Below are 56,641 nucleotides of genomic sequence, written 5' to 3' on the forward strand. Positions count from 1 at the left end.
AGCTGGAGGAGGTGCACCTCGCACCCTTCCGGCGGGCGGTCGAACTCGGGACCGGCTCGGTGATGCCCTCGTTCTCCTCCCTGGAGATCGCCGGCGAGTCCGGCGGGCCGGTGAAGATGCACGCCCACCAGAAGATGATCAGCGGTGTGCTGAAGGGCGAGCTCGGCTTCCGGGGCATCGTCGTCAGCGACTGGGAGGCCGTCGACCAGATGCCGGGTGAGGCGGCGGACGACGTACGCGACGCCGTGAACGCCGGCATCGACATGACGATGGCCCCGCTCACCTACAAGGACTTCGTCCGCATCGTCACGGACCAGGTCGCCGCGGGGCGGATCCCGCTCTCCCGGATCGACGACGCGGTCGGCCGCGTGCTGGAGAAGAAGTTCCTCCTCGGGCTCTTCGAGAAGCCGTACGCCGACACCGCCCACCTGGCCGGCGTCGGCTCGGCCGCGCACCGGGCGGCGGCCCGGGAGGCCGTGGCGAGGTCCCAGGTGCTCCTGAAGAACGCCGCCCAGGTGCTGCCGCTGCGGAAGGGGAGCTCGGTGTACGTCGCCGGCTCGAACGCCGACGACATCGCCGCCCAGGCGGGCGGCTGGACCATCGGCTGGCAGGGCACCGCGGGCCGGGCGATCCCCGGCACCACCGTCCTGGGCGCGCTGCGCAGGGCCGACCCGGAGGCCCGCATCACCTACTCGGAGGACGCCTCCGCCCCCACGGCCGGGCACGACGTCGGCGTGGTCGTCGTGGGGGAGGACCCGTACGCGGAAGGGGTCGGCGACGTCGGCGCCAACGGCCACGACCTGGAGCTCTCGGACGCCGACAAGCAGGCCGTCGACCGGGTCTGCACCCGGATGCGGTGCGTGGTCCTGATCGTCTCCGGGCGCCCGCAGCTCATCGGCGACCGGCTGGGCGAGATCGACGCGCTCGTGGCCTCCTGGCTGCCCGGCAGCGAGGGCGACGGGATCGCCGACGTGCTATACGGGCGGCGGGGCTTCACCGGCCGGCTGCCGGTGACCTGGCCGCGGTCGGCCGAGCAGCTGCCGCTGAGGGCGGGCGGCACCGGTGGCTCCCCCCAGTTCGCCTACGGATGGGGTCTGACCACCCAGGCCGTCGCGCACTGATCGCACGACCGTGCGGCAGCAGGTCTGAATGTCCCTCTTTGGGGGTACTCACGGTGGTATGAGGACGAGGATCCCGGTGCTGTCGGCCCTCGGCGGCCTGCTCCTGATGCTGCTCCTGGTCCTGGCCCCGATCGCGGGGGCCAGGGCCACGGGCGTGTCCGACGCCGCCGCCGCCCTGAAGAAGGGCCCGGTCTACGTCGACCCCGGCGCGGCGGCCCAGCTCCCGAAGGCCGACGCGGACGCCCTCGCGCAGAAGATCAAGAAGGCCGACAAGCCGCTCTTCGTCGCCGTCCTGCCCGCGAACGCGCAGTTCCCGCCCCAGAACCTGCTGCGCAACCTGCGCACCCAGACCGGCATCACCGGGCTCTACGCCGTCCGGCTCGGCAACGGCTTCGACGCGGGGGCCGACCGGTCGGTCCTGTCCCGCGCCGCCGTGGACAACCTCGTCACCTCCGTACGGCAGCCCGGTGTCGACGCCAGGACCGAGCTGAACAACTTCGTCGACCAGGCGCTGCCCACGATGCGCGGTTCCGCCCCGGCCTCCTGGGGCTCGGTCGGCACCGACTCCGGTGTCCCGGTCGGTGGGCTGATCACCCTCGGCGCGTTCGTCGTGGCCGGCGGAGCCGGCGCCTACGCGGTCGTCCGGCAGAGGAAGCGCCGCCGGGAGGCAGAGGAGCGCGAGGCGCTCGACCGGCTGCGGGTCGTCGTCGACGAGGACATCACCGCCTTCGGCGAGGAGCTGGAGCGGCTGGACTTCCACCCGGCCGAGGCCGGCGCCGACGACGCCATGCGCGGCGACTACGAACGCGCCCTCGACGCGTACGACCAGGCCAAGTCCCTGATGGGCTCGGCCACCCGCCCCCACGACGTGCGCCCGGTCACCCAGGCCCTGGAGGACGGGCGCTTCTCGCTCGCCGCCCTGGCCGCCCGCCGCGAGGGCCGGCCGCTGCCCGAGCGGCGCCCGCCCTGCTTCTTCGACCCGCGCCACGGCCCCGCGGCGGAGGACCGCACCTGGTCCCCGGCCGGCGGCCCGGCCCGCCAGATCCCGGTCTGCGCCGCCGACGCCGCCCGCCTGGACGACGGGCTCGCCCCCCTGGCCCGCACGGTCGAGACCGACACCGGCCGCCGCCCCTACTGGGAGGCCGGCCCGGCGTACGGCCCGTGGGCCGGCGGCTACTTCGGCGGCGGGATGCTCCCCGGCCTGCTCGTGGGCACCCTGCTCGGCTCGGCGCTCTCCACCCCGGCCTACGCCGCCGAATACGGCGGCGGGGACTTCCAGGGCGGCGACTTCTCCGGGGCCGACTTCAGCTCCGGCGACTTCGGGTCGGGCGACTTCGGCGGCTTCGACGGGGGCGGCGGCTTCGACGGCGGTGGAGGCTTCGACGGCGGCGGCGGCTTCTGAGCCCGGTCCGGCTCAGACCAGCGGCTTCACCGACATCAGCAGATGACGGTGGGTCGCCGGTCCGCGGTCGCCGGCGTCCGTGATCAGCGCCCGCTGGCCGGGCCCCAGCAGCCGCAGGCCGATCTCGGGCGCCTCGAACGAGCCGAGCGCGTCCAGGAGGTAGCCCGGTTGGAAGGCCACCGTCATCGACTCGGCTCCGCTGAGCGTGGCGGGCAGCCGCTGCGAGGCCACGTCGTCCTCGTACCCGGCCTGCAGATGCACACCGCCCCCGTCGAAGGTGAGCTGGACGGGGCTGTCGCCCTCGGCGACCACCGCGACCCGCTTCACGGCCTCCAGGAGCGGGGCCCGCCCGGTGACGGCCACCGCGTGCTCCCCGAGCGCGAAGAGCTTGTCGTGCCGGGGCAGCCGCCCGTCGATGAGCCGGGTGGTGGTGCGGCAGGACGGGCTCTCGAAGCCGAGGGAGCCGGCGTCCAGGGCCAGGCCGACCGTCCCCGCGGCCGCGTGCGAGCGGGCGATCTCGACGAGCCGGCGGGCCGGCACCACCACGTCGACCGGGTCCGCGGCCTCGCCCGTGACCTGCGGCTTCCACTCCAGCGTGCGGACCGCGTACCGGTAACGGTCGGTCGCGGCCAGCGTCATCGTCGCGCCGTCCAGACCGAGCCTTATCCCCGTGAGCACCGGCAGCGAGTCGTCCCGGCCGGCCGCCACGGCCACGTGTCCGACGGCCGCAGCGAAGGCGGCCGCGTCCACCTCTCCGCGCCGCGCGGGCAGCGCGGGCTGCGCGGGGTAGTCGTCGAGGGGGAGCAGGGAGAGCCCGAAGCGGGCCCCGCCGCCGGTCACCGAGAGCCGGGCCCCGTCGACGGTGCAGTCCACGGGGCCGTCCGGCAGCACCTTGCAGATGTCGAGGAGCCGCCGCCCGAGCACCAGGGCCCTGCCGTCCCGCAGGACGTCGGCATCCACCTCGATCCGGGCCGAGGCCTCGTAGTCGAGACCGGAGACGCGCAGCCGGCCGCCCTCCGCCTCCAGGAGCAGCCCGCCGAGCACGGGGACGGGGGAGCGGGCGGGCAGCACGCGGGCGGCCCAGGCGACGGCTTCGGTCAACCCACCGGTGTCGATACGGAATTCCATGCGGCCGACGCTAGCGACCGCCACTGACAATCGCTCCGGCCGGCGGCTTCGCGGCCGGAGGCCGGGACGGCGGCCCTTCGCGGGCGGCCCGGGCGCGGCCGAGAACGAACGCCTCATCGGTGCGGTCACGCCTACGGCGGACCGGCAGGGGAGGCAGGGCCGCCGTAGGCGTGACCGTTCCCGGGGCCGTACGCGCTCCCGTACCCGTTCCCGTACTCCTGCCCGTACCCGCTCCCGTACCCCTGGTCGTTCCCGTATCCCTGGTCGTTCCCGTATCCCTGGCCGCTCCCGTACCCGTGTCCGTCGGCGTACGCGTGTCCGGCCGGCGGTGCGGGGACGGGTTCCGGCGGGTAGGGCTCCCGGGCGGGGTACGCCGTCTCCGGTACCGGCCGGGGCGTCCCGGCCGGGGCCGCCGGCACCTGGAGGCTTCCGTAGCGTTCCATCCGCTGCCAGCGCAGCCGGGAACCGGCGATCGCGGTGAAGACGGACTGGATCACGACCAGGTACATCAGCTGCCGGTAGACGAACTGCTGCAGAGGCAGGCTCCACAGCGGGCCGGGCCGCTCGCCGTCCAGACGGAAGGCGTACAGGCCCATCAGCACCTGGAGCAGCAGGAAGCCCGCCCACAGGCCGAGGATGCGCACCGGGTCGAGGAAGACCAGGCCGTAGACGGCGAACACGTCGACGACGGGGGCGAGCAGGGGCAGCAGTACCTGGAACATCAGGAGGTAGCCCAGGCCGCGCCGGCCGAGTTTGCCGGCCTGGCCGCGCTGGACGAGCGCTCCGCGGTGCTTCCACATGGCCTGGAGGGTGCCGTAGCACCAGCGGTAGCGCTGTCTCCACAGCGCGCCCAGGGAGGCGGGCGCCTCCGTCCAGGCCTTGGCCCGCTCCTCGTAGACGACCCGCCAGCCGTCCCGGCACAGGGCCATCGTGAGGTCGGTGTCCTCGGCGAGGGTGATGTCGCTGACGCCGCCGACCCGGAGCAGCGCCTCGCGCCGGAACGCGCCCACGGCGCCGGGCACGGTGGGCATGCACTCGGCGAGGTCGAACAGCCGGCGGTCGAGGTTGAAGCCCACCACGTACTCGATGTGCTGCCAGCGCCCCAGCAGGCCGCCCCGGTTGACCACCTTGGCGTTGCCCGAGACGGCGCCCACGTGCCGGTCCGCGAACGGCTGGACGATCATGCGCACGGCGTCCGGCTCGAAGACGGTGTCCCCGTCCACCATGACGAGCAGGTCGCAGGAGGCCGCGGCGATCCCGGTGTTGAGAGCGGCCGGCTTGCCCGCGTTCCGCTGCCGGAGGACCCGGACGCCGGGCAGCCGCAGCGCCTCGACGAGGTCGGCGGTGCCGTCCGTGGACCCGTCGTCGACGACGATCACCTCGACGGGGTGGTCGGAGGCCAGCAGGGAGCGGACCGCCGCCTCGATGCCGGCGCTCTCGTTGTACGCGGGGACGATCACGCTCACCGGTTCGGTGACCGGCTGCCCCCACGACCGGCGGCGCTTGCGGACGTGCCGCCGGGCGGCGACGAGGACGGCGACCGCGCGCAGCACGCTGATCGCGCCCGCCGCGTACAGCAGCCAGGAGAGCACGTTCACCACCCAGCCGCTCGTGCGGATCGCGGCGATCAGGGCGGAGCCCTGCCACTCGTTCGCCGTGGTCGCGGGCCGCTCCGCCGAAGGGAGGGCCACCGCCTCGCCGACGGTGGTGAAGCGACGGCCGTCCGCCTTCAGCCGGGGCAGCAGTCGTTCGAGCGCGGCGACGGTCTGGGACCGGTCCCCGCCGGCGTCGTGCAGCAGCACGATCTGACCTGCCGTGCCGCGGGGGGTGGCGTCCGCGACGATCCGGTCCACGCCGGGACGGCGCCAGTCCCCGCTGTCCCGGGTCGTCAGGACGGTCAGGTATCCCTCCTGTCCGGCCTGGACGACGGCGGCCCAGTCGGCGTCGGAGAGCGCACGGCTCGTGGAGGAGTACGGAGGCCGCAGCAGCGGTGTGGTGACTCCGGTGGCACCGGCCACGACGAGTTGGGTCTGGCGCAGTTCCAGCGAGCGCCGCCAGGGCGAGGCGGAGCCGAGGTCGGTGTGGGTGAAGCTGTGCAGGCCGATCTGGTGTCCCTCCGCCACGATCCGGCGGGCCAGGCCGGGGTTCTCCGCGACCCGGGTGCCGACGGTGAAGAAGGTGGCGTGCACCCCGTACCGGCGCAGCACGTCGAGGATCTTCGGGGTCCAGGTCGGGTCCGGGCCGTCGTCGAAGGTCAGGGAGACCGTGCGGTCCTGCGGCCGGGTGGTCCGGCCGGACGCCCCTTCGATCACCGGGCCGCCGGAGCCGATCGAGGCGGGCACGGACGCGGCCGTCCGGTGTTCCCGGGGTGCCGCGTCCGGGGTGCGGTCGAACAGGTGCTGGGTGTAGCCCTGGACGAGCAGTGCCGCCGAGAGGGTGAGCACGAGGGTGGTCAGCAGCAGCCAGTGCGTGCGGACGGGGACGGTGCGGACCGAGCTGTGCCGGCCGCGGGCCCTGCGGCCCGGATTCTTGGACACGGAGCGGGATTCCTGCCTGGTGCGGTGGGGCGCGGCGGTGCGGGGATGCGCGGCGGCGCGGGGATGCGCGGCGGTCCGGGGAGGGAGTGTGCCGCAGGCGGGGCGCCGGGGGCGGGGTGACCGGCGGTGCCCGCGGGCGGAGCCGGCCGTCCGGCGGGCCGGCCGTGACGCGTCCTCGGATCAGGCGGTGCCCGGGGCCGGACGCCGCGAACCCGGCACGATCCGAGGGGACACGAGGGGCTACGGGTGGGCGGTGGGCTTGCCGCCGCCCTGGCCGGGCGGTGCGGTGGGCCTGCCCGACCGCACGCCCTGCGGGGTCGGGCGGGTCGTCGGGCCGGCCGTCGGCCCGGTGCTCCCGGCGGGTGCGGGCCGTGTGGTGCGGGCCGGGCCGGCGGACGGGTCGGTGGCGCCGGACGCCGGCCCGGCCGCGATCCGGGTGGCGGTGGGCGTGGCGTCCGGCCGGCTGCTCGGGTCCGCGTCGCTGGGCCGGGACGGGGCGGCGGCATCGGTGGGCGCCGGGCCCGGCGCCGGGGTCCGAGGGGCGGGCGCGGAGGGCAGGAACGGCGCCTGGACCGTGGGACCGCCCAGCAGGGCGCTGACGAGCAGGGCGACGTAAGCGATCGCGGGCACCACGAGGAGCCGGCCCCAGCGGCGCACCCGACGCTGCCTGTGCCCGGAGCTGTCCACGAAGACGGGACTGGGCTCGGGGGGCATCACCGAGGGCGCGTGTCGTGCCGCGCCGCCGGCAGCGCCGGGGAGACGAAGCTCCATGGTGTCGTCGGGTGTGGTGCCGGGACGCTGGTGCATGCGGTGGCGGCCTCTGGGGATGGGGTGCGGAGTGTTCTCATGCCCTTCAGCGTCGGCGATCTCCTTCCCGTCACTGCCGCCCCCGGGAAACGCCGAGCGCCCGCCTTCCGCGGATGCGGAGAGGCGGGCGCGCTCGTGGCGGCCGGTCAGGGCCGGACGTCGGTCCTGTCGGTCGGAGACCGGAGGGCTCAGGCGGCGTTCTTGATCGCGGAGATGTCGAAGTTCAGCTTGACCTTGTCGCTGACCATGACGCCACCGGTCTCCAGGGCGGCGTTCCAGGTGAGGCCCCACTCGGAGCGCAGGATCTCGGCGGCGCCCTCGAAGCCGACCCGCTCGTTGCCGTAGACGTCGGTGGCCGTGCCGTTGAACTCCAGGTCGATGGAGAGCGGCTTGGTGACGTCCTTGATGGTCAGGTCGCCCTTGATCCGGTACTTGTCGCCGCCCAGCTGCTCGGCCTCCGTCGAGCGGAAGCTCATCGTCGGGAACTGCTCGGCGTCGAAGAAGTCGCCGCTGCGCAGGTGGCCGTCACGGTCGGCGATGCCGGTGTCGATGGAGGCGATCTTGACGTCGATGGCCGCGGAGGAGGCGGCCGGGTTCGAGCCGTCCAGCGTCAGGGTGCCCTCGTGCTCGGCGAAGGAGCCGCGGACGTTGGTGACCATGGCGTGGCGGACGGTGAAGCCGATGCTGCTGTGGGCGGGGTCGATCGTGTAGTCGCCGGTCAGGGCGGCCAGGGCCGGGTCGACCGGGAGGGTGGCGACGGCGACGGCGGACTCGTTGTTCTTGCGGCTGAAGAGACCCATGACTGCTCCTTGGGGACGTGGTGCGCGGCGGGGGATTCCGCGCTTTGTTGAACCTTCAACGAGAACGACGATAGACCTATTCCGTTCAAGTTTCAACATCTCTGCCGCGTCGCGTCGGGGCGTTCACCCGCGCGGCACCAGTTGTCCCGCTTCGCCCTCTGGCGGACGCGCGTAGACATGCGTCACCATCTCGGCGAGCACCACCTGCACAACCGTCCCCATCCGTACGCACGGTCACCAGCAGGAGGCACTGTGAAACTCCGCTCCGTCCTCACCGCCCTCGCCCTGGTCCTCGGCGCCCTCTTCGCCCCCGGCTTCGGCGTCCTGTCCGCCGCCGGGGAGGCCCAGGCCGCCACGAAGATCAGCCACGCCACCGCGACCTCGATGTTCCGCCAGGTCGGGATCACGTGGTCCTCGTCGGGCAACTGTTCCGACCGCTACAACTCCACCTGCACGTCCTTCGAGCAGCTCAACCTCGCCACCGCCCAGGGCGCGCAGACCCTCAAGGGGGCCAGCGGCTGCGCCCTCAACATCACCGGCGGCACCGAGACCGGGCACGCGAGCGGCACCTACTCGCACTGGAACGGCTACAAGCTCGACTTCGCCAAGGCCACCTGCGTCACCAACTACGTGAAGAACACGTTCACTTACATCGGCCTGCGCGGAGACGGCGCCCCGCAGTGGAAGTCCGCCTCCGGCAACGTCTACGCCGACGAGGGCAACCACTGGGACGTGACCTACTACAACTGCGGCGGCTGCTGAGCCCCGCCGGCGGCCGACGTCCCCCTCCGCGGCCCAAGCGGACCCCCGGAGGGGGTGTCGGACCGGAGGGCCCCCGGGCGCGCGATCGCCTCGACGGCGATCCGCGACCGGGGGCCGGCCGGTGCGCATGCCGCACCCGAACGCGCGCCTCCACTGCGGCGGCGGGCGGCGCGGGAGGACGGCGGCCGGCGGTGGCAGAACGGTGGGCGGCCCGGGCGGCCCCGGGACGGCGGCGGCAGGCCGACCACGGTCGGCGGCAGGGCGGACCGGGCGCCGGACGCGCGACCGGGTGAAGCGGGCAAGCGCTTTCGCCGTACGCCGTCGTGCTCATTGATTGCGTCGGAGAGCCGGTGCTACACCGGGCGCCAACCGGTCTACACCTCTTCCCCCGGGAGGCCTTCCGTGCCCGTCCCCCTCGCCGGCGGCTGGTCCCGCCGCACCTTCCTCGCCGCCGGCTCCGCCGCCGCGGCCGCCCTCGCACTCGCGCCCCGGGCGCGCGCCGCCGAGGACGAGTTCGAGACCCTGCGGCGACGCTGGGCCGACCTCCAGCTCGGCTCCGGCTACGACGCCGGGGCCGAGCCCTACGCCTCCCGGCTCGCCGAGACCGGCACCCTCGCCCGTACCTTCCGGAGCACCATGGCTCCCACCGCCACGTCCCTCTGGCCCGGCTACGCCTTCGACCCGCCGGCCGGCATCACCCAGAGCTACGGCCGGCTGTGGACCATGACCCAGGCCTACCTCCAGGACGGCACCGGCAGCACCGGCGACCCCGGCCTCCTCGCCGACGTCCTGCGCGGCCTCGACCACCTCTCCGAGCGGATCTACCGCACCGGCACCGTCCGTTACGGCAACTGGTGGGAGTGGCAGATCGGCTCCCCGCGGCTCCTCATGGACATCGTGGCCGCCCTCCACCCGCTCCTCGGCGCCGACCGGATCGCCGCGGCCTGCGCCGCCGTCGACCACTTCGTCCCCGACAGCGCGCTCGGCGCCTACACCGGCACCTCCACGGGCGCCAACCGCGTCGACCTGTGCCGCTCGGTCGCCGTACGCGGCGTGGTCGGCGCGGACCCCGCCAAGATCGCCCTGGCCCGTGACGCCCTCTCGCCCGTCTTCCCGTACGTCACCAAGGGCGACGGCCTCTACGCCGACGGCTCCTTCGTGCAGCACACCTGGGTCGCCTACTCCGGCACCTACGGACAGGTCATGCTCGACGGCCTCGGCCGGCTCTTCACGCTGCTCGCCGGCTCTTCCTGGGAGGTCACCGACCCGGCCCGGCAGATCGTCCTCGACAGCGTCGAACACGCCTACGCGCCCCTCATCTACGACGGCCTGATGATGGACAGCGTCAACGGACGTGCCATCAGCCGCGGTTACCTGGCGAGCGACGAGCGCCGGATCATGCGCTCCGACCACTTCCACGGACAGGGCGTCATCGCCGCCATGGCCCTCCTCGCCGGCGGCGCGAGCCCCGCCGAGCGCGAGCGCTGGCACGCCCGGGTGAAGGGCTGGATCGAGCGCGACACCGTCGCCCCGATCCTGACCGCCCGCCAGTTCGGCGTCGCCGACCTCGCCCGGCTGCACGCCGTAGCCGCCTCGCCCGTGGCCGCGGCCCCCGAGCCCACCGGGCACCGGCTCTTCGCCTCCATGGACCGGGCCGTGCACCGCCGCCCCGGCTGGGCCGCCAACCTCTCCATGGCCTCCGAGCGCATCTCCCACTACGAGTGCGGCAACGGCGAGAACCCCCGGGGCTGGCACACCGGCGCCGGAATGCTCTCGTGGTGGTCCCGGGGCCAGGGCGGGCAGTACACCGACTGGTTCTGGCCCACCGTCGACCCCTACCGGCTGCCCGGCACCACCGTCTCCACCCGGCGCCTCGCGGACCGGGCCGGCGGCGAGTGGGGCGCTCCCCGGCCGGCCGTGCAGTGGGTCGGCGGCGCCACCGACGGGGAGTTCGCCGCGGTCGGCCAGCACCTCAAGGGCCCCGGCTCCACCCTGGAGGCCCGCAAGTCCTGGTTCTGCGCCGCCGACACCGTGATCTGCCTGGGCGCCGGCATCACCGCCACCGACGGGGTGCCGGTCGAGACGGTCGTCGACAACCGCTGCCTCGGCGAGAACGGCACCGCGGCGTTCACCACGGGGCGCGGCTGGGCCCACCTGGCCGGCCACGGCGGCTGGGTCTTCCCGGCCGGCACGGCGAACCTGCGCACCCTGCGCGAGGACCGCACCGGAGCCTGGAGCGACATCAACACCACGAGCTCCACCGAACGCCGCACCCGTCGCTACCAGACCCTCTGGTTCGACCACGGCACCGACCCGGTGGGCGCCTCGTACGCCTACCTCCTGATGCCGGGCGCCGCGCCGCGCACGCTCGCCGCCCGCGCCGACGACCCCGGCTGGCTGCGGATCCTCGCCAACGGCGCCGACCGGCAGGCCGTGGAGGTCGCGTCCCTCGGCCTGACCGCCGCCAACTTCTGGCGGGCCGGTACGGTGGACCGCCTCACCGTCACCGCGCCCGCGAGCGTCCTGCTGCGGCGGACCGGGAACACGGTCACGCTGCGGACGAGCGAGCCGCCGCGCACCGGCCGGCCCTACGAGCTGGCATGGGACCGCCCGGTGAAGGCGGTGCGCACCCGGGACGCCTCGGTGGAGGTGCTGGCCGCGGGGACCGGCGGCCTGCGGCTGCGGATCACCCCGGGTACCGCGTGCGCCACCCACCGTTGTGATGTGCTTGTGTAGAAACCCTACAATCACCTGGGGTGTCTGGCTGTTGACTCGGCCTGGTGGGGTGATGCTTCTGTCAAGCCCCACCAGGATTCGACACGCGAGACTGTACGGAGTCGACGGCGGGGTTTTCGGGGCTGAGTTCGTAGGGTCGGTACATGACCGTTGTGGACCAGATCCCGAGCGAGCCCGCTGACGCCCGCGGCCGTGTGGCCGAGCTGCACGAGCTGCGCGAGCAGGCTCGGCGTGGCCCGAGTGACCGAGCGACCGAGGCCCAGCACGCCAAGGGCAAGCTGACCGCTCGCGAGCGCATCGAGCTGCTGCTCGACGCTGGTTCCTTCCAGGAGGTCGAGCAGCTGCGCCGGCACCGCGCCAGCGGCTTCGGCCTGGAGGCCAGGAAGCCCTACACCGACGGTGTCATCACCGGCTGGGGCACCGTCGAGGGCCGTACGGTCTTCGTCTACGCGCACGACTTCCGGATCTTCGGCGGCGCGCTGGGCGAGGCCCACGCCACCAAGATCCACAAGATCATGGACATGGCCATCGCGGCCGGTGCCCCGCTGGTCTCCCTGAACGACGGCGCCGGCGCCCGCATCCAGGAGGGCGTCTCCGCCCTCGCCGGCTACGGCGGCATCTTCCAGCGCAACACCAGGGCGTCCGGCGTCATCCCGCAGATCAGCGTGATGCTCGGCCCGTGCGCCGGCGGCGCGGCCTACAGCCCGGCCCTCACCGACTTCGTCTTCATGGTCCGCGAGACCTCGCAGATGTTCATCACCGGCCCGGACGTCGTCAAGGCGGTCACCGGCGAGGAGATCACCCAGAACGGCCTCGGCGGCGCCGACGTGCACGCCGAGACCTCCGGCGTCGCGCACTTCGCGTACGACGACGAGGAGACCTGCATCGCCGAGGTGCGCTACCTCCTGTCGATGCTCCCGCAGAACAACCGCGAGAACCCGCCGACCACCCCCTCCGAGGACCCGGCCGACCGCCGCTCGGACGTGCTGCTCGACCTCGTGCCCGCCGACGGCAACCGCCCGTACGACATGCACAAGGTCATCGAGGAGCTCGTCGACGAGGGCGACTACCTGGAGATCCACGAGCGCTGGGCCCGCAACATCATCTGCGCCCTGGCCCGTCTGGACGGTCAGGTCGTGGGCATCGTGGCCAACCAGCCGCAGACCCTCGCCGGTGTCCTGGACATCGAGGCGTCCGAGAAGGCCGCCCGCTTCGTGCAGATGTGCGACGCCTTCAACATCCCGATCATCACCCTTCTGGACGTACCCGGCTTCCTCCCTGGTGTAGACCAGGAGCACGGTGGAATCATCCGGCACGGCGCGAAGCTGCTGTACGCCTACTGCAACGCGACCGTCCCCCGGATCTCGCTGATCCTGCGCAAGGCGTACGGCGGCGCGTACATCGTCATGGACTCCCAGTCCATCGGTGCCGACCTGACGTACGCCTGGCCCACCAACGAAATCGCGGTGATGGGTGCCGAGGGCGCTGCCAACGTCATCTTCCGCAAGCAGATCGCGGAGGCCGAGGACCCCGAGGCCATGCGCGCGCGCATGGTCAAGGAGTACAAGGCCGAGCTCATGCACCCGTACTACGCCGCGGAGCGCGGCCTGGTCGACGACGTCATCGACCCGGCCGAGACCCGCGAGGTGCTGATCAGGTCCCTCGCGATGCTCCGCACCAAGCACGCCGACCTGCCGTCCCGCAAGCACGGCAACCCGCCTCAGTAAGAGGAGCCCACCGAAGTGACCACGCCTGCCACAGCCAGCCTTCTCCGCGTCGAGAAGGGCCACGCCGACCCCGAGGAGCTCGCCGCCATCACCGCGGTCCTCCTCGCCCGCGCCGCCGCACAGCCGGCCGAGCCCACCCGCCACGGCCGCTCCACGGCCGGCTGGCGCCGCCTGGAGCGCGAGAACGGCTTCCGCGCCCCGCACAGCTGGCGCTGACCGAGGCACCTCCCGCAGGGCCCCCGCCTCCCGCAAGGGAGACCGGGGGCCCTGCGGCGTCCCGGGACCGTGAGCCGTCCCGGTGCGGAGGACCGACCCGCCGACACCCGAGCGGGACGGCCCGCCAGCGCCGCCCGGACGGAGCCCGCGCAGGACCGGAACGCCGTACCCGCGGCGCCGTCCCCGCCGCGGTGGCACGAGAAGGCCCCGCACACCGGACCGGTGTGCGGGGCCTTCCGCGGACGTCGTACCGTCGGGACTACCGCAGGCGGGCCATGAGGGCGTGCTCGACGAGGGTGATGAGCGCGCTCTTGGCGTCCGCGCGGTGACGGGCGTCGGTCGTGATGATCGGGGTGTCCGGACCGATCTGGAGGGCCTCGCGGACCTCCTCCGGTGCGTACGGCTGGTGGCCGTCGAAGCCGTTCAGGGCGATGACGAAGGGGAGGCCCGAGTTCTCGAAGTAGTCGACGGCCGGGAAGCAGTCGGCGAGACGCCGGGTGTCGACCAGCACCACGGCGCCGATGGCACCGCGGACGAGGTCGTCCCACATGAACCAGAAGCGGTCCTGACCGGGCGTACCGAAGAGGTACAGGATCAGGTCCTGGTCCAGGGTGATGCGGCCGAAGTCCATGGCGACAGTCGTCGTCGTCTTGTCGCCCGTGTGGGTGAGGTCGTCGATGCCCGCGGAGGCGGACGTCATCACGGCCTCGGTCCGCAGCGGATTGATCTCGGAGACGGCGCCGACGAATGTGGTCTTGCCCACGCCGAAACCACCCGCCACCACGATCTTCGCGCTGGTGGTTGAACGGGCCGCGCCGCCGCTAGAGCTTGCGAAGTCCACTGAGCACCCTTTCGAGCAGTGTCACGTCTGGCTGACCGCCGGCGGCCTCGTCGCCGCCGGGCTGGTGAATGGCGACGAGTCCGGCCTCGGCCAGGTCGGCGACGAGAATCCGGGCAACGCCGAGGGGGATGGAGAGAAGGGCCGAGATCTCCGCGACCGACTTGATCTCGAAGCAGAGCCGGCAGATCCGCTGGTGCTCGGGCAACTGCCCCTGCAGCCGGGCCGGATCGGCCGTCGTGCTGACCAGCGCCTCGATGGCGAGCTGGTAACGCGGCCGGGTCCGGCCGCCGGTCATGGCGTAGGGACGGACGAGCGGGTTGTTGCCGCCCGCGCCCCCCGCGCCGCCGCTGCCGCCCCGCCGGCCCGTGGGCGCGCTCGGCGGACCGGCAGGCATGGACTGCTGCTGCTGGTAGGGCTGCGAAGCACCCTGTCTGCTCGGTGCGGAGGGAAAGTTGAAGCGGTTCTGCGCGGTGTCGCCCAGCGAACCCTGATGCGCGTCAAAACCGTTGTAGGGGCTTCCGCCCGGGGGTGTGCCCACGTCTCCTCCTCCGACTGCCTCGCGGCCCCATGTCCCTTGGAACCGCGCCACCGCACCCTACGGTGCGGTGGCGAGAAACGCACTGTCTGTCTGTTAGTTGAGAAGACTTCCCTGAAGTTCCGCCCGCAGGTCGGGAGTCAGGACGCTTCCCGCTCGGTCGACGAGCAGTGCCATCTCGTAGCCCACGAGACCGATGTCGGACTCGGGGTGGGAGAGCACGGCCAGCGAGGAGCCGTCCGAGATCGACATGATGAAGAGGAAGCCGCGCTCCATCTCCACGACGGTCTGGTTGACCGCGCCGCCCTCGAAGATCCGGGACGCCCCCGCGGTGAGCGAGGTCAGTCCGGACGCCACCGCCGCCAGCTGGTCGGCGCGGTCGCGGGGGAATCCCTCGGACATCGCCAGCAGGAGGCCGTCGGCGGAGACCACCACCGTGTGGGACACCCCGGGGGTGTTGTCCACGAAGTTGGTGATCAACCAGTTCAGATTCTGCGCCGCCTGGCTCATCGCGCTCACACTAACGCTCCTGGTGGTAGGTGTTGCCCGGGCCGAGGCCCGATCCGTTCGTGTCCGTTCCCGCGCTGCGTCCCTGCTGGATGCCGCGGCGCAGGTTGCTCAACCTGCCCCGGACGTCCTCGGGTGCGCGGGAGACCTGGGGGCCGCCCTGCGGGGTCTGCTCTGCCGCTCCCTCGACCAGGTTGGCCTTGGGAACCCGTCGCGGAAGGCCGGAGGGGGTGACCCCGCCCGCCTTCGGGTCGCGGAGCTTCTCGGCCCGGGACCAGCGCTCGTCGTTGGCGGAGCGCCATTCACCGGTGCCGTCGGCTCCTTCGACGCCCGAGCCCACGGGCTGGGCCGGCGGTGCGGGCTGCTGCGCCGCCTGCGGGGTCTGCGGCGCCTGGGGGGCGACGCTGCCGCGGCGCGGCAGACCGGCGTCGGTCAGCGCGTGGCCGGCGTCCGGGGTGGGACTCGGCGTGGCACCCGGACGGTCGAAGCCTACGCGCTCGCGGTCCTGTTCGGGAGCGACCGCGGCGGATTCCGATTCCGTTCCGAACTGCTGCTCGTAGCCGCCGCCGTAGGAAGGCTGCTGCTGCCAGTCACCCTGGTGGGGCTGGGTTTCGTAGCCGTTCTCGTACCCCGCGTGGCCGACCTGGCCGCCGTCGTACGCGGCTTCCGCATACGACTGCTCCGGGTACCCCTCGGGGGACTGCTCGTAGCCCTCGTACCCCTGCTGCTGGTAGCCGTACGCGTCCTGACCCTGCGGGTAGTCCTGCGGGTACTCGGTGGGGTACGCGGCTGCGTACTCCTGCTCGTTCTCCTGCTGTACGTATGTCTGCTGCCCGTGCATGCCCGGCGCCGACTCGTCCTGGAAGAGCGGCTGGTCGCCGTCCTGGTGTGCCTGGGCCTCCAGGGCCGCCCGGCGCTCCTCGCGCATCAGCGAGCGGTTGACCGGGTCCAGCTGGCGCTCGTCGGCCGGCTCCTCGTAGCGGGAGTCGTCGAAGCCGAGCTCCGCCGCGGTGCGCATCGCTTGCGGCTGCGGTTCGAAGGCGGTCTGCGCCTGCTGCGGGATCATCTGCGAGACGGTGAAGTCGTCGTGCAGCGGCTGCTCGCCGCCACCGCCGTGCGTGATCGCGTCCGGCAGCATGACCAGCGAGGTGGTTCCGGCCTGCTCGCCCGAGGGGCGCAGCTGGACGCGGATGCCGTGCCGGTCGGAGAGGCGCCCGACCACGAAGAGGCCCATGCGCTGCGAGACGGCGGCGTCCACGGTCGGCGGGTTGGCCAGCTTGTGGTTGATGTCCGCGAAGTCCTCGGCGGTGAGGCCGATGCCCTTGTCGTGGATCTCGACCATCACGCGGCCGTCGGGGAGACGGGTCGCGGTGACGCGGACCTTGGTCTGCGGGGAGGAGAACGTGGTGGCGTTCTCCAGGAGCTCGGCGAGCAGGTGCACGAGGTCGGTCACGGCCTGGCCGTGGATCTCGGCCTCGGGGACGCCGGCGATGTCGATGCGCTCGTACTGCTCCACCTCGGAGGCGGCGGCGCGCATGACGTCGACCAGCGGGACCGGCTGGTCCCAGCGGCGGCCCGGCTCCTCGCCGGCGAGGACGAGGAGGTTCTCGCCGTTGCGGCGCATGCGGGTGGCCAGGTGGTCCAGGCGGAAGAGGTTCTCCAGCTGGTCCGGGTCGGCCTCGTTGTTCTCCAGGTCGGTGATGAGGGTCAGCTGGCCCTCGATCAGCGACTGGTTGCGGCGCGAGAGGTTCGTGAAGATCGCGTTGACGTTGCCCCGGAGCATGGCCTGCTCGGCGGCGAGCCGGACGGCCTCGCGGTGCACCTGGTCGAAGGCGCGGGCGACCTCGCCGATCTCGTCCTGGGAGTCGATCGGGATGGGCTGGACGCGGGTGTCGACCCGGCCGGGCTCGGTACGGGACAGCTGGTCGACGAGCATCGGCAGGCGCTGCTCGGCGATGCCGAAGGCGGCGTTGCGCAGCTCGCGCATCGAGCGGCTCATCTGGCGGGCCATCATCCCGGCCAGGATGAAGGCGGCGAGCAGGGCGACGACGACGACGCCGCCGATGACCCAGGCGTCCGTCTTGGCCTCGTCGGAGATGTCGGCGGCCTCGGTCACGGCCTTGTCGACGAGCTCCTTCTCGACCTCGGTGTAGCCGTCGAACTTGGCGGTGGCGACCGCGCTCCAGGTGTCGGCGGTGATGCCCTGCTTCTTCAGGTCGGCGATCGCCTCGGCGTCCTTGGCGGAGCCGATGGCCTGCGCGACGCCGGCGTAGACCGAGGAGTCCTTGCCGCTGCCCTTGGGCAGCTCGATGCCCAGGGCCGCCATCTTCTTGGAGCCCTCGGCGGCCTTGCCGGCCATGACCTCCTGGAGCCGCTCCACGTCGGCCTGCGTACCACCCGACTGGTACTCGCCGAGGGCGATCTGCTCGAGGTAGTTGTACGAGTTGAACGCAACCGACTGCTGCGCGAAGACGTCGTCCTTCTTGCTGGGGCGGATCAGCAGCTGGGTGCCGATCGACCGCTGCAGGGACTCGGCGGCCTTCGCGAGCTGGATCGCGTAGACGGTGCGGCCGTAGCTGGTGATGTTGCCGGTGCCCAGACCGAGCTCGTTGGAGAACTCCATCAGGTAGTGCTGGACCTCGGTGTACCCGAGCTGGGTGTTCGCCGGGTCGAGGGAGCGGGTGTAGGCGACCTTGCGCAGCGCCGTCAGCTTCGGCTCGGCGTTGCGGAAGAGGCCGAGGCGGCGCTCGAGGCCCTCCCCGCTCGGCATGTTCCTGGCGGCCTCGTCGAACTTGACCTTGGCGGCGTCGGTGGCGGCGTAGGCCTGGGTGACCTCGTCGCTCTCGCGGTCCGCGGGGGTCTTGGCCTTGAGGAGGGGAGCGGCGGTGAGGTCACGCTCGTTGAGCAGTGCCTGGCTGTAGTCCGAGGCGGCGCGCACGATGAGCGCCGTCTTCTCGGCGTCCTGCGCCTCCTGCCAGGTGTCGATGGCGGCCTTCACCTGGAAGCCGCCCATGACCAGACCGACGAGCACGGGTATGAGGAGGATGGCGTTCAGTCGGGTGGGCACGCGCCAGTTGCGCGGCGACAGCTTGCTGGCGCTGCCCTTACGCACCGGGGCCGGCGACGTCACGGGCTCGTCCGCGGGCGGGAACACCGCACGCGACGGCGGCGTGAAGTTGCCCCGCGTCTGCTGCTCCGCGGAGCTTTCCTTGCTGCGCCTCACTCGACCAACAACCTCTCGGCGTCGGCACCTACGTCGTGCCGGGTGTTTCGTTCAGGGCCGTACTACTCGGGAGTTCATGAATTCCAGCACGTGAAGGGGGTCCCTTCCAAACAGTGCGAAGCAGCCGGTTTCTGGGCCTCACGCCACAGATAAAACGGGCATAAAGAGCGAGCCCCGCCAAAAGGCGGGGCTCATGTGAGCACAGTGGCACCGATCGGATGCATCGGGTGTCCGAGGCGCCCCAATTCTCTGTCGAAATGTTATGAACGCGGAGGCGGTCGTGTCGAAGGACACAGACCGCCCCCACAATCTCTACGACAACTGCCGTATATCAACTTCTCGTTGTTGTGTACTACTTCAGACGCGCCATGAGGGCGTGCTCGACGAGGGTGATGAGCGCGCTCTTGGCGTCCGCGCGATGGCGCGCGTCGGTCGTGATGATCGGGGTGTCGGGCCCGATCTGGAGCGCCTCGCGCACCTCGTCCGGCGCGTACGGCTGAGCGCCGTCGAAACCGTTCAGGGCGATGACGAAGGGGAGGCCCGAGTTCTCGAAGTAGTCGACGGCCGGGAAGCAGTCGGCGAGACGCCGGGTGTCGACCAGCACGACGGCGCCGATGGCACCGCGGACCAGGTCGTCCCACATGAACCAGAAGCGGTCCTGACCGGGCGTACCGAAGAGGTACAGGATCAGGTCCTGGTCCAGGGTGATGCGGCCGAAGTCCATCGCGACCGTGGTGGTCGTCTTGCCTCCGGTGTGCGTCAGATCGTCGATGCCCGCCGAGGCCGCCGTCATCACGGCCTCGGTACGCAGCGGATTGATCTCGGAGACCGCACCCACGAACGTGGTCTTGCCCACGCCGAAACCGCCCGCCACCACGATCTTCGCGCTGGTGGTGGAGCGGCCCACAGGAGCGGAGCCGCCGCTAGAGCTTGCGAAGTCCACTGAGCACCCTTTCGAGCAGTGTCACGTCCGGCGTGCCGCCGGCCTCTCCGTTACCCGGCTGGTGGATGGCCACCATGCCCGCCTCGGCCAGGTCGGCCACGAGGATGCGGGCCACACCGAGCGGCATCGACAGCAGCGCCGAGACCTCGGCCACCGACTTCACCTCACGGCACAGGTGGCAGATCCGCTGGTGCTCGGGGAGCAGGGTGGCCAGGTGCGCCGGGTCGGCCGTGGTGCTGACCAGCGCCTCGATGGCGAGCTGGTAGCGCGGCCGGGTCCGGCCGCCGGTCATCGCATAGGGACGTACCAGCGGCTGGTCGCCCTCAGCTCCGTAGCCGTCGTCTATGGACGAGCCGTACGGATCGTGAGAGGCGGGGGGCGGGGTCATGAATCCTCCGGGCGTGACAGCAGAGACTTCTGCCGTCTGATGGGGCCGGTGGGGGGCCGGATGGGGCGGCCGGACGGTGAACGGTCCGGGTCGATGCGGAGGGGCGCACCGACCCGTGCGTGTCGGTTCGGGTACGGACGGATACGAGTCGGGGTGGAGCTAGTGGAGCAGGCTGCCCTGGAGCTCGGCCCGCAGGTCCGGGGTGAGCACGCTGCCCGCCCGGTCCACGAGGAGCGCCATCTCGTAGCCCACGAGGCCGATGTCGCACTCCGGGTGGGCGAGCACGGCCAGCGAGGAGCCGTCCGAGACGGACATCAGGAAGAGGAAGCCGCGCTCCATCTCCACGACGGTCTGGGCGACGGGTCCGCCCTCGAAGATCCGGGACGCCCCCGCGGTCAGCGAGGTCAGTCCGGACGCGACCGCCGCCAGCTGGTCGGCGCGGTCGCGGGGGAACCCTTCGGACATGGCAAGGAGCAGTCCGTCGGCGGAGACCACGACCGTGTGGGACACCCCGGGGGTGTTGTCCACGAAGTTGGTGATCAACCAGTTCAGATTCTGCGCCGCCTGGCTCATCGCGCTCAACTAACGCTCCTGCTGCTGGGTCGGACCGACATGGAAGGAACCCGTGGTGGAGTTGCCCGCCTGACGGCCCTGCTGGATACCGCGACGCAGATTGGTGAGTCGGCCGCGGACGTCGTCGGGTGCGCGGGACACCTGGGGGCCGGCCGTGTTGGCCTGCTCCTGGGCGGTCCCGGGCACGAGGTTGGCCCGCGGCACGCGCCGCGGAAGCCCTGAGGTGGTCACGCCGCCGGCCGCGGGCTTGCGCACCCGCTCGGCCTGGCGCACCAGCTCGTCGTTGGGCGAGGGCCGCCAGGCGGCCCCGCCGTTCTGCCGGCCGGCGTCGGGCTGCTGCGGGGCAGTCGTCCCGGGCCGCTGCGGGGCGGAGGTCCCCGGGCGCTGCGGGGCCGAGGTGCCGGGGCGCTGCGGAACCGCGGGGCTCTGCATCGTGCGCTCGGCGTCCGGGGCACCCTGGGCCGGCGCCTGGGGGGCGTGTCCCTGCTGCGGGGCCTGAGCGGGCGCCTGGCCCTGCTCCTGGCGGAACCAGTTGGTCTCCAGCGTGTCGTACAGCGGGGTACGCCCGTCACCTGCGCCCGCCGCCGGCAGTGCCTCCGGCTGACGCGGCTGCTGGAGCTGCGGCTGCTGCGGCTGCTGCGGCTGCTGGTTCGCCGTGCGCTGGCGCGGGGCCGGGGACTGCGGGGCCTGCGCCTGCGGGACGTAGGGCTGCTGGCCGTACGGCTGCTGCGGGGCATGCTGGGGCGCCTGCTGCGGAGCACCGAAGTCGGGCCGCGGGAACTGCGCGGTGGACGCCGGGTCCTGGGCGCCGCCCTGGTAGCCCTGCGGGGCCTGCTGCGGCGCACCGAAGTCCGGGCGCGGGAACTGGCCCGTGGAACCGGGACCGTCGGGCTGCGCGTAACGGCCCGTGTTCTCCGGCTCCTCGTGACCCCGCGGCGCGTCCAGCGGCGACATGTCCTGCTGCGGCCGGCGGACCGGCTGCGCCTGCTCGTTGCCCCAGCTCGCGGCCTGCGGACGCTGCTGCTGGCTGCTGCCGCCGGGGAGCTCGGCGCGCGGGTAGTCGCCCTGCTGGGGCTGCGACGGGGGCCGGCCGCCGCCCCAGACGTCCGTACGCGACGGGATCGCGCTCTGCGCGCCGCCGACGAAGCCGCCGGGCGCACCCGGGCCGGGCCGCTGGGGGTCCTGCGGTACGGGCGGGAGCTGAGCGGTCTGCGGGTTCTGGTTCTGGTTCTGCGCCTGGGCGGGCGCGGGAGTCTGCGGGCGCTCCTGGAACAGGTTGGGGCCGTTCTGGCCACCGCCCTGGCCCTGCGGGCCGTTCGGGCGCTGGGCGCCGTCCCGGCCGGGCAGCGCGCCGCGGGTCGCGGCGGCACCGAGCCGGCCGCCGGGCGCGGACGGGGCACCGCCCGGACGTCCGCCGGGGGCTCCGGGGCCGCCGGCCGCGCCGGGGCCACCGGTGAGCAGGCCGCCCGGGGCGCCGGCGCCCTGCGGCACGGCACCCTGGCCGCCCGCACCGGGCTTCGGCGCGGGCTTCTTGCCGCCGTGGGCGACGTCGACCGGGAGCATGACGAGCGCGGTGGTGCCGCCCGAGTCGGACGGGCGCAGCTGGATCCGGATGCCGTGTCGCAGGGACAGGCGGCCGACCACGAACAGACCCATGCGGCGGGAGACCGAGACGTCCACGGTGGGCGGCGAGGCGAGCCGCTCGTTGATCGCGGCGAGGTCCTCGGGGGAGAGGCCGATGCCGGTGTCGTGGATCTCGACCAGCACGCGGCCGTCGGGCAGGGCGTGACCGGTGACGCGGACCTTGGTCTGCGGCGAGGAGAACGAGGTGGCGTTCTCGAGGAGCTCGGCGAGCAGGTGCACGAGGTCGTTGACGACGCGGCCGGCGACGTCCGTCGCGGGGACGGCGGCCAGCTCGATGCGCTCGTACTGCTCCACCTCGGAGGCGGCGGCGCGCAGGACGTCGACCAGCGGGACCGGGCGGGTCCAGCGGCGGCCGGGCTCTTCGCCGGCGAGAACGAGGAGGTTCTCACCGTTACGGCGCATGCGGGTCGCGAGGTGGTCGAGCTTGAAGAGCGAGGACAGCTGGTCCGGGTCGGCCTCGCGGGACTCCAGCTCGGAGATGAGCGAGAGCTGGCGCTGGATAAGACCCTGGGAGCGGCGCGAGAGGTTGGTGAACATCGCGTTGACGTTGCCCCGGAGGAGGGCCTGCTCGGCGGCGAGGCGGACGGCCTCGCGGTGCACGTCGTCGAAGGCCGCGGCCACCTGGCCGATCTCGTCCCGGGAGTGCACACCGACGGACTCGACGGAGGTGTCGACGTCCTGCGGGTCGGTCTCGGAGAGCTGCTTGACGAGCTCGGGCAGACGTTCCTGGGCGACCTTGGTCGCGGTGTCCTGGAGCCGGCGCAGCGAGCGGATCATGGACCGGGCCACGACGAAGGCGCCGACGAGGGAGACGCCGAGGACGAGGAGGATCAGGGCACCGTTGATGATGGCGTCGCGCTGCGACTCCTGGCGCAGCTCACGGGCCTTGGTCTCCATCTCGCCCAGCAGCGTGGCCTCGATGGTCTTCATGGCACGCATCTTGGTGCCGTACTCGTCGGTGAAGTTCAGGTGACCGCGCTTGACGTCCGGCAGGCCGCGGTCGGACTTCAGCATCCGCTCGGCGTAGTTGTCGGCCGCCTCGATGGACGGGTTGCCGTTGGTCAGCGAGGCGGTGAGCTCCTCGGCGTCGCCGCCGGTCGACTCGTAGATCGCCCGGAAGGACTTGAACTCGTCGGTCTCACTGTTCTGCGCGGCGTCACCGTAGAGGCGGTCACCGAGCTGCAGGCTGGCCGGACGGCTGTCGTTCGGGGGCAGCGCGGCGGCGATGATCGCCTGCTGGATGGAGGCGTACTCCTTGGCGGACGAGAACGCGGCGAGCGCACGGGTCCGCTTGATCATCTCCGGGTTGCTGGTGGCCTGCGCCATGTCCTGGGACAGGCTGAGCAGGGAGCGGATCAGGCGGCTGTAGGCCTCGACCGTCACCGAGTGGGCGACGTCCTTCTCGTAGGCCTTGGTGCGGATCGCGCCCAGCTGGCTGACCTGCGAGGCGATCTGGCTGACGTTCTGCCGGATGCTGCGCAGCGACTCGTCGTCCTCGACGGTCGGGATGTCGTTGGTCGCGTCGAGGAAGGCCCGGTACGCGCGGTCGGCCTTCTTGCGCGGGTTGGAGACCTGGTAGTCCCCGGGGGAGTTGCCGTTGGCGAGCGGACCGGCGGAGAGGTCGCGCTCCTCCTGGAGCGCCTCCGCGAAGTTGGTGGCCTCCTTGGTCAGCTTGGTGAGCAGCTGCATGTTGTCCAGCTGCTCCATGTCCTGCAAGGACTCGCTGATACGGATGCCACCGAGGCTGGTCGCCGCGACCACGGGGAGGGTCAGCAGGGCGACCAGGCGGGTGGAGATGCGCCAGTTGCGCAGCGCTATTCGGGGCCCGACCTGGTTCTCGGTCTTGAGCGCGGGCAGCGCGGCCTGCTCGGCCGCGGCGTCGGCCGCGGTTCCGCGCGTGGCGTCGCCGCCGTCGCCCTTCCCGTTCTTCTGGGGGTGCGAGGCCGGGGAACCGTGATGGGTCCCGGCACGCGGCTCCTGCTCCGCCGGAGCTTCCCCTCGGCCCTTGCGGGCCTGGGAAGAGCCCGTGCCATCCCTCTTGAAACGTCCCTGCACTAGCGTCGCAACCTCTGGACCAGGCGTCCTTCCGGATGAACGGAGAGGACGGTGTCGGCGTCTCGGGGCGCAGGTGCACCCCAGTGGTGGTCGTCGGTGACCGGCGCGGATCCCCCTGTCTCCCGTCACTCGGCCGGCGCTGCGTTGCGCCCCTTGCGCGTCGGCCTCAAACCCGCGACGGTGCGTGGAATTCCAGCACAGTGCCGGATCTCCAACAAGAGCCGTGGGGCGCGTCGCGAAGGGGATGACAACGTGTGCCCGGCGTGTCACCCCATGTAGAAGATGATCGTGGAGAAAACGGTCTTTTCCGTGCGGAACGGCAGGGGGAGAGGGGTGTCCCAGTCGCCATGATCAGGAGCGGAATGGCGCATTCAATAGCGGAATGTCCGTTTCGGTAACCTCTCGTGCCGGTACGTAATGCCCGGATTGTGCCCCGCGTGGTGAGCAAACTCACACGTAGTTCGTTGGATCGGGCAGGCAATCGAAGGGGATTGCATGTTTAGCCTGACGCTTTGACAAGATGGGGTGCTCCGCCTGCGCGGCCGCGTGGGCGCCCCCACCGCAGACAAAAAGGGTCCGACACCGCGATGAAGACGACGCCCGCACGCACCACGGCCAACCCCCGGCGCTCCACCCTCGTCCACCTCGCGGACGCCGCGCAGCTGGACCGGGGAGCCCTGCCCGAGTACGCCGCCGAACTCCCGGGCACCACGGCCAACCCGCGTCGCACGATCCTCATGCAGCCCCCGGCCCCCTACCAGCCGCAGCCCTTCGCCTCGGCGACCCGCTGACCCGGACGGCGCCCGTCCGGCCCGCCCGGTGCCGGTACATCCGCCCGTCCGGCCCGCCCGGTGCCGGTATATCCGCCGGTCCGCCGCCCCCTGCCGCGTTAGCCTGGAGCGTCAGACTCCAGCCAGTAGCAAGTGAGGGGCGACAGCACTCGTGCGCATCGCCAGATTCTCCATCGACGGCAATGTCGCCTTCGGCGCCGTCGAGGGCGAGGGAACCGTCGAGTCCGGCGGCCTGGTCCTCGACATCATCAAGGGCATCCCGTACACCGACTTCGAGCTCAGCGGCACGAAGGTCCCGCTGAGCAAGGTCCGGCTGCTGCCGCCGGTGCTCCCCAACAAGGTCGTGGCCGTCACCCGCAACTACGCGGAACACGCCAGGGAGCTCGGCAACGAGGTCCCCGAGGTCCCCGTCACCTTCTTCAAGCCCACGACCTCGGTCATCGGCTCCGGCGACGCCATCGAGTACCCCTCCTTCTCCCACGAGCTGCACCACGAGGCCGAACTGGCCGTGGTCATCGGCCGCATGTGCCGCGAGGTTCCGCGCGAGCGCGTCAAGGACGTCGTCTTCGGCTACACCTGTGCCAACGACGTCACCGCCCGCGACGTCCAGAAGCGCGAGGCCCAGTGGGCCCGCGCCAAGGGCTTCGACACCTCCTGCCCGCTGGGCCCCTGGGTGGAGACCGACCTCGACCCGAGCGACCTGACCATCCAGGCCACGGTCAACGGACAGCAGCGCCAGCTCGGTCGTACGAGCGACATGGTCCGCTCCGTCGAGGACCTGATCGTCCACATCTCCGAGGCCATGACGCTGCTCCCCGGCGACGTCGTCCTCACCGGCACCCCCGCCGGGGTCGGCCCCCTCAACGTCGGCGACGAGGTCGCCGTCACCATCGAAGGCATCGGCACTCTCACCAACAGGGTGATCAAGCGTGGCTAACGCGAACGTCCGCGTACGTTTCTGTCCCTCCCCGACCGGCAACCCCCACGTGGGCCTGGTCCGCACCGCTCTCTTCAACTGGGCCTTCGCCCGGCACAACCAGGGCACCATGGTCTTCCGCATCGAGGACACCGACGCGGCGCGCGACTCCGAGGAGTCGTACGACCAGCTGCTCGACTCGCTGCGCTGGCTCGGTCTCGACTGGGACGAGGGCCCCGAGACCGGCGGCCCGCACGCGCCCTACCGGCAGTCCCAGCGGATGGACATCTACCGGGACGTCGCCGACAAGCTGCTCGCCGGCGGATACGCGTACCACTGCTACTGCACCGCCACCGAGCTCGACGAGCGCCGCGAGGCCGCCCGCGCCGCCGGCCGTCCCTCCGGCTACGACGGCCACTGCCGCGAGCTCACCGCCGGGCAGGTCGAGGTCTACCGGGCCGAGGGCCGCGAGGCGATCGTCCGCTTCCGCATGCCCGACGAGCCGATCACCTTCACCGACCTCGTCCGCGGCGAGCTCACCTTCACCCCGGACAACGTCCCGGACTACGGCATCGTGCGCGCCAACGGCGCCCCGCTGTACACCCTGGTCAACCCGGTCGACGACGCCCTGATGGAGATCACCCACGTTCTGCGCGGCGAGGACCTGCTCTCCTCCACCCCGCGGCAGATCGCGCTCTACAAGGCGCTGATCGAGCTCGGCGTCGCCAAGGAGATCCCGGCCTTCGGTCACCTGCCGTACGTCATGGGCGAGGGCAACAAGAAGCTCTCCAAGCGCGACCCGCAGGCGTCCCTCAACCTCTACCGGGAGCGCGGCTTCCTGCCCGAGGGCCTGCTCAACTACCTCTCCCTCCTCGGCTGGTCCTTCTCGGCCGACCAGGACCTCTTCACCATCCCGGAGATGGTCGAGAAGTTCGACATCGCGGACGTCAACGCCAACCCGGCCCGCTTCGACCTCAAGAAGGCCGAGTCCATCAACGCGGACCACATCCGCATGCTGGACGTGAAGGACTTCACCGCGGCCTGCGAGCCCTGGCTGAACGCCCCGCACGCGAACTGGGCCCCGGAGGACTTCGACCGGGCCGCCTGGGAGGCCATCGCCCCCTACGCCCAGACCCGCCTGACCGTCCTGTCGGACATCACGGCCAACGTCGACTTCCTCTTCCTGAAGGAGCCGGTCCTCGACCAGCCCTCGTGGGACAAGGCGATGAAGGGCGAGCCGGCCGCGCTCCTCGCCACGGCCCGCGAGAAGCTCGTGGCCGCCGACTGGAACGACCCGGAGTCCCTGAAGAACGCGGTCCTGGCCGCCGGCGAGGCCCACGGCCTCAAGCTCGGCAAGGCCCAGGCCCCGGTCCGGGTCGCCGTCACCGGCCGCACGGTCGGCCTGCCGCTCTTCGAGTCCCTCCAGATCCTGGGCCGGGACAGGACCCTCGCCCGCATCGACGCGGCCCTGGCGAAGCTCGCCGCCTGATCCGCGCCGTACACACCGGTACCCCCGTCCCGCACCCCGGGACGGGGGTACCGTCGTCTGCATGACCATCCGCGCGGTGCTCTGGGACATCGACGACACGATCTTCGACTACGCGAGCGCCGACCGGGCCGGGATGCGGGCCCATCTCGCGGCCGAGGGGCTGCTCGGCGCGTACGGCTCCGTCGACGAGGCCCTGCGGCGCTGGAAGGAGCTCACGGAGCTGCACTGGCGCCGCTACGAGACCGAGGGCGGGGACTTCCGGAACCAGCGGCGCGGCCGGGTGCGGGACTTCCTCGGGCGGCCGGAGCTCACCGCCGCGGAGGCCGACGACTGGTTCGACCGCTACGTGGTCCACTACGAGGCCGCCTGGGAGCTGTTTCCCGACACCGTGCCCGTCCTCGACCTGCTGGCCCGTGACTACCGTCACGGCGTGCTGTCCAACTCCAGCATCCACAACCAGGAGCACAAGCTCCGCACCCTGGGCCTGCGGGACCGCTTCGAGGCCGTGCTGTGCGCCGCCGAGCTCGGGGTGGCCAAGCCGGCCCCGGAGGCCTTCCACGCCGCCTGCGCCGCCCTTGACCTGCGTCCCCACCAGGTGGCGTACGTGGGGGACCAGCCGGACATCGACGCCCGGGGCGCGGTGGAGGCGGGCCTGCGGGGGATCTGGCTGGACCGCGCGGGGACCGGCGGAAGGCCCGAGCTGACCCGGATCACCGACCTCCTCCAGCTGCCCGGGCTGCTGCGTGCGGATACGCGTTTTGGAGCACCGTCCACCTTCGGGTAATGTTCTTCCTGCGCCGAGGGGAACGGGCCGAAAGGCCGGAAAGCCCCGGAAGCGCAAGCCGAGCAGGATCCCTTCTCGAAGTGATCACGTTCCGGTGGCCTATGGTGTAATTGGCAGCACGACTGATTCTGGTTCAGTTAGTCTTGGTTCGAGTCCAGGTAGGCCAGCTCGCAGAGCTCATCTGCAAAACCGTGGATGGCATCCACAAAGCCCCCGTTGTGTAGCGGCCTAGCACGCCGCCCTCTCAAGGCGGTAGCGCCGGTTCGAATCCGGTCGGGGGTACAGATCCTTCCCGCGGGATCACTTGGGTAGCTCCCGGTGAACCCGATGCAGGATCGCTAGGGCCCCCGTTGTGTAGCGGCCTAGCACGCCGCCCTCTCAAGGCGGTAGCGCCGGTTCGAATCCGGTCGGGGGTACCAACTGGTCTAAGCCACCAGTGGCCTATGGTGTAATTGGCAGCACGACTGATTCTGGTTCAGTTAGTCTTGGTTCGAGTCCAGGTAGGCCAGCGGATCTTTTGAGATCTTGCCCCCGTTGTGTAGCGGCCTAGCACGCCGCCCTCTCAAGGCGGTAGCGCCGGTTCGAATCCGGTCGGGGGTACCAGACGAAGAAGCCCTTCCCTTCGGGGGAGGGCTTCTTCGCCGTTTCCGGCGCGGCGGCACGGTCCGCACAACTCCGGCCCACCGCTGCGGCGTTGGAGCGGTGGGCCGGGATCGGACGGGTTGTGCGGAGGAAGAGGGAGCGGGTCGGGTCAGCCGTTGCGGCGGAGGGCCTCGGACAGGCGCGCGGCCGCGTCGATGACCGCCTGGGCGTGCATCCGGCCCGGGTGGCGGGTCAGGCGCTCGATCGGGCCCGAGACCGACACGGCGGCCACCACGCGGTTCGAGGGGCCGCGTACGGGCGCGGAGACGGACGCGACGCCCGGCTCGCGCTCGCCGATCGACTGGGCCCAGCCGCGGCGCCGTACGCCCGACAGGGCCGTCGCCGTGAAGCGGGCGCCCTGCAGGCCGCGGTGCAGCCGCTCGGGCTCCTCCCAGGCCATGAGGATCTGCGCGGAGGAGCCGGCCTTCATGGTCAGCGTGGAGCCGACCGGAACGGTGTCCCGCAGTCCGGACAGGCGCTCGGCCGCCGCCACGCAGATCCGCATGTCGCCCTGGCGCCGGTACAGCTGGGCGCTCTCGCCCGTCACGTCGCGCAGGTGCGTCAGCACCGGCCCGGCGGTCGCGAGCAGGCGGTCCTCGCCGGCCGCGGCCGCGAGCTCCGCGAGCCGCGGTCCGAGGATGAACCGGCCCTGCATGTCGCGGGCCACCATCCGGTGGTGTTCCAAAGCCACGGCGAGTCGGTGTGCCGTGGGTCGTGCGAGTCCCGTCGCCGCGACCAGACCTGCGAGGGTGGCCGGACCGGACTCCAGGGCGCTCAGGACAAGGGCTGCCTTGTCGAGAACGCCTACGCCGCTAGAGTTGTCCATGCAACGATATTCGCGTCTCACTCTGTGAAACGCAAGTTCAATTTTCCGAGGAACTTGTCACTCTGGTGGGGCGGCCGCACAACGGCCCGCCAAACGGGTCTCTAGTGGTGCCGGCGCAGCCGCCGGCCGGAGGGAAAGCGATGGGTAGGACACTCGCGGAGAAGGTCTGGGACGACCATGTCGTCCGGCGCGCCGAAGGCGAGCCCGACCTCCTCTTCATCGATCTGCACCTGCTGCACGAGGTGACCAGCCCCCAGGCCTTCGACGGTCTCCGGCAGAACGGCCGGCAGGTGCGGCGCCTCGACCTCACCATCGCCACCGAGGACCACAACACCCCGACCCTCGACATCGACAAGCCGATCGCCGACCCGGTCTCCCGTGCCCAGTTGGAGACCCTGCGCAAGAACTGCGCAGAGTTCGGCGTCCGCCTGCACCCGCTGGGCGACGTCGAGCAGGGTGTCGTCCACGTCGTGGGACCGCAGCTGGGCCTGACCCAGCCGGGCATGACGGTGGTCTGCGGCGACTCGCACACCTCCACGCACGGCGCCTTCGGCGGTCTGGCCTTCGGCATCGGCACCAGCCAGGTCGAGCACGTCCTGGCCACCCAGACGCTGCCCATGGCCCGCCCGAAGACCATGGCCATCACGGTGAACGGCGAGCTGCCCGAGGACGTCACGGCCAAGGACCTGATCCTGGCGATCATCGCCCGGATCGGCACCGGCGGCGGCCAGGGCTACGTCCTGGAGTACCGCGGATCCGCCATCGAGAAGCTCTCGATGGAGGCCCGGATGACCATCTGCAACATGTCCATCGAGGCCGGCGCCCGTGCGGGCATGATCGCCCCCGACCGGACCACCTACGACTACCTGGAGGGCCGTGCCCACGCCCCCAAGGGCGAGGACTGGGACGCCGCCGTCGCGTACTGGGAGACGCTGAAGTCGGACGAGGACGCGGTCTTCGACGCCGAGGTCGTCATCGAGGCCGCCGAGCTGGCCCCGTTCGTGACCTGGGGCACCAACCCCGGCCAGGGCGCCCCGCTTTCGGCGAACGTCCCCGACCCGGCTTCGTACGAAGACGCTTCGGAGCGCCTGGCCGCCGAAAAGGCCCTGGAGTACATGGGGTTGACCGCCGGCCAGCCGCTGCGCGACATCCGGGTCGACACCGTCTTCGTAGGCTCCTGCACCAACGGCCGCATCGAGGACCTGCGCAACGCCGCCTCCCTGCTGGAGGGCCGCAAGGTCGCCGACGGCGTCCGCATGCTGGTCGTCCCCGGCTCGGTCCGGGTCGCCCTGCAGGCCGTCGAGGAGGGCCTGGACAAGGTCTTCAAGGAGGCCGGCGCCGAATGGCGGCACGCGGGCTGCTCGATGTGTCTGGGCATGAACCCCGACCAGCTGGCTCCCGGTGAGCGTTCCGCGTCCACCTCCAACCGCAACTTCGAGGGCCGGCAGGGCAAGGGCGGCCGCACCCACCTGGTCTCTCCCCAGGTCGCCGCCGCCACCGCCGTCCTGGGCCACCTGGCCTCCCCGGCCGATCTGTCCGACGTCGCCACCACCGCGGGGGTCTGAGGAACCATGGAAGCTTTCACCACCCACACCGGCCGCGCCGTTCCGCTGCGCCGCAGCAACGTCGACACCGACCAGATCATCCCCGCGCACTGGCTCAAGAAGGTCACCCGCGACGGCTTCGAGGACGGCCTGTTCGAGGCCTGGCGCAAGGACGAGCAGTTCGTCCTCAACCGCCCCGAGCGGCAGGGCGCCACCGTCCTGGTCGCCGGCCCCGACTTCGGCACCGGCTCCTCGCGTGAGCACGCCGTCTGGGCCCTGCAGAACTACGGCTTCAAGACCGTGATCTCCTCCCGCTTCGCCGACATCTTCCGCGGCAACTCGCTGAAGAACGGCCTGCTGACCGTCGTCCTCCCGCAGGAGACCGTCGACGCGCTGTGGGAGCTGACCGAGGCCGACCCGACCGCCGAGGTCACCGTCGACCTGGAGACCCGCAAGGTCCTCGCCCCCGGGATCGACGCCGACTTCGAGCTGGACGAGAACGCCCGCTGGCGGCTCCTGAACGGGCTGGACGACATCAGCCTCACCCTTCAGAACGAAGCGGACATCGCCGCCTACGAGGCCGGTCGACCGGCCTTCAAGCCCCGTACAATTACGGCCTGAGCAGCGCTTTTCCAGGACTGCGCCCCCCACCGTCCGGTGGGGGGCGCAGTCGCTTGTTGAGACCCCGTCGGGCGACAACTCGCCCTAGATGGCACAATCTGTGCATGGAACGCGACAGCCAACTCGAGCTCTACGAGGCAGTCGCCGCCCGATTGAAGGAAGCGCACAGAAGGGTGCGCGAACTGCAAGTCCCGGAGGGCGTAAGGATGGCGCTGTCCCGGAAGCTGCTGGTCGTGACGGCCGCGGCGAAGCACGATCTCTCGGACGCGGCAACGCGTCTGGACCGGTTGATGAAGGACCTCGACGAGGGCCGATTCCCTGAAGACGACTGACGCCAGGAACTCCGCAACGGCACTTCCGCGTTGCGGCACTAGGGTGATTAGCCCGTTTCGTGTTTGATTTGCGGTATATACATGCCTAACGTGCGAAAAAGCTTGAACACTTTCGTTCCGGCAATGTCTCCGAAGGGGAAGACGTGAACAAGGCGCAGCTCGTAGAAGCGATTGCCGACAAGATGGGTGGCCGCCAGCAGGCCGCCGACGCCGTCGACCACGTGCTCGACGCCATCGTGCGCGCCGTGGTCGGCGGGGACCGGGTCTCGGTCACCGGTTTCGGGTCGTTCGAGAAGGTCGACCGTCCCGCCCGCTACGCCCGCAACCCGCAGACGGGTGAGCGCGTGCGGGTCAAGAAGACCTCCGTTCCGCGCTTCCGTGCGGGTCAGGGCTTCAAGGACCTGGTCAGCGGCTCGAAGAAGCTCCCCAAGGGAGGCGAGGTCTCCGTCAAGAAGGCCCCGAAGGGCAGCCTCACCGGCGGTGCCGCCTCGGCGACCGTCAAGAAGGCCGCCGCGAAGAAGGCCACCACCGCCAAGAAGGCCGCCGCCAAGAAGGCGACCCCGGCGAAGAAGACGACGGCCGCGAAGAAGACCACCGCCGCCGCGAAGAAGACCACGGCGCCCGCCAAGAAGGCCACCGCCGCGAAGAAGACCACGGCCACCGCCAAGAAGGCGACCCCCGCCAAGAAGACCACCCCGGCCGCGGCCAAGAAGACCGTCGCCAAGAAGACCGCGCCGGCGAAGAAGGCCACCGCGAAGAAGGCGCCCGCCAAGAAGACGACGGCGCGCAAGACCACCGCGAAGAAGACCGCCGCGAAGAAGTAGGTCCCACGGCGGCAGCTGCGCACACGCCGGGCCGGTCTCCCCCCTGGGGGAGCCCGGCCCGCGGCGCGTCTAGAAGGTCTGCAGCGTCACCAGCGTGATCCGCAGGGCGGCACCCTCGCCCTCCGTCTCGATCCGCACCCGCTGCCCCGGACGCAGCAGTCGCAGCCCGCCCGCCTCGAAGGCCTCGGACCCGAAGTCCACCGGGGTGCCGTCGTCGAGCAGCACACTGCCGCTGCGGGTCTCGGAGTCGTACGTGTACGCGGTCGCCTGCATGCCCGGCAGCCTATCCGGCCGCGGACACCCACCGGGCGGCCGTCCGCGGCCCCACGCCCAGCGCCACCGCGGCCGCCAGATCGTCCCCGGTGTCCACGTCCCGGCGCACGGAATCCACTCCGGTCAGCCGGATTTCCACCGCCCCCGAGGACAAATGCCGACGCCGTGAAGCCCCTCCGAATGCCGGTTCCAATTCCACTCCCGGGTTCGCCGAGAGGAATGTCGTACCTATTTCGGCGGCATCGGAGAGAAATGCCCGCGGAAATTGTCCGGCCACCCCGAGGACCCGGGCCAGCTCGGCCGGCCGGAGCGCCGGAAGGTCCGCGTTCAGGGCCGCCACCCGCGCCCGCGGGCGCAGCGCCCGTACCGCACGGGTCCCGTGCGCGAGGGCCTCGTTGAGGCCGGCGTCCGGCAGGTCCGGCACGATCCGCGCCCCCAGGGCCGCCAGCGCCGCCGCGGCGGCCGGATCGTCCGTGACGACCGCCACATCCCGCACCCCCGGGCAGGCCAGCGCCGCGGCCACGGTGTCCTCGGCGAAGGCGAGCGCCAACCGTCCCCGCAGCAGGCCGCCCACCGCGGGGCCCAGCCTGCTCTTGGCGCGCGCCAGCGGCTTCAGGGGGACGACCAGGGACCAGTCGTCGGAGGCGGTGTCGGCCACGTACGCGGCCGCGGTGTCGTCGGCGTAGCTCGTCATCGCGCCCCATTCTGTCCCGCCCGCGCGATCCGCCCGAGCCCCGGGGCGTACGGTGTCCTCGACAGGCCAGGAGCAGGAGGCGACACTTGACCCCCCTGCGCACCCGTCCGGAGAAAGGTGTCCGAGTGTCCCGCCGCAGAATCGGCTTCTGGTACCGCCTGGCGGCGGTCATCGCCAAACCCCCGCTGGTGATGCTGTTCAAGCGGGACTGGCGCGGAACGGAGCACATCCCGGCCGAAGGCGGCTTCATCACCGCGGTGAACCACAACTCGTACCTGGACCCGCTGTCCTACGCGCACTACCAGTACAACACCGGGCGCGTCCCCCGCTTCCTCGCCAAGGCCGCCCTCTTCAAGACCGGCTTCGTCGGCACCATGCTCCGCAACACCGGCCAGATCCCCGTCTACCGCGAGACCACCGACGCCCTGGACGCCTTCCGGTCCGCCGTCGACGCCATCGAGCGCGGCGAGTGCGTGGCCTTCTACCCCGAGGGCACCCTCACCCGGGACCCCGACATGTGGCCGATGGCCGGCAAGACCGGCGCCGCCCGCGTCGCCCTGCTCACCAAGGCCCCCGTCATCCCGGTCGCCCAGTGGGGCGCCAACCTCGCGATGCCGCCGTACGCCAAGGAGAACAAGTTCCGGCTCTGGCCGCGCAAGACCCTGATCGTCCAGGCCGGTCCGCCGGTCGACCTCTCCCGCTTCCACGGCCTGGACCCGACGCCCGACGTGCTGCGCGAGGCCACCGAGGAGATCATGGCGGCCATCACCCGGATCCTGGAGGAGGTCCGGGGCGAGAAGGCCCCGGCCGAGCCCTACGACCACCGCAAGGCCCGGCAGGAGCAGCGCCGCAAGGCCGCCGAGGAAGGCAAGAAGTGACCAAGGCAGCCGTCTTCGGCAACGGATCCTGGGGCACCGCCTTCGCGATGGTGCTCGCCGACGCGGGCTGCGAGGTGAGCCTGTGGGGCCGCCGCGCCGAACTCGCCGAGACGATCAACCGCACCGGGGCCAACCCGGACTACCTGCCCGGCATCGAACTCCCCAAGGGCATCACGGCCACCGCCGACCCGGCCGAGGCCGCCCACGGTGCCGACTTCACCGTCCTCGTGGTGCCCTCCCAGACGCTGCGCGCCAACCTCGCCGCCTGGGCGCCCGAGCTGGCCCCCGGCACCGTGCTCGTGTCCCTGATGAAGGGCATCGAACTCGGCACGGCCAAGCGGATGAGCGAGGTGATCTCGGAGGTCGCCGACGTGCCCGCCGAGCGCGTCGCCGTCCTCACCGGCCCGAACCTGGCCAAGGAGATCGCCGCCCGGCAGCCCGCCGCCGCCGTCGTCGCCTGCGCCGACGAGACGGTCGCCCAGCGCCTCCAGACCGCCTGCCTGACCCCGTACTTCCGCCCGTACACCAACACCGACGTCGTCGGCTGCGAACTCGGCGGCGCGGTCAAGAACGTCATCGGGCTCGCCGTCGGCATCGCCGACGGCATGGGCCTCGGCGACAACTCCAAGGCCACCCTCATCACCCGCGGCCTCGCCGAGACCACCCGGCTCGGCCTCGCCATGGGAGCCGACCCGCTCACCTTCTCCGGCCTCGCGGGCCTCGGCGACCTGGTCGCCACCTGCTCCTCGCCGCTCTCCCGGAACCACACCTTCGGCACCAACCTGGGCCGCGGCATGACGCTCCAGGAGACCATCGCGGCCACCAAGCAGACCGCCGAGGGCGTCAAGTCCTGCGAGTCCGTGCTCGATCTGGGCCGCCGGCACGGCGTCGACATGCCCATCACCGAGACGGTCGTCTCGATCGTCCACGAGGGCAAACCGCCGGTCGTCGCCCTCAAGGAGCTCATGTCCCGCGCGGCGAAGGCGGAACGCAGGTGACGCGCCGCTGAGCCGGACGCGCGCGGCACCCGCGGGGCGCTCAGCAGTTCGGACGCCGCAAGGTACCCTCATCGCGATATGAGCGAGAACACCCAGAGCCCCCGCAAGCCGCGCGTCGCCGTCGTCTTCGGCGGACGCAGCTCCGAGCACGCCATCTCCGTCGTCACCGCCGGTGCCGTCCTCAACGCCATCGACCGGGACAAGTACGACGTGCTGCCGATCGGCATCACCCGGGAGGGGCGCTGGGCGCTGACCGCCGACGCCCCCGAGCGGATGGCCATCGCCGACCGCGCCCTGCCGGACGTCGCCGAGCTCGCCGAGTCCGCGACCGGCGGCGTGATCCTGCCCGTCGACCCGGCCAGCCGCGAGGTCGTCCTGAGCGAGCCCGGCTCCCTGCCGCAGGCCCTCGGCGAGGTCGACGTCGTCTTCCCCATGCTGCACGGCCCCTACGGCGAGGACGGCACCCTCCAGGGCCTCCTGGAACTCTCCGGCATCCCGTACGTCGGCGCGGGCGTCCTCGCCTCCGCCGTCGGCCAGGACAAGGAGTACATGAAGCGCGTCTTCGTCTCCTTCGGCCTGCCGGTCGGCCCGTACGTCGTGGTCCGCCCCCGTGAGTGGGAGCAGAACCCGGCCGCCGCCCGGAAGAAGATCGTGGAGTTCGCCGCCGACCACGGCTGGCCGCTCTTCGTGAAGCCGGCCCGCGGCGGCTCGTCCGTGGGCATCACCAAGGTCGACGACCTCTCCGGCCTCGACGAGGCGATCGAGGAGGCCCGCCGCTTCGACCCGAAGATCATCGTCGAGGCGCTGGTCCGCGGCCGTGAGATCGAGTGCGGCGTCCTGGAGTTCGAGGACGGTCCGCGCGCGAGCGTGCCCGCCGAGATCCCGCCGGTCACGGACCACGACTTCTACGACTTCGAGGCCAAGTACATCGACTCGGCCTCCGGCATCGTGCCCGCGCCGATCGGCGACGAGGCCACCGCCGAGATCCAGCGGCTGGCCGTGCTCGCCTACGAGTCGGTGTCCTGCGAGGGCCTGGTGCGCGCCGACTTCTTCCTCACGGAGGACGGCGGCTTCGTCATCAACGAGATCAACACCATGCCGGGCTTCACGCCCATCTCCATGTACCCGCGCATGTGGCAGGAGAGCGGCGTCGGCTACCCGGAGCTCGTCGACCGGCTCATCCAGGCCGCGCTGAACCGCTCCACGGGCCTGCGCTAGGACCCGCCGACGGAACCGGGCCGGCCCCCGCGGGCCCGGTCCGGTCCCGTCAGGTCAGGGGGACGGTCCCGTCCGGTCAGGGAGACGGTCCGGTCCGGTCCGGGAGGCGGTCCGGTCCGGTCGGGGAGACGGTCCCGTCCGGTCCCGTGCCGGTCGGTGGGACGGACCCGGACCCCGGGCGGAACGGGCACGGACGCCCGCCGGGTCACAGACTCGGGGGGACGGCCTTCTTCACGGGGGCGGCGAGATCCACGAGCGGGCCCACGTCGTGCGCGTACCGCTCGTCCAGCGACACCTCGACGTACGCCTTGCGGTAGGTCGTGGTGAAGCGGGGGCCGTCGCCCTCACGCGGCTCGTAGAGCCAGTTCACGCCGTTCGCCTCGACCGCGTGCGCCTGCGGATCGTTCATCTTTTCGGGCCGGGGGACGCCGCAGCGCAGTACGATCGCCGCATCCCCCCACGCGGCGGTCAGCTCGGACTCCGGCTCGGTGCCGGTCCGCGCCAGACCCGCCACGGTGCCGGGCAGCTCCTTCGCGAGGGCACGGCAGAAGGCGGCCTCGGCCGCCGGAGGACCGGGAACCGGGACCGACGCCTTCGTGTCCGCGCGGGAGCAGCCCGCGACGGCCAGCAGCACGATGGCCGCGGCGGCGGAGGCGGGCAGACCGAAGGGCCGGTGGGAAGACATCACCGGCCAAGGGTAGACGGGGGCTAGAGATGCACGACCGGGCAGGTGAGGGTGCGCGTGATGCCTTCCACTTGCTGGACCTTGGCGACCACCATGCGACCCAGCGCGTCCACGGTGTCTGCCTCGGCGCGCACGATCACGTCATAGGGACCGGTCACGTCCTCGGCCTGGATCACTCCAGCGATCTTGGCGATGGTCTCGGCGACGGTCGACGCCTTGCCCACCTCGGTCTGAATAAGGATGTACGCCTGTACCACGGAACCTCCAGGGCGGCCACGAGGATCTTGTGGGAGAAAGAGACGCCACGGTACCGCGTCGCCGCGGGCCGCGGGGAGACCTCCGAGCTCGGAGGCGTCCGCGGTGTGGCGTACACAGATGAGAAGTTGACGGTCTACTTGACGGTATCCGGCACGGTGACGGCCCGCGACCCGCACGGCGAGGAGCAGCGGAGCGGCGCGGCGGCCGGCACGACGACACGAGGTGACACGCGGTGAAGGGCACAGTCGGAGAGCTGGGCGAGTTCGGGCTCATCAGGGAGCTCACCTCCCGGCTCACCTCCACCCCCGCGGTGCGGATCGGGCCCGGCGACGACGCCGCCGTGGTCTCCGCCCCCGACCGGCGGGTGGTGGCCAGCACGGACATCCTGCTCGAAGGACGCCACTTCCGCCGCGACTGGTCGACGGCCTACGACGTCGGCCGGAAGGCCGCGGCGCAGAACCTCGCCGACATCGCCGCCATGGGCGCCGTCCCCACCGCGCTGCTGCTCGGCCTGGTCGTCCCCGCCGAACTCCCGGTCACCTGGCCCACGGAAATGATGGACGGACTGCGCGACGAATGTCAGGTCGCGGGCGCCGCGGTGGTCGGCGGCGACGTCGTCCGCGGCGACACGATCATGGTCTCCATCACCGCGCTCGGCGATCTGCGCAACCACGACCCCGTCACCCGCGGCGGCGCCCAGCCCGGCGACGTCGTCGCCTACACCGGCTGGCTCGGCTGGTCCGCCGCCGGCTACGCGGTGCTCTCCCGCGGCTTCCGCTCGCCGCGCGCCTTCGTCGAGGCCCACCGCCGCCCCGAGCCGCCGTACCACGCCGGCCCGGCGGCCGCCGGACTCGGCGCCACCGCGATGTGCGACGTCAGCGACGGCCTGATCGCCGACCTCGGTCACATCGCCGAGGCCAGCAAGGTCCGCATCGACCTGCGCTCCGGCCTCATCGACATTCCGACCCAGATGCACGACATCGGCCAGGCCGTCGGGGTCGACCCGCTGCAGTGGGTGCTCACCGGGGGAGAGGACCACGCGATCGTCGCGACCTTCCCGCCGGACGTGAAGCTGCCGGCCCGCTGGAAGGTCATCGGCGAGGTCCTCAACCCCTCCGCGCTGCCCCAGGTCACCGTCGACGGCGCACCGTGGCACAGCGTGGGCGGCTGGGACCACTTCGGGGGCGCCGAGTGACCTCCCGGCCGCCGCTCGTCCTCACCGTCGCCGGATCCGACTCCGGCGGCGGTGCCGGCATCCAGGCCGACCTCAAGACGATGCTCGCGCTCGGCGTCCACGGCATGAGCGTGATCACCGCCGTGACGGCCCAGAACTCCCTGGGGGTCCAGGGAGCCTGGGAACTGCCCGAAGAGGCCGTACGGGCCCAGTACCGGGCCGTCGTGGACGACATCGGGGTCCAGGCCGTCAAGACGGGCATGCTGGCGAGCGCGGCGCTCGTGGAGACCGTGGCGGGGCTCCTCGCCGGCACGGACGCCCCGGTGGTCGTCGACCCGGTGGGCGTCTCCAAGCACGGGGACCCGCTGCTCGCCGCCTCCGCGCTCGACTCCGTCCGTACCCGGCTGCTGCCCGTCGCCACCGTCGCCACGCCCAACCTGGACGAGGTGACGCAGCTCACGGGCCTCGTCGTCGAGGACGAGGACGGGATGCGCCGGGCGGCCGACGCGATCCTCGCCCACGGCCCGCGCTGGGCACTGATCAAGGGCGGCCACCTGCCGGCCGGCGGGACGGCCGTCGACCTGCTCACGGACGGCGCGCAGGAGCTGTGGCTGCGCGCCCCGCGGCACGACAACCGGCACACGCACGGCACGGGCTGCACGCTCGCCTCGGCGGTGGCGTCGGGCCTCGCCAAGGGCCTGCCCGTGCCGGCGGCCGTCCGGGAGGCGAAGGCGTACGTGACCGGCGCGATCGCGGCGGGCTTCGCCCTCGGCGGCGGCATCGGCCCGGTGGACCACGCCTGGCGTTTCCACGCCTAGGACCGGCCGGAAGGCGCCGCGGAGGCGGCGGCGCGAGGGCCCGGCCCGGCCGGGCCCCGGAGGGGCTGGGACGTGCGGGCCTGCCTCCCGCCCGGGCCCGATTCCGGCCCCGGGCATGGCAAAAGGCCGGTTCACCAAGGTGAACCGGCCTTCAAGACAACCGCAGGGGCTGCGCTACGACGTGACGTCGGCGGGGCTTTCCCCGCTTCCGCGGGGGTAGCACCAATTAGCGCGAGACCTTGCCGGCCTTGATGCACGAGGTGCAGACGTTGAGCCGCTTCGGCGTCCGACCGACCACGGCACGCACGCGCTGGATGTTGGGGTTCCAGCGACGGGACGTACGGCGGTGCGAGTGCGAAATGTTGTTGCCGAAGCCCGGCCCCTTGCCGCAGACGTCGCAGTTGGCAGCCACGGGTCACTCCAAAGACTTCAGATTTACGGTGAATTCCGGCGCACCGGAATCGGATCAGGGATCTGAAGTGGCTTGCCGGGGAATGGCCCGACGAGTGCCGGGCAACCGAAGCAGCATACAACGGCTGCTCCCGTGGAACGAAACTACCACGGTCCGCCCGGCCCCCGCCCCGGGCACCGGGTCACCGCAGGTCTACGCTGCGGTGACCCCACCGCAGCGCACAGGAGGACCACCCGTTGCCGCGAGCTCCGCAGACCCTCGACGCCGAAGCGGTCCGATCCTGGTGCGCAGGAGCGCTGGCGGCGCTCGGCAGGGAGCGCGAGGAGATCGACGCCATCAACGTCTATCCCGTGGCCGACGGCGACACGGGAACCAACCTCTATCTGACGCTGGAGGCGGCGGCCCAGGCGGTGGACGAGACCTTCGCCGGGCGGTCCGGGAACGCCCCCGACGTGGCGGAGGTCATACGGGCCATGGCGCACGGCGCGCTGCTCGGGGCCCGGGGCAACTCCGGGACGATCCTCTCCCAGCTGCTGCGCGGCACGGCCGCGGTCCTCGCCGAGGGGCGTGACGGCGATCACCTGGCCCGCGCCCTCGCGAGCGCCGCCCAGGCGGCCCGGCAGGCCGTCGCCCACCCCGTCGAGGGCACCCTCCTCACCGTCGCCGACGCGGCGGCCGGCGCCTGTGCCGGGGGAGGGGAGCTGGTGGCCGTGGCCACGGCGGCCTACGAGGGGGCCAGGGCCGCCCTGGAGAGGACCCCCGGCCAGCTGGAGGTCCTGCGCCGCGCCGGGGTCGTGGACGCAGGAGGGCGCGGCCTGGTGGCGGTCCTCGGCGCCCTCCTGGAGGCCCTGACCGGCGAGACGCCCGTACGCGCCGCGGAACCGGCGCACCGGCCGGTGCCCGCCGCGGACGACTGTGCGGGCGGCACGGCCGGCCCCGCCTACGAGGTCATCTACCTGCTGGAGGCCGGGGACGCGGCCGTGGAACGTCTCCGGGCCCGGCTGGACGAGCTGGGGGAGTCCCTGGTGGTCGTCGGCGGCGACGGCCTGTGGAACGTCCACGTCCACGTCGACGACGCCGGCGCGGCGGTCGAGGCGGGCGTGGAGGCGGGGCGCCCGTACCGGATCCGCATCACGCACTTCGAGGTACGCGGCGAACCGGCCGAGCGGGCCGTCGTCGCCGTCCTGCCGGGCGAGGGCCTGGCCGGACTGTGCGCCGAGGCCGGCGCGACCACGCTCCTCGCCCGGCCGGGCGAGCCCCCGTCCGGAGCGGAACTCACCGAGGCGATCCGCCGGGCGCACGCCCGCGAGGTGGTCCTGCTGCCCAACGACGGAGACCTGCGCCAGATCGCCGCGGCCGCCGCCGAGCAGGCCCGCGCGGAGGGCATCCGGGTCGCCCTCATCCCGACCCGGGCGGCCGTCCAGGGCCTCGCCGCCCTCGCCGTCCACGAACCGGACCGCCGCTTCGACGAGGACGTCGTCGCCATGACGGCGGCGGCCGGTGCCACCCGCTACGCCGAACTCGCCGTCGCCGAACGCCAGTCCTTCACGTCCGCGGGCGTCTGCCAGGCCGGCGACGTCCTGGGCCTCATCGAGGGCGACGTCGCCGTCATCGGCCAGGACCTCACGGACACCGCCCGCACGGTGCTCGACCGCATGCTCTCCGCCGGCGGCGAACTCGTCACCCTCGTCGTCGCCGCCGACACCCCCGCGAGCCTGGCCGCCACCCTCGAATCCCACGTCCGCGCCACCCACCTGGCGGTCGACACGACGACGTACCACGCGGGCGACGGGGCCCCGCCGCTGCTGATCGGGGTGGAGTAACCCCTCCGGCCCGGGCCCGCCGGGCCCCTTCACCACCGAGGCGAGCGGGACGTCCGGCGGGCCGGGCCTGCCGCCGGAGACCCGCGCCGGGACCGGCCGGACCGGCGTCGGCGAGGAGCGGGCATGCCCGGCGCACGGGCTGGCGCGACCGGCGGATCTCCCCGGGTCGCGCGACGTCTGTCGGTGCCGTGGTGTGCAATGGACCGCGTGCCTGCGCTCGACGAACCACTGAAGAAGCTGCTCGGCGCCGCCACCGCCAAGGTGATGGCCGAGCACATGGACCTGCACACGCTCGGCGACCTGCTCCACCACTACCCCCGGCGGTACGCGGAGCGCGGCGAGCTGACCGCACTGGCCGACCTGCCCCTGGACGAGCACGTCACCGTGGTCGCCCAGGTCGCCGACGCGCGCGTGCACACCTTCAACAAGGGGGGCCGCGGCAAGGGCCAGCGCCTGGAGGTGACCATCACCGACGGCAGCGGCCGGATGCAGCTGGTCTTCTTCGGCCGCACCGTCCACTTCCACCAGAAGGAGCTGCTGCCCGGCCGGCGGGCCATGTTCGCCGGCAAGGTCGGCGTCTTCAACCGGCGCCTGCAGCTCGCCCACCCCGAGTACAAGCTCCTCGACGCCGACAGCGGCACCGAGACCGTCAAGGCCTTCGCGAGCGAGCTGCTGCCCATCTACCCGGCCTGCAAGCAGCTGGAGTCCTGGACCATCGAGCAGTCCGTGGCCATCGCCCTCGACTCCATGGCCGCCACCGGCTGGGAGGGACTGGTCGACCCGCTGCCGCCCGCCCTGCGCGAGGAACGCGGTCTCACCGACCTCGCCGACGCCCTCGTCAGGATCCACCGCCCGCACACCAAGGCCGACATCGCCGACGCCCGGGACCGCCTCAAGTGGGACGAGGCCTTCGTCCTCCAGGTCGCCCTCGCCCGCCGCCGGCACGCCGACACCCAGCTTCCCGCCGTCGCCCGGCGCCCCGCCGAGGGCGGGCTGCTCGACGCCTTCGACGCCAAGCTCCCCTTCACCCTCACCGACGGCCAGCAGAAGGTCTCCAGGGAGATCTTCGACGACCTCGCCACCGAACACCCCATGCACCGCCTCCTCCAGGGCGAGGTCGGCTCCGGCAAGACGCTGGTGGCCCTGCGCGCCATGCTCGCCGTCGTCGACGCCGGAGGACAGGCCGCGATGCTCGCGCCCACCGAGGTGCTCGCCCAGCAGCACCACCGCTCGGTCACCGAGATGATGGGCGAGCTCGCCGAGGGCGGGATGCTCGGCGGCGCCGAGCACGCCACCAAGGTCGTGCTGCTCACCGGCTCCATGGGCGCCGCCGCACGGCGCCAGGCGCTGCTCGACCTGGTGACCGGCGAGGCCGGCCTGGTCATCGGCACCCACGCGCTGATCGAGGACAAGGTCCAGTTCCACGACCTCGGCCTGGTCGTCGTCGACGAGCAGCACCGCTTCGGCGTGGAGCAGCGCGACGCCTTGCGCGGCAAGGGCAAGCAGCCGCCGCACCTGCTCGTCATGACCGCCACGCCCATTCCCCGCACGGTCGCGATGACCGTCTTCGGCGACCTGGAGACCTCCGTCCTCGACCAGCTGCCGGCCGGCCGCTCCCCGATCGCCAGCCATGTCGTGCCCGCCGCCGACAAACCGCACTTCCTCGCCCGTGCCTGGGAGCGGGTCCGCGAGGAGGTGGAGGCGGGCCACCAGGGGTACGTGGTGTGTCCGCGCATCGGGGACGAGGAGGACCAGAAGGGCAGGAAGAAGGCGAGCCCCGAGGACGAGGCCGAGAAGCGGCCGCCGCTCGCCGTCCTCGACGTCGCCGAGCAGCTGCGGGCCGGCCCGCTCGCCGGGCTCCGCGTCGAGGTGCTGCACGGCCGGATGCACCCCGACGACAAGGACGACGTCATGCGCCGCTTCGCCGCCGGCGAGGCCGACGTGCTCGTCGCCACCACCGTCATCGAGGTCGGCGTCAACGTGCCCAACGCGACCGCCATGGTGATCATGGACGCCGACCGTTTCGGCGTCTCCCAGCTCCACCAGCTGCGCGGCCGCGTCGGCCGGGGATCGGCGGCCGGCCTCTGCCTGCTCGTGTCCGAGATGCCCGAGGCCAGCCCGGCCCGCCAGCGCCTGAACGCGGTCGCCTCCACCCTCGACGGCTTCGAGCTCTCCCGCATCGACCTCGAACAGCGCCGCGAGGGCGACGTCCTCGGCCAGGCCCAGTCGGGCGTCCGCTCCTCGCTGCGGATGCTCGCCGTCATCGAGGACGAGGAGGTCATCACCGCCGCCCGCGAGGAGGCCACCGCCCTGGTCCTCGCCGACCCCGACCTCACCGCCCACCCCGAACTGCGCACCGCCCTCGACGCGCTCCTCGACAAGGACCGCGAGGAGTACCTGGAGAAGGGCTGACCGGCGCACAAGCGTCCCCCTCCGGTCCCCGCCGCCCTAAGCTGATGCGTACGCAATCGTTGACGGAGACCGAGGACCCCAGATGACCCGCGTGATCGCCGGCACCGCCGGCGGACGCCGACTCGCCGTGCCGCCGGGCAACGGCACCCGGCCCACCTCCGACCGGGCCCGCGAAGGACTCTTCTCCACCTGGGAGTCCTTCCACGGGCTGGCAGGGGCCCGCGTGGCCGACCTCTACGCGGGCTCCGGCGCCGTCGGCCTGGAGGCGCTCTCCCGGGGCGCGGGCCACGCCCTCCTCGTGGAGTCCGACCCGCGCGCGGCGAAGACCGTGCGCGACAACATCCGCTCCCTCGGGCTGCCCGGCGCCGAACTGCGCACCGGCAGGGCCGAGCAGATCGTCACGGCGCCGGCCCCGGCCGAGCCGTACGACCTGGTCTTCCTCGACCCGCCGTACGCCGTCGCGGACGCCGATCTTCGCGAGATCCTCCTCACACTGCGGTCGGGGGGCTGGATCGCCGAGGATGCCCTCGTCACCGTGGAGCGCAGCACCCGGGGCGGAGAGTTCGGCTGGCCGGACGGCTTCGAGCCACTGCGGGCCCGTCGCTACGGCGAGGGAACGTTTTGGTACGGTCGCGCCGCCTCTACGTGCGAAGACGCACGATGACCGGACCGGAGAGCGAGGGACCCCAGTTGCGCCGCGCCGTATGTCCCGGGTCATTCGACCCCATCACCAACGGACACCTCGACATCATCGCCCGAGCCTCCAAGCTCTACGACGTCGTGCACGTCGCGGTGATGATCAACCAGTCGAAGAAGGGCCTCTTCACCGTCGAGGAGCGGATCGAACTCATCCGCGAGGTCACCGCCGACTTCGGCAACGTCGAGGTGGAGTCCTTCCACGGGCTGCTCGTCGACTTCTGCAAGCAGCGCGACATCCCCGCCATCGTGAAGGGACTGCGGGCCGTCAGCGACTTCGACTACGAGCTGCAGATGGCGCAGATGAACAACGGGCTCTCGGGCGTCGAGACCCTGTTCGTGCCCACCAACCCGACCTACAGCTTCCTGTCGTCCTCCCTGGTCAAGGAGGTCGCGGCCTGGGGCGGCGACGTCTCCCACCTGGTGCCGCCGCAGGTGCTCGGCAGGCTCACCGAGCGCCTGCGCGAACGGTGACCCGCGGCCACCTCCGCTGACGCTCCGTCACCAGCTCCCGGACAGGGCCCGAGTGGCCTTACAGTCGTCCCGTCCGTCTCCATCCAGCTGTAGAGAGTGGCGAGCACCGGTGGACGTGCAGAAGAAGCTCGACGAGATCGTCGCGACGGTCCGCAATGCCTGCTCCATGCCCATGTCGGCGTCCTGCGTGGTCAACCGGGCCGAGCTGCTTTCCCTGCTCGAAGAGGTCCGCGAGGCCCTGCCGGGCTCCCTCGCACAGGCCCAGGAGCTGCTCGGCGGGCGTGAGCTGATGGTCGAGCAGGCCCGCCAGGAGGCGGAGCGGATCATCGAGGCCGCCCACGCCGAGCGCGGCTCGATCGTGTCCGACAGCCAGGTCGCCCGCCAGTCCCAGGACGAGGCCGAGCGCATCCTGTCCGAGGCCCGCCGCGAGGCCGAGGAGATCCGCGCGGAGGCCGACGACTACGTCGACTCCAAGCTGGCCAACTTCGAGGTCGTGCTCAACAAGACCATCGCCTCCGTCGACCGCGGCCGCGAGAAGCTGCTCGGCCGGGGCCCCGGACTCGACGCCGACGGCTTCGGCGACGAGGACGCCCCCGAGTACAGCGCGGACCCGCAGACCCTGATCCAGCGGGCCGACGGCTACGTGGACACCAAGCTGGGCGCCTTCGAGGCGGTCCTGAGCAAGACCCTGGAGGCGGTGGGCCGCGGCCGGCAGAAGCTGCACGGCCGGATCGCCAGCGACGCCCTCGGCGAGCACATGGCCGCCCAGGACGCGGCCGGCAGCCCGCGGCACACCAGCGACGCCGACTACCTGGCCGGCCTCGCGGAGCTGGCCGACCCCGAGCCGGTGCAGATCCCGGCGCAGCAGGCCGTCCCGCAGCAGCCCGCCGCCGACCCCTACGCCTACCAGCAGCCGGCCCAGGACCCGTACGCCTACCAGCAGCCCGTGCAGGACCCGTACGCCTACCAGCAGCAGGACCCGTACTCCGTCGCCGGCACCCCCGCGGGGGCGGGCTATGCCGCGCCGTACGACGCGCAGCCGGCCGACCCGTACGGCTACCAGCAGCAGCCCCAGGCCCAGCCGCAGGCGGCTGCCCTCGACGAGACCAGCTTCTTCGACACGAGCATGATCGACCTGGAGCAGCTGCGCCGCTACGAGCAGGGGCGATGACCCTGATTGGGCCCTGAGCGAAGCGTCCAGTATCCTGGCTCTTCGGTCGCGCGTATGCCCCGCGATCCACGCTGCCCTGCTTCGTCTTCGGAGTGGACGTGGCAGCCCCCCACCGCTGTGAACGACCCGAAAGCAGGAAGAGCCCTGAGTACGCGCCTCGACCATCGCAACCCCCTCGTGTTCGACACGCACGAGCTGGGGCGGCGTCCTGGTGCCATGCAGCGGATCTCCCGCACCGTCGACGCCCCCCGGGATCTGGGGATCGCCGACGTCATCGGAGTGCCCGAGGGCGAGCCGGTGGAAATCGATCTCCGTCTCGAGTCGGTCATGGAAGGGGTGCTTGTCACAGGCACCGCCCGTGCGTCGGCCGAGGGGGAGTGCGTAAGGTGTCTGGAGTCCGTCGAGCTGGAGCTCGACGCGGACTTCCAGGAGATGTTCTCGTACCCCGACTCCGACGACCGGGGCCGCTCCAAGGCGGCCGCGGGCGACGAAGCCGAGGACGACGAGGACATGACCCCCCTCGAGGACGGCATGTTCGACCTCGAGCCCGTGCTGCGCGATGCGGTGGTGCTCGCACTGCCCATGCAGCCGGTGTGCCGGGAGGACTGTGAAGGTCTGTGTTCCGCATGCGGAATCAACCTGAACGACCACCCGGACCACCACCATGACGCCGTCGACATCCGTTGGGCGGCACTGCAGGGACTCGACGGTTCGCTGGGAACCGACGAGAAGGACAACATGAGCGATGCCGCATCCGGTGTCGACGAGAAGCAGGAGAAGTAGCCGTGGCTGTTCCGAAGCGGAAGATGTCGCGCAGCAACACGCGCCACCGCCGGTCGCAGTGGAAGGCTGCGGTCCCCACCCTGGTTTCGTGCGAGCGTTGCCAGGAGCCGAAGCTGCAGCACATCGCGTGCCCGAGCTGCGGCACCTACAACAAGCGCCAGGTCCTCTCCGTCTGAGGGGCCGGTGAGAGGCACGATGTCTGACCACGTCAATTCGGCCTCGTCCCACACGCTTCTGGAAGGGCGGCTCGGGTATCAGCTCGAGTCCGCCCTTCTGGTGCGTGCGCTGACCCACCGTTCCTACGCGTACGAGAACGGCGGTCTGCCCACCAACGAGCGTCTGGAGTTCCTCGGGGACTCCGTGCTCGGCCTGGTGGTCACGGACACGCTCTACCGCACCCACCCCGACCTGCCCGAGGGCCAGCTGGCCAAGCTGCGGGCCGCGGTGGTCAACTCGCGTGCGCTTGCCGAGGTGGGGCGCGGCCTCGACCTGGGCTCCTTCATCCGGCTCGGCCGGGGCGAGGAAGGCACGGGCGGCCGGGACAAGGCGTCCATCCTCGCCGACACCCTTGAAGCGGTGATCGGCGCGGTCTATCTCGACCAGGGCCTCGACGCGGCGTCCGAGCTGGTGCACCGGCTCTTCGACCCGCTGATCGAGAAGTCCTCGAACCTCGGCGCCGGCCTGGACTGGAAGACCAGTCTCCAGGAGCTGACCGCGGCCGAGGGCCTGGGCGTTCCGGAGTACCTCGTCAGCGAGGAGGGTCCGGACCACGAGAAGACCTTCACTGCTGCTGCCCGCGTCGGTGGTGTCTCGTACGGCACCGGCACCGGCCGCAGCAAGAAGGAGGCGGAGCAGCAGGCGGCGGAGTCCGCATGGCGCGCGATTCGCGCGGCGGCGGACGAGCGTGCGGCGGCCGCGGCGAAGGCCGCGGCCGAGGAAGAGGTCGCCGACCCCTCTTCCGGCGGTTCCACCGGGGACCAGGCTTCGGTCTGACCCCTCCGCGATCCCTTCGCGGTCCTTCTTCGCGCGGTGCCCCCGTCCCCCAGGGACGGGGGCACCGGCGTGTCCGGGGGCGGCGGTAGGCTGCCTGCAGAAGCCGCCCAGCGTTCCGTCCGGAGGAGTCCCGTGCCCGAGCTGCCCGAGGTCGAGGTCGTCCGACGCGGTCTTGAGCGGTGGGTCGCGGGGCGGACCGTCGCCGAGGTCGAGGTCCTGCACCCGCGGGCGGTGCGCCGTCACCCGGAGGGCGGGGCGGACTTCGCGGCCCGGCTGAAGGGCCATCGCTTCGGGACGGCCCGGCGGCGCGGCAAGTACCTGTGGCTGCCGCTCGCCGACGGCGGCGCCTCCGTGCTCGGGCACCTGGGCATGAGTGGCCAGCTCCTCGTGCAGCCCGAGGACGCCCCGGACGAGAAGCACCTGCGGATCAGGGTCCGCTTCGACGATTCCCAGGGCACCGAGCTGCGCTTCGTCGACCAGCGGACCTTCGGCGGGCTCTCGCTGCACGACACCGCCCCGGACAGCACCGACGGGCTCCCGGACGTCATCGCCCACATCGCGCGCGACCCCCTGGACCCCGTCTTCGACGACGCCGCGTTCCACCGCGCGCTGCGGCTGCGCCGTACGACGATCAAGCGGGCGCTGCTCGACCAGTCGCTGATCAGCGGGGTCGGCAACATCTACGCCGACGAGGCGCTGTGGCGGGCGAGGCTGCACTACGACCGGCCCACCGCCACGCTGGCCAGGCCGCGCTCGGCCGAGCTGCTCGGGCACGTGCGGGACGTGATGAACGCGGCGCTCGCGGTCGGCGGCACCAGCTTCGACTCGCTGTACGTCAACGTGAACGGCGAGTCGGGGTACTTCGACCGCTCGCTCGACGCCTACGGGCGGGAGGGCGAGCCGTGCCACCGCTGCGGTACGCCGATGCGCCGGCGCCCGTGGATGAACCGCTCCAGCTACTTCTGCCCGCGCTGCCAGCGCCCGCCGCGCCTCACGGCGTGAGCGCCTCCCGCTCCGCGTCATAGCCCGCGCGGGCGGCGAGCACCTGCGGCATGCGGCCCTCGACCAGGCGGATCAGCGTGAGCAGCTGCTCGGCGACCTCCGAACCCAGCGGCGTGAGCCGGTAGTCCACGCGCGGCGGGTTGGTCGGCTGCGCCTCGCGGTGCACCAGTCCGTCGCGCTCCAGTGCGTGCAGGGTCTGGGACAGCATCTTCTCGCTGACTCCGTCCACCCGCCGCCGCAGTTCGTTGAAGCGGAAGCTGCCTTCGTGGAGCGCGCCCAGGGTCAGGCTGCCCCAGCGGCCGGTCACGTGCTCGAGCGTGCCGCGGGAGGGGCAGGACTTGGCGAAGACGTCGAACGCGTCACAGGCGTCGACGCGGGCGAGGTCCGGGTCGTCGGTCATGCCTTCTACCATACGCGCGTACAGCGCTGTCCAGGAGATTGCGCTAGGTCAGGGCGTGTGCACTCTGATCTCGTGGCGCTGAAAAGAAGTGAGCGCTTATCCCAAGTTTGCGCTTTCTGAAAGTTAGTGCTCTACTTCTCGTGTTCCCCCTGCCGTTCCGTCGCATCGCCGAGGAGCCTCTTCATGACCACGCCCGTCGTCTCCATCGCGTACCACTCCGGCTACGGCCACACGGCCGTCATCGCCGAGGCCGTCCGCAACGGCGCCGCCGACGCCGGTGCCACCGTCCACCTGATCAAGGTCGACGAGATCACCGACGCCGAGTGGGAGCTCCTGGACGCCTCCGACGCGATCGTCTTCGGCTCGCCGACCTACATGGGCACCGCCTCCGGCGCCTTCCACCAGTTCGCCGAGGCCACCTCGAAGCGCTGGTTCGCCGACGCCTGGCTCGACAAGCTCGCGGCCGGCTTCACCAACTCCGGCTCGAAGAGCGGCGACAAGCTGCACACCCTGCAGTTCTTCCAGACCCTGGCCGGTCAGCACGGCATGACCTGGGTCAACCTGGGCCTGAAGCCCGGCTGGAACCACAGTGCCGGCTCCGAGAACGACATCAACCGCCTCGGCTTCTTCACCGGCGCCGCCGCCCAGACCCCGAGCGACCTGGGTCCGGAGGCCGTCCACAAGGCCGACATCGCGACCGCCGAGCACCTCGGCCGCCGCGTCGCCCTGACCGCCCGCACCTTCGCCCTGGGCAAGGCCGCGGCCTGACGCCCACGCCCGGCCCACGCGTACGGAAGGGCCCCGTCGCCGACGTGGTGACGGGGCCCTTCCGTATGCCGTGACGACCGGTGGCGGCGGTCAGAAACCGAAGTCCTGGGTCCACCACGGTCCGCCGTCGCCGAAGTGGACGCCGACGCCGAGCACCTTGTAGTCGCAGTTCAGGATGTTCGCGCGGTGTCCGTCGCTCGCCATCCAGGACTTCATCACCGCGGCCGCGTCCACCTGGCCGCGGGCGATGTTCTCGCCGCCCAGACCGCTGACGCCGGCCTTCGTCGCGCGGTCCCAGGGGGAGGCGCCGTCGGGGTCGGTGTGGTCGAAGAAGTTGCGGGCCGCCATCTCCGCGCTGAAGGCGCCGGCCAGCGAGGCGAGCCCGGAGTCGGGGCGGATCGCGGTGCAGCCGACCTTGGCGCGCTCCAGGTTCACCAGGCGCACGACCTCCGCCTCGGCCGCCGACTCGCGGCCGCTCACGGAGCGCACGACGGCGGTCGGGGCGGGGGCGGGGGCCTTGGTGACCGGCGCCTCGGTCGGGCGGGCCTTCCTCGTCGGCTCGGGGGCCGGCTTCTTCGAGGGCTTGGGGCTCGGCTCGGGCGTCGGCCTGGTGGCGGAGGGCTTCGGCTTCGGTGTCGTCTTCGGCTTCGGCTTCGGCTTGGCCGAGGGGGTCACGGCCCTGCCGCCGCCCGCGGTCTGTCCGCTGCCCTGGCCGGCCGGGTTCGCCGAGGAGCCGCCCTGGGTGGTCAGGCTCGGGGCCTGCTGCTTCTCCACGTGCCGCTCGGCCGTGTTCGTGCTGCCCACCGTGAAGGTGTCACCGCCGGGCAGCAGACCCGAGGCGACCACGGCCGCGCCCACCGCGACCGCCGCGGAGACACCGAGCAGTCCGGTGCGCACCGGTGCGCCGCGTCGTGTGCCGCGATGGCGTCCCATGCTCCGCCTCCTGACCTCTGAACTGCGATCTTTGCTGATCTTTGCTTTCGTGGATGCTGCCGGACAGGGCGCGTCCATCCGGGTGAGCCCTGTTCCGTCGGGACTGTACGCGAAGACGCGCGGGGCTGACGTGCTCCTTCCGTAATCCGCCCGTTAGCGTGCAGCCATGAATGACGACGTGCGGATGACCGCCTGGGTGCGCGGCCGGGTACAGGGAGTGGGCTTCCGATGGTTCACCAGGGCAAATGCGCTGGAGATCGGCGGCCTCGTGGGCTTCGCCCTGAACCTCGACGACGGCCGGGTGCAGGTGGTGGCCGAGGGGTCGAGTGAGAATTGCCACCGTCTCCTCGACTGGCTCCGCTCCGGCGACACGCCCGGGCGGGTGGACGGAGTCACTGAGATCTGGGACACGCCGCGCGGCATCTACGACACCTTCGCGATCCGCTGAGGACCTTCCGTGATCTTGCTTCCGCAACGCCGTCCGAGGCGCCCGAACGGGTCTCGGGCGGGTGTTCGGAGAACGCGCGGGAAAGCGGAAACGACCTGGTGGTTGCCAACAAGCACTTGCCGTGCCAGGCTGCGCGAGGCAGGATGATCGAAACGCCCTTCGGGCACCGAGTTGCGAGGCACCGCCGCCTGGTGTGAGGCCGCGGACCCCCCGGTGATCCCTCGATGCAGGGCGTGATCGTGTTGACCGTCAAACTTTTTGGTGAGACTCTGGAAGCCCCGCGCACCTTAGCTGTTCGAGCGTGAGAACGGGCACGACAAAGAGCACGGTCGAGCACCGCGGGTGCGATTCCCTCACGACCCACACCGCTTCGGTCGGTCACTCAGTGTGGAGGACCATCCATCATGGCAAAGGCGCTTCTCGGTTACGTCGGCGGCTCCGACCCGCGACTCCTCGCCGAGATGCGACGGCTTCAGCAGCGCGTCCAGGACCTGGAGTCCGAGCTGGTACGGATCCAGTCCGAGAACGACGCGCTCAACGCGGCCGCCGCACAGCACACGGGAGAGTCGCTGCTGGACAGCATCGATCTCGACGTCACCAATGCGGAGCCTGCGCTCACCTGAGGTCCCAGCCCCGAGGGGCCAGGTGAGAAACACTCTCGCCAGCACCGCTGGACATGCAAGGGGCGCTCCGGCGTCCCTTCTCTCTTGCGCATCCTGCGCCACGCCTCGTGCTCTCTGCCCGGGTGTCCCCCTGTCCCCGTGGACCACGTCCGTCGGGGGAGGATCTGCCCTTCACGTTCATGGGTGAAACCCATGGCCCCGGGTAGAGTCCGCAGGCGTGCATCTCAAGGCCCTGACGCTCCGCGGTTTCAAGTCGTTCGCCTCCGCCACCACGTTGCGGTTCGAACCCGGAATCACCTGCGTCGTCGGGCCCAACGGCTCGGGCAAGTCCAATGTCGTGGACGCGCTGTCCTGGGTCATGGGAGAGCAGGGCGCCAAGTCGCTGCGGGGCGGCAAGATGGAGGACGTCATCTTCGCCGGCACGACCGGGCGGCCCCCGCTCGGTCGTGCCGAGGTGTCGCTGACGATCGACAACTCCGACGGCGCGCTGCCCATCGACTACGCCGAGGTCACCATCACCCGGATCATGTTCCGCGGTGGCAGCAGCGAGTACCAGATCAACGGCGACACCTGCCGGCTGCTCGACATCCAGGACCTGCTGTCCGACTCCGGCATCGGCCGCGAGATGCACGTCATCGTCGGGCAGGGCCAGCTCGACTCCGTCCTGCACGCCGACCCCATGGGCCGCCGCGCCTTCATCGAGGAGGCCGCGGGCGTCCTCAAGCACCGCAAGCGCAAGGAGAAGGCGCTGCGGAAACTCGACGCGATGCAGGCCAACCTCGCGCGCGTCCAGGACCTCACCGACGAACTGCGCCGACAGCTCAAGCCCCTCGGCCGGCAGGCCGCGGTCGCCCGCCGCGCCGCCGTCATCCAGGCAGACCTGCGCGACGCCCGCCTCCGGCTGCTCTCCGACGACCTCGTACGCCTCAAGGAGGCGCTCAGGGCCGAGGTCGCCGACGAGGCCGCGCTGCTCGCCCGCAAGGAGGCGACCGAGGCCGAGCTGAAGTCCGCCCTCGCCAGGGAGGCCGACCTGGAGGACGAGGTGCGCCGCCTCGCGCCCCGGCTCCAGCGCGCCCAGCAGACCTGGTACGAACTGTCGCAGCTCGCCGAGCGGGTGCGCGGCACCGTCTCGCTGGCCGACGCGCGCGTGAAGAGCGCCACCGACCGCCCCGCGGAGGAGCGACGGGGCCGCGACCCGGAGGACATGGAGCGCGAGGCCGCCCGCATCCGCGAGCAGGAGGCCGAGCTGGAGGCGGCCCTGGAAGCGGCCGAGCGCGCCCTCGAGGACACGGTCGCCCACCGCGCCGAGCTGGAACGCGCCCTCGCCGTCGAGGAACGCCGCCTCAAGGACGTCGCCCGCGCCCTCGCCGACCGCCGCGAGGGCCTGGCCCAGCTGCACGGACAGGTCAACGCCGCCCGCTCGCGCGCCGCGTCCGCCCAGGCAGAGATCGACCGCCTGGCCGCCGCGCGCGACGAGGCACAGGAGCGGGCGGCCGCCGCGCAGGAGGAGTACGAGCAGCTGAAGGCCGAGGTCGACGGCCTGGACGCGGACGACGCGGAGCTCGCGGAGCGGCACGAGGCCGCGCGCGGCGCCCTCGCCGACGCGGAGACCGCCCTCGCCGCCGCCCGCGAGGCCGCCGCGGACGCGGACCGCGCCCGCGCCGCGACCCGGGCCCGGCACGACGCCCTCGCCCTCGGCCTGCGCCGCAAGGACGGCACCGGCGCGCTGCTCACCGCCGGCCTCACGGGACTCCTCGGCCCGGCCGCCGAACTCCTGACGGTCAGCCCGGGCCACGAGATCCCGGTGTCCGCCGCCCTGGGCGCGGCCGCCGACGCCCTGGCCGTGTCGGACCCCTCGGCCGCCGCCGAGGCCCTGCGCCTGCTGCGCAAACAGGACGCCGGGCGGGCGTCGCTGCTGCTGGCGGGCGTGCCGGAGGAGGAAGCCGGTCCGCCCGCCGTGGCCGGCGCCGTCCCCGCCGCGTCCCTGGTCACCGGACCGGCCGAACTCATGGGCGCCGTAGGCCGGTTGCTCCGGGGCACGGTGGTCGTGGCCGGGCTCGACGAGGCCGTCGAGGTGGTGCGCTCCCAGCCCGGACTGACGGCCGTCACCGCCGAAGGCGACCTGCTCGGCGCGCACTTCGCTCAGGGTGGTTCCGCCGGGGCGCCGAGCCTCCTCGAGGTGCAGGCCTCGGTGGACGAGGCGGCGGCCGAGCTGGCCGAGCTCGAAGTGCGGTGCGGGCTGCTGGAGACCGCCAGGGAGGCGGCGGCCGAGCGGCGTGGGGAGGCGGCGCGGCTCGTCGAGGAGCTGACCGAACGGCGCCGGACGGCCGACCGGGAGAAGTCCGCGGTCGCCCAGCGGCTCGGCCGGCTCGCCGGGCAGGCCAGGGGAGCGGCGGGGGAGGCCGAACGCACCGCCGCCGCGGCCGCCCGCGCCGCGGAGGCCCTGGAGAAGGCGCTCGCCGAGGCGGAGGAGCTGGCCGAGCGGCTGCTCGTCGTCGAGGAGTCCGCCCCGCCGGGGGACGGCGGGGACGAGGAGCCCGACACGTCGACGCGCGACCGCCTCGCGATCGACGGCTCCAACGCGCGCCAGACCGAGATGGAGGCCCGGCTCCAGGTCCGTACCCACGAGGAGCGGGTGAAGGGCCTGGCCGGCCGGGCCGACTCGCTCGACCGGGCAGCCCGCGCCGAACGCGAGGCCAGGGCCCGCGCCGAGCAGCGCCGGGCCCGACTGCGCCACGAGGCCGAGGTCGCCGCCGCCGTCGCGTCCGGCGCCCGTCAGCTGCTCGCCCACGTCGAGGTGTCCCTGGTCCGCGCCGAGCGGGAACGCGCCCTCGCCGAGGCGGCCAAGGGGGCCCGCGAGCAGGGCCTGAACGCCGCCCGCGCCCGGGGCCGCGAGCTGAAGGCGGACCTGGACAAGCTCACCGACTCGGTGCACCGGGGCGAGGTCCTGGGCGCCGAGAAGCGGCTGCGGATCGAACAGCTGGAGGCCCGCTCCCTGGAGGAGCTGGGGGTGGAACCGGCCGCACTGGTCGAGGAGTACGGCCCGCACCAGCTCGTCCCGCCCTCGCCGCCGGCCGAGGGCGAGGAGCTACCCGAGGACCCGGAGCACCCGCGCAACCAGCCGCGCCCCTTCGTCCGTTCGGAGCAGGAGAAGCGGCTCAGATCCGCCGAACGGGCGTACCAGCAGCTCGGCAAGGTCAATCCGCTCGCCCTGGAGGAGTTCGCGGCCCTGGAGGAGCGCCACCAGTTCCTCTCCGAGCAGCTGGAGGACCTGAAGAAGACCCGGGCCGACCTCCTTCAGGTCGTGAAGGAGGTGGACCTGCGGGTCGAGCAGGTCTTCACCGAGGCGTACCGGGACACGGCCCGCGAGTTCGAGGGGGTGTTCTCGCGGCTCTTCCCGGGCGGCGAGGGGAGACTCGTGCTCACCGACCCGGAGAACATGCTCACCACCGGCGTCGACGTGGAGGCCCGCCCGCCGGGCAAGAAGGTCAAGCGGCTCTCGCTGCTCTCGGGCGGCGAGCGCTCGCTGACGGCCGTGGCGCTGCTGGTCTCCATCTTCAAGGCGCGGCCCAGCCCGTTCTACGTGATGGACGAGGTCGAGGCGGCGCTCGACGACACCAACCTGCAGCGGCTGATCCGGATCATGCAGGAGCTCCAGGAGTCCTCGCAGCTGATCGTGATCACGCACCAGAAGCGGACGATGGAAGTCGCCGACGCGCTCTACGGGGTGTCGATGCAGGGCGACGGGGTATCGAAAGTCATCAGCCAAAGGCTCCGCTGACCGCCCGACCCGCAAGATCACCTGCACATTGCTTCAAGCTTTGAACGCAAGCTGACTCGTAGTGCGTTTCAAGTCATACGACATCAGGTCTTGACTTCGAAACCTGAAGGAATAGTCTCTGCAACGTTGCTTTTACCTTCAAGTGGTGGGCGGCGTGAAGTTGTGCGCCACTTGAAGGGCTCGCCCCCCACCGCACGCACCGGCGATGCTGC

At 72.0% G+C, this 56,641-nt stretch carries 52 protein-coding genes and 5 tRNA genes (1 of these 57 cut by a window edge); 37 read left to right on the top strand and 20 right to left on the bottom strand.

Annotated elements, in window-relative coordinates; translation table 11 throughout:
• Positions 1-1,121 carry the 3' portion of a glycoside hydrolase family 3 protein gene (locus tag ACGF1Z_RS24960; RefSeq protein WP_393007536.1) on the top strand. The gene continues 1,192 nt to the left of window position 1, outside the view, so the window shows 1,121 of its 2,313 coding nt (coding positions 1,193-2,313); its start codon lies beyond the left edge, outside the window; it ends in the stop codon at positions 1,119-1,121.
• Positions 1,122-1,179: 58 nt separating this feature from the next.
• On the top strand, positions 1,180-2,523 hold the full coding sequence (locus ACGF1Z_RS24965; RefSeq protein ID WP_393007538.1) for a hypothetical protein: 1,344 nt from the start codon (positions 1,180-1,182) through the stop codon (positions 2,521-2,523).
• A 12-nt stretch (positions 2,524-2,535) separates the two neighbouring features.
• On the opposite strand, the gene dnaN is transcribed toward ACGF1Z_RS24965, so the two are convergent.
• From dnaN to ACGF1Z_RS24985, 4 genes are all read right to left on the bottom strand, one after another.
• A complete protein-coding gene (gene dnaN, locus ACGF1Z_RS24970) occupies positions 2,536-3,651 on the bottom strand; it encodes a DNA polymerase III subunit beta (protein WP_393007540.1) in 1,116 nt (371 codons plus the stop codon).
• A gap of 131 nt (positions 3,652-3,782) precedes the next feature.
• Complete coding sequence (locus ACGF1Z_RS24975; protein WP_393007542.1) at positions 3,783-6,188, bottom strand: glycosyltransferase; 2,406 nt, start codon at positions 6,186-6,188, stop codon at positions 3,783-3,785.
• A gap of 240 nt (positions 6,189-6,428) precedes the next feature.
• Positions 6,429-6,995 carry a hypothetical protein gene (locus ACGF1Z_RS24980; protein ID WP_393007544.1) on the bottom strand — a complete coding sequence of 189 codons (567 nt, stop codon included), beginning with the start codon at positions 6,993-6,995 and terminating at the stop codon, positions 6,429-6,431.
• A 188-nt stretch (positions 6,996-7,183) separates the two neighbouring features.
• Positions 7,184-7,795 carry a YceI family protein gene (locus ACGF1Z_RS24985; protein WP_393007546.1) on the bottom strand — a complete coding sequence of 204 codons (612 nt, stop codon included), beginning with the start codon at positions 7,793-7,795 and terminating at the stop codon, positions 7,184-7,186.
• 252 nt (positions 7,796-8,047) lie between these two features.
• On the opposite strand from ACGF1Z_RS24985, the gene ACGF1Z_RS24990 reads away from it, so the two are divergent.
• The 4 genes from ACGF1Z_RS24990 to ACGF1Z_RS25005 all read left to right on the top strand — a co-directional run bounded on the left by ACGF1Z_RS24990 (position 8,048) and on the right by ACGF1Z_RS25005 (position 13,236).
• Entirely contained in the window at positions 8,048-8,557 is a 510-nt protein-coding gene (locus ACGF1Z_RS24990; RefSeq protein ID WP_393007548.1) for a hypothetical protein, read from the top strand.
• Between the two features lie 402 nt (positions 8,558-8,959).
• Positions 8,960-11,293 (top strand): polysaccharide lyase 8 family protein, encoded by a 2,334-nt coding sequence (locus ACGF1Z_RS24995; RefSeq protein WP_393007550.1) that lies wholly within the window; start codon positions 8,960-8,962, stop codon positions 11,291-11,293.
• Positions 11,294-11,436: 143 nt separating this feature from the next.
• On the top strand, positions 11,437-13,020 hold the full coding sequence (locus ACGF1Z_RS25000) for an acyl-CoA carboxylase subunit beta (RefSeq protein WP_393007552.1): 1,584 nt from the start codon (positions 11,437-11,439) through the stop codon (positions 13,018-13,020).
• 15 nt (positions 13,021-13,035) lie between these two features.
• Entirely contained in the window at positions 13,036-13,236 is a 201-nt protein-coding gene (locus tag ACGF1Z_RS25005; protein ID WP_393007554.1) for an acyl-CoA carboxylase subunit epsilon, read from the top strand.
• 259 nt (positions 13,237-13,495) lie between these two features.
• Here the strand turns inward: ACGF1Z_RS25005 and ACGF1Z_RS25010 are convergent, their stop codons facing one another.
• The 8 genes from ACGF1Z_RS25010 to ACGF1Z_RS25045 form a co-directional block, all read right to left on the bottom strand.
• Positions 13,496-14,077 carry an ATP/GTP-binding protein gene (locus ACGF1Z_RS25010; RefSeq protein WP_359880828.1) on the bottom strand — a complete coding sequence of 194 codons (582 nt, stop codon included), beginning with the start codon at positions 14,075-14,077 and terminating at the stop codon, positions 13,496-13,498.
• Positions 14,058-14,615: a DUF742 domain-containing protein gene (locus ACGF1Z_RS25015; RefSeq protein ID WP_393007557.1), complete on the bottom strand. Its 558-nt coding sequence runs from the start codon at positions 14,613-14,615 to the stop codon at positions 14,058-14,060. The genes ACGF1Z_RS25010 and ACGF1Z_RS25015 overlap by 20 nt, the downstream gene beginning before the upstream one ends.
• Before the next feature lie 93 nt (positions 14,616-14,708).
• Complete coding sequence (locus ACGF1Z_RS25020; protein WP_189983704.1) at positions 14,709-15,122, bottom strand: roadblock/LC7 domain-containing protein; 414 nt, start codon at positions 15,120-15,122, stop codon at positions 14,709-14,711.
• Positions 15,123-15,132: 10 nt separating this feature from the next.
• Entirely contained in the window at positions 15,133-18,342 is a 3,210-nt protein-coding gene (locus ACGF1Z_RS25025; protein WP_393007559.1) for a nitrate- and nitrite sensing domain-containing protein, read from the bottom strand.
• Between the two features lie 352 nt (positions 18,343-18,694).
• Positions 18,695-19,285, bottom strand: coding sequence for an ATP/GTP-binding protein (locus ACGF1Z_RS25030; RefSeq protein WP_376636636.1), 591 nt, complete (start codon positions 19,283-19,285; stop codon positions 18,695-18,697).
• Entirely contained in the window at positions 19,266-19,673 is a 408-nt protein-coding gene (locus ACGF1Z_RS25035) for a DUF742 domain-containing protein (protein ID WP_393007561.1), read from the bottom strand. Before ACGF1Z_RS25035 ends, ACGF1Z_RS25030 begins: the two co-directional genes overlap by 20 nt.
• A gap of 159 nt (positions 19,674-19,832) precedes the next feature.
• The gene (locus ACGF1Z_RS25040) at positions 19,833-20,246 is read right to left on the bottom strand and encodes a roadblock/LC7 domain-containing protein (protein ID WP_030496942.1); all 414 of its coding nucleotides are present in this window, start codon (positions 20,244-20,246) and stop codon (positions 19,833-19,835) included.
• Between the two features lie 9 nt (positions 20,247-20,255).
• Positions 20,256-23,945: a nitrate- and nitrite sensing domain-containing protein gene (locus tag ACGF1Z_RS25045; RefSeq protein ID WP_393007563.1), complete on the bottom strand. Its 3,690-nt coding sequence runs from the start codon at positions 23,943-23,945 to the stop codon at positions 20,256-20,258.
• A 587-nt stretch (positions 23,946-24,532) separates the two neighbouring features.
• On the opposite strand from ACGF1Z_RS25045, the gene ACGF1Z_RS25050 reads away from it, so the two are divergent.
• The 9 genes from ACGF1Z_RS25050 to ACGF1Z_RS25090 all read left to right on the top strand — a co-directional run bounded on the left by ACGF1Z_RS25050 (position 24,533) and on the right by ACGF1Z_RS25090 (position 28,528).
• The gene (locus tag ACGF1Z_RS25050) at positions 24,533-24,736 is read left to right on the top strand and encodes a hypothetical protein (protein ID WP_393007565.1); all 204 of its coding nucleotides are present in this window, start codon (positions 24,533-24,535) and stop codon (positions 24,734-24,736) included.
• A 151-nt stretch (positions 24,737-24,887) separates the two neighbouring features.
• The gene (locus tag ACGF1Z_RS25055; RefSeq protein WP_393007567.1) at positions 24,888-25,673 is read left to right on the top strand and encodes a fumarylacetoacetate hydrolase family protein; all 786 of its coding nucleotides are present in this window, start codon (positions 24,888-24,890) and stop codon (positions 25,671-25,673) included.
• Positions 25,666-27,141, top strand: coding sequence for a glutamate--tRNA ligase (gene gltX / locus ACGF1Z_RS25060; RefSeq protein WP_393007569.1), 1,476 nt, complete (start codon positions 25,666-25,668; stop codon positions 27,139-27,141). The genes ACGF1Z_RS25055 and gltX overlap by 8 nt, the downstream gene beginning before the upstream one ends.
• A gap of 61 nt (positions 27,142-27,202) precedes the next feature.
• Entirely contained in the window at positions 27,203-27,925 is a 723-nt protein-coding gene (locus tag ACGF1Z_RS25065) for an HAD family hydrolase (RefSeq protein ID WP_393007571.1), read from the top strand.
• Positions 27,926-28,020: 95 nt separating this feature from the next.
• Positions 28,021-28,092 (top strand) — tRNA-Gln (locus tag ACGF1Z_RS25070).
• Between the two features lie 42 nt (positions 28,093-28,134).
• A tRNA-Glu gene (locus ACGF1Z_RS25075) sits at positions 28,135-28,207 on the top strand.
• Positions 28,208-28,268: 61 nt separating this feature from the next.
• A tRNA-Glu gene (locus tag ACGF1Z_RS25080) sits at positions 28,269-28,344 on the top strand.
• A gap of 18 nt (positions 28,345-28,362) precedes the next feature.
• A tRNA-Gln gene (locus ACGF1Z_RS25085) sits at positions 28,363-28,434 on the top strand.
• Positions 28,435-28,452: 18 nt separating this feature from the next.
• Positions 28,453-28,528, top strand: a tRNA-Glu gene (locus ACGF1Z_RS25090).
• A gap of 148 nt (positions 28,529-28,676) precedes the next feature.
• Here the strand turns inward: ACGF1Z_RS25090 and ndgR are convergent.
• Entirely contained in the window at positions 28,677-29,393 is a 717-nt protein-coding gene (gene ndgR, locus ACGF1Z_RS25095; protein WP_005311436.1) for an IclR family transcriptional regulator NdgR, read from the bottom strand.
• A gap of 140 nt (positions 29,394-29,533) precedes the next feature.
• On the opposite strand from ndgR, the gene leuC reads away from it, so the two are divergent.
• From leuC to ACGF1Z_RS25115, 4 genes are all read left to right on the top strand, one after another.
• The gene (gene leuC / locus ACGF1Z_RS25100) at positions 29,534-30,958 is read left to right on the top strand and encodes a 3-isopropylmalate dehydratase large subunit (protein WP_393007573.1); all 1,425 of its coding nucleotides are present in this window, start codon (positions 29,534-29,536) and stop codon (positions 30,956-30,958) included.
• A 6-nt stretch (positions 30,959-30,964) separates the two neighbouring features.
• The gene (leuD, locus tag ACGF1Z_RS25105; RefSeq protein WP_393007575.1) at positions 30,965-31,558 is read left to right on the top strand and encodes a 3-isopropylmalate dehydratase small subunit; all 594 of its coding nucleotides are present in this window, start codon (positions 30,965-30,967) and stop codon (positions 31,556-31,558) included.
• 104 nt (positions 31,559-31,662) lie between these two features.
• Positions 31,663-31,890: a hypothetical protein gene (locus ACGF1Z_RS25110; RefSeq protein ID WP_365348999.1), complete on the top strand. Its 228-nt coding sequence runs from the start codon at positions 31,663-31,665 to the stop codon at positions 31,888-31,890.
• 143 nt (positions 31,891-32,033) lie between these two features.
• On the top strand, positions 32,034-32,714 hold the full coding sequence (locus ACGF1Z_RS25115) for an HU family DNA-binding protein (RefSeq protein ID WP_393007578.1): 681 nt from the start codon (positions 32,034-32,036) through the stop codon (positions 32,712-32,714).
• Between the two features lie 69 nt (positions 32,715-32,783).
• Here ACGF1Z_RS25115 and ACGF1Z_RS25120 read toward each other — a convergent pair whose 3' ends face one another.
• Entirely contained in the window at positions 32,784-32,987 is a 204-nt protein-coding gene (locus tag ACGF1Z_RS25120) for a hypothetical protein (protein WP_393007580.1), read from the bottom strand.
• Positions 32,988-32,997: 10 nt separating this feature from the next.
• Positions 32,998-33,681: a 2-phospho-L-lactate guanylyltransferase gene (gene cofC / locus ACGF1Z_RS25125; protein ID WP_393007582.1), complete on the bottom strand. Its 684-nt coding sequence runs from the start codon at positions 33,679-33,681 to the stop codon at positions 32,998-33,000.
• A 125-nt stretch (positions 33,682-33,806) separates the two neighbouring features.
• Here cofC and ACGF1Z_RS25130 point away from each other — a divergent pair, with 125 nt between their 5' ends.
• The 3 genes from ACGF1Z_RS25130 (at position 33,807) to ACGF1Z_RS25140 (ending at position 36,775) form a co-directional block, all read left to right on the top strand.
• Positions 33,807-34,559: a lysophospholipid acyltransferase family protein gene (locus ACGF1Z_RS25130; RefSeq protein WP_393007584.1), complete on the top strand. Its 753-nt coding sequence runs from the start codon at positions 33,807-33,809 to the stop codon at positions 34,557-34,559.
• Positions 34,556-35,557: an NAD(P)H-dependent glycerol-3-phosphate dehydrogenase gene (locus ACGF1Z_RS25135; RefSeq protein ID WP_393007586.1), complete on the top strand. Its 1,002-nt coding sequence runs from the start codon at positions 34,556-34,558 to the stop codon at positions 35,555-35,557. Before ACGF1Z_RS25130 ends, ACGF1Z_RS25135 begins: the two co-directional genes overlap by 4 nt.
• Positions 35,558-35,635: 78 nt before the next feature.
• Positions 35,636-36,775 carry a D-alanine--D-alanine ligase family protein gene (locus tag ACGF1Z_RS25140; RefSeq protein ID WP_393007588.1) on the top strand — a complete coding sequence of 380 codons (1,140 nt, stop codon included), beginning with the start codon at positions 35,636-35,638 and terminating at the stop codon, positions 36,773-36,775.
• A 205-nt stretch (positions 36,776-36,980) separates the two neighbouring features.
• Here the strand turns inward: ACGF1Z_RS25140 and ACGF1Z_RS25145 are convergent, their stop codons facing one another.
• Both ACGF1Z_RS25145 and ACGF1Z_RS25150 read right to left on the bottom strand, forming a co-directional pair.
• Positions 36,981-37,460 carry a DUF3515 domain-containing protein gene (locus ACGF1Z_RS25145; protein ID WP_393007861.1) on the bottom strand — a complete coding sequence of 160 codons (480 nt, stop codon included), beginning with the start codon at positions 37,458-37,460 and terminating at the stop codon, positions 36,981-36,983.
• Positions 37,461-37,483: 23 nt separating this feature from the next.
• Positions 37,484-37,717, bottom strand: coding sequence for an Lrp/AsnC ligand binding domain-containing protein (locus ACGF1Z_RS25150; RefSeq protein WP_382483161.1), 234 nt, complete (start codon positions 37,715-37,717; stop codon positions 37,484-37,486).
• Positions 37,718-37,950: 233 nt separating this feature from the next.
• On the opposite strand from ACGF1Z_RS25150, the gene ACGF1Z_RS25155 reads away from it, so the two are divergent.
• Positions 37,951-38,913 (top strand): thiamine-phosphate kinase, encoded by a 963-nt coding sequence (locus tag ACGF1Z_RS25155; RefSeq protein WP_393007590.1) that lies wholly within the window; start codon positions 37,951-37,953, stop codon positions 38,911-38,913.
• Positions 38,910-39,710, top strand: a complete 801-nt coding sequence (gene thiD / locus ACGF1Z_RS25160; protein ID WP_393007592.1) for a bifunctional hydroxymethylpyrimidine kinase/phosphomethylpyrimidine kinase — start codon at positions 38,910-38,912, stop codon at positions 39,708-39,710. Before ACGF1Z_RS25155 ends, thiD begins: the two co-directional genes overlap by 4 nt.
• 226 nt (positions 39,711-39,936) lie before the next feature.
• Here the strand turns inward: thiD and rpmB are convergent, their stop codons facing one another.
• The gene (gene rpmB, locus ACGF1Z_RS25165; RefSeq protein ID WP_003957616.1) at positions 39,937-40,122 is read right to left on the bottom strand and encodes a 50S ribosomal protein L28; all 186 of its coding nucleotides are present in this window, start codon (positions 40,120-40,122) and stop codon (positions 39,937-39,939) included.
• A 236-nt stretch (positions 40,123-40,358) separates the two neighbouring features.
• On the opposite strand from rpmB, the gene ACGF1Z_RS25170 reads away from it, so the two are divergent.
• From ACGF1Z_RS25170 to mutM, 9 genes are all read left to right on the top strand, one after another.
• On the top strand, positions 40,359-41,945 hold the full coding sequence (locus ACGF1Z_RS25170) for a DAK2 domain-containing protein (protein ID WP_393007594.1): 1,587 nt from the start codon (positions 40,359-40,361) through the stop codon (positions 41,943-41,945).
• Between the two features lie 198 nt (positions 41,946-42,143).
• Positions 42,144-44,357, top strand: a complete 2,214-nt coding sequence (gene recG, locus ACGF1Z_RS25175) for an ATP-dependent DNA helicase RecG (RefSeq protein ID WP_393007596.1) — start codon at positions 42,144-42,146, stop codon at positions 44,355-44,357.
• A gap of 82 nt (positions 44,358-44,439) precedes the next feature.
• Entirely contained in the window at positions 44,440-45,021 is a 582-nt protein-coding gene (rsmD, locus tag ACGF1Z_RS25180; protein ID WP_393007598.1) for a 16S rRNA (guanine(966)-N(2))-methyltransferase RsmD, read from the top strand.
• 26 nt (positions 45,022-45,047) lie between these two features.
• The gene (gene coaD, locus ACGF1Z_RS25185) at positions 45,048-45,527 is read left to right on the top strand and encodes a pantetheine-phosphate adenylyltransferase (protein WP_393007863.1); all 480 of its coding nucleotides are present in this window, start codon (positions 45,048-45,050) and stop codon (positions 45,525-45,527) included.
• A gap of 109 nt (positions 45,528-45,636) precedes the next feature.
• The gene (locus ACGF1Z_RS25190; RefSeq protein ID WP_393007600.1) at positions 45,637-46,698 is read left to right on the top strand and encodes a cell division initiation protein; all 1,062 of its coding nucleotides are present in this window, start codon (positions 45,637-45,639) and stop codon (positions 46,696-46,698) included.
• 177 nt (positions 46,699-46,875) lie between these two features.
• On the top strand, positions 46,876-47,481 hold the full coding sequence (locus ACGF1Z_RS25195) for a YceD family protein (RefSeq protein WP_393007602.1): 606 nt from the start codon (positions 46,876-46,878) through the stop codon (positions 47,479-47,481).
• Between the two features lie 2 nt (positions 47,482-47,483).
• On the top strand, positions 47,484-47,657 hold the full coding sequence (gene rpmF, locus ACGF1Z_RS25200) for a 50S ribosomal protein L32 (RefSeq protein WP_015036448.1): 174 nt from the start codon (positions 47,484-47,486) through the stop codon (positions 47,655-47,657).
• Between the two features lie 19 nt (positions 47,658-47,676).
• Positions 47,677-48,474: a ribonuclease III gene (rnc, locus tag ACGF1Z_RS25205; protein WP_393007604.1), complete on the top strand. Its 798-nt coding sequence runs from the start codon at positions 47,677-47,679 to the stop codon at positions 48,472-48,474.
• Between the two features lie 132 nt (positions 48,475-48,606).
• Positions 48,607-49,476, top strand: coding sequence for a bifunctional DNA-formamidopyrimidine glycosylase/DNA-(apurinic or apyrimidinic site) lyase (gene mutM, locus ACGF1Z_RS25210; RefSeq protein ID WP_393007606.1), 870 nt, complete (start codon positions 48,607-48,609; stop codon positions 49,474-49,476).
• On the opposite strand, the gene ACGF1Z_RS25215 is transcribed toward mutM, so the two are convergent.
• Entirely contained in the window at positions 49,466-49,876 is a 411-nt protein-coding gene (locus tag ACGF1Z_RS25215) for a winged helix-turn-helix transcriptional regulator (protein ID WP_393007608.1), read from the bottom strand. The two genes, mutM and ACGF1Z_RS25215, sit on opposite strands and share 11 nt — an antisense overlap.
• Before the next feature lie 183 nt (positions 49,877-50,059).
• Between ACGF1Z_RS25215 and ACGF1Z_RS25220 the strand changes: the two genes are divergently transcribed.
• Positions 50,060-50,644, top strand: a complete 585-nt coding sequence (locus tag ACGF1Z_RS25220) for a flavodoxin family protein (RefSeq protein WP_376636611.1) — start codon at positions 50,060-50,062, stop codon at positions 50,642-50,644.
• A gap of 90 nt (positions 50,645-50,734) precedes the next feature.
• Here the strand turns inward: ACGF1Z_RS25220 and ACGF1Z_RS25225 are convergent, their stop codons facing one another.
• Positions 50,735-51,577, bottom strand: a complete 843-nt coding sequence (locus ACGF1Z_RS25225; protein ID WP_393007611.1) for a CAP domain-containing protein — start codon at positions 51,575-51,577, stop codon at positions 50,735-50,737.
• Positions 51,578-51,743: 166 nt separating this feature from the next.
• On the opposite strand from ACGF1Z_RS25225, the gene ACGF1Z_RS25230 reads away from it, so the two are divergent.
• The 3 genes from ACGF1Z_RS25230 to smc all read left to right on the top strand — a co-directional run bounded on the left by ACGF1Z_RS25230 (position 51,744) and on the right by smc (position 56,429).
• A complete protein-coding gene (locus ACGF1Z_RS25230) occupies positions 51,744-52,025 on the top strand; it encodes an acylphosphatase (protein WP_393007613.1) in 282 nt (93 codons plus the stop codon).
• 404 nt (positions 52,026-52,429) lie between these two features.
• The gene (locus tag ACGF1Z_RS25235; protein ID WP_393007615.1) at positions 52,430-52,648 is read left to right on the top strand and encodes a hypothetical protein; all 219 of its coding nucleotides are present in this window, start codon (positions 52,430-52,432) and stop codon (positions 52,646-52,648) included.
• Positions 52,649-52,865: 217 nt separating this feature from the next.
• A complete protein-coding gene (gene smc, locus ACGF1Z_RS25240; protein WP_393007617.1) occupies positions 52,866-56,429 on the top strand; it encodes a chromosome segregation protein SMC in 3,564 nt (1,187 codons plus the stop codon).
• Positions 56,430-56,641: the final 212 nt, after the last annotated feature.

It is taken from the genome of Streptomyces sp. NPDC048018, assembly GCF_043202995.1.
In the GTDB taxonomy this organism is placed as follows: Bacteria; Actinomycetota; Actinomycetes; order Streptomycetales; family Streptomycetaceae; genus Streptomyces.

What these genes read in the sequence shown, in the direction of transcription:
- ACGF1Z_RS24965 (WP_393007538.1), top strand. Translation starts at nt 1,180, where the DNA reads ATGAGGACGAGGATCCCGGTGCTGTCGGCCCTCGGCGGCCTGCTCCTG.
- dnaN (WP_393007540.1), bottom strand. Translation starts at nt 3,651, where the DNA reads ATGGAATTCCGTATCGACACCGGTGGGTTGACCGAAGCCGTCGCCTGG.
- ACGF1Z_RS24980 (WP_393007544.1), bottom strand. Translation starts at nt 6,995, where the DNA reads ATGCACCAGCGTCCCGGCACCACACCCGACGACACCATGGAGCTTCGT.
- ACGF1Z_RS24985 (WP_393007546.1), bottom strand. Translation starts at nt 7,795, where the DNA reads ATGGGTCTCTTCAGCCGCAAGAACAACGAGTCCGCCGTCGCCGTCGCC.
- ACGF1Z_RS25000 (WP_393007552.1), top strand. Translation starts at nt 11,437, where the DNA reads ATGACCGTTGTGGACCAGATCCCGAGCGAGCCCGCTGACGCCCGCGGC.
- ACGF1Z_RS25020 (WP_189983704.1), bottom strand. Translation starts at nt 15,122, where the DNA reads ATGAGCCAGGCGGCGCAGAATCTGAACTGGTTGATCACCAACTTCGTG.
- ACGF1Z_RS25035 (WP_393007561.1), bottom strand. Translation starts at nt 19,673, where the DNA reads ATGACCCCGCCCCCCGCCTCTCACGATCCGTACGGCTCGTCCATAGAC.
- ACGF1Z_RS25040 (WP_030496942.1), bottom strand. Translation starts at nt 20,246, where the DNA reads ATGAGCCAGGCGGCGCAGAATCTGAACTGGTTGATCACCAACTTCGTG.
- ACGF1Z_RS25050 (WP_393007565.1), top strand. Translation starts at nt 24,533, where the DNA reads ATGAAGACGACGCCCGCACGCACCACGGCCAACCCCCGGCGCTCCACC.
- ACGF1Z_RS25065 (WP_393007571.1), top strand. Translation starts at nt 27,203, where the DNA reads ATGACCATCCGCGCGGTGCTCTGGGACATCGACGACACGATCTTCGAC.
- ndgR (WP_005311436.1), bottom strand. Translation starts at nt 29,393, where the DNA reads ATGGACAACTCTAGCGGCGTAGGCGTTCTCGACAAGGCAGCCCTTGTC.
- leuC (WP_393007573.1), top strand. Translation starts at nt 29,534, where the DNA reads ATGGGTAGGACACTCGCGGAGAAGGTCTGGGACGACCATGTCGTCCGG.
- leuD (WP_393007575.1), top strand. Translation starts at nt 30,965, where the DNA reads ATGGAAGCTTTCACCACCCACACCGGCCGCGCCGTTCCGCTGCGCCGC.
- ACGF1Z_RS25110 (WP_365348999.1), top strand. Translation starts at nt 31,663, where the DNA reads ATGGAACGCGACAGCCAACTCGAGCTCTACGAGGCAGTCGCCGCCCGA.
- ACGF1Z_RS25120 (WP_393007580.1), bottom strand. Translation starts at nt 32,987, where the DNA reads ATGCAGGCGACCGCGTACACGTACGACTCCGAGACCCGCAGCGGCAGT.
- cofC (WP_393007582.1), bottom strand. Translation starts at nt 33,681, where the DNA reads ATGACGAGCTACGCCGACGACACCGCGGCCGCGTACGTGGCCGACACC.
- ACGF1Z_RS25140 (WP_393007588.1), top strand. Translation starts at nt 35,636, where the DNA reads ATGAGCGAGAACACCCAGAGCCCCCGCAAGCCGCGCGTCGCCGTCGTC.
- ACGF1Z_RS25145 (WP_393007861.1), bottom strand. Translation starts at nt 37,460, where the DNA reads ATGTCTTCCCACCGGCCCTTCGGTCTGCCCGCCTCCGCCGCCGCGGCC.
- recG (WP_393007596.1), top strand. Translation starts at nt 42,144, where the DNA reads ATGGACCGCGTGCCTGCGCTCGACGAACCACTGAAGAAGCTGCTCGGC.
- rsmD (WP_393007598.1), top strand. Translation starts at nt 44,440, where the DNA reads ATGACCCGCGTGATCGCCGGCACCGCCGGCGGACGCCGACTCGCCGTG.
- rnc (WP_393007604.1), top strand. Translation starts at nt 47,677, where the DNA reads ATGTCTGACCACGTCAATTCGGCCTCGTCCCACACGCTTCTGGAAGGG.
- ACGF1Z_RS25215 (WP_393007608.1), bottom strand. Translation starts at nt 49,876, where the DNA reads ATGACCGACGACCCGGACCTCGCCCGCGTCGACGCCTGTGACGCGTTC.
- ACGF1Z_RS25220 (WP_376636611.1), top strand. Translation starts at nt 50,060, where the DNA reads ATGACCACGCCCGTCGTCTCCATCGCGTACCACTCCGGCTACGGCCAC.
- ACGF1Z_RS25225 (WP_393007611.1), bottom strand. Translation starts at nt 51,577, where the DNA reads ATGGGACGCCATCGCGGCACACGACGCGGCGCACCGGTGCGCACCGGA.
- ACGF1Z_RS25230 (WP_393007613.1), top strand. Translation starts at nt 51,744, where the DNA reads ATGAATGACGACGTGCGGATGACCGCCTGGGTGCGCGGCCGGGTACAG.
- ACGF1Z_RS25235 (WP_393007615.1), top strand. Translation starts at nt 52,430, where the DNA reads ATGGCAAAGGCGCTTCTCGGTTACGTCGGCGGCTCCGACCCGCGACTC.